The sequence below is a fragment of the Actinomadura sp. NPDC048955 genome (genome assembly GCF_040649435.1).
Lineage (GTDB): Bacteria > Actinomycetota > Actinomycetes > Streptosporangiales > Streptosporangiaceae > Spirillospora > Spirillospora luteofluorescens.
Genome location: NZ_JBEZJI010000046.1, coordinates 1 through 55,606, shown reverse-complemented (window position 1 = coordinate 55,606; position 55,606 = coordinate 1). Strand labels below are relative to the sequence as shown.

Genomic DNA, 55,606 nt, shown 5'->3' with positions numbered 1-55,606 from the left:
GCTGGTCACCTCGGCGACGCGCCGGTCCAGTTCCTTGGCGAAGACCAGGTTCGCGAGCTTGGCCTGGCTGTAGGCGGTCCACTTGCGGTACCGGCGCTCGCCCTGCAGGTCGTCGAAGTCGATACGTCCCGTCCAGGCGAAGCCCGAGGTGACGGTGACGACGCGGGCGGACGGGGCGGCGCGCAGCGCGGGCAGCAGGAGGCCGGTGAGCGCGAAGTGGCCGAGGTGGTTGGTGCCGAACTGCATCTCGAAGCCGTCGGCGGTCGCGCGGCGCGGGATCGCCATGACCCCGGCGTTGTTGACCAGGATGTCGAGGGGCGCCTCGCCGTGCCGGGCCGCGAACTCCCGCACGGACGCCAGGTCGGCGAGGTCCAGGGAGTCCAGGACGAGGTCGGCCCGCGGCGCGGCCGTCCTCATCCGCTCCAGGGCGGCGCCGCCGCGTTCGGCGCTGCGGCAGGCCAGCACGACGGACGCGCCGTGCCGGGCGAGCTGGAGCGCGGTGTGGTAGCCGATGCCGCTGTTGGCCCCGGTGACGATCGCCCGCCGCCCGTGCAGATCGGGGATGTCGCCGGCCGTCCATCCGCCCATGGGGCACCTCCACGTCATATCGCGAGTTCCACAAGTTAGACGGGCCCTCGAATACGAGGCAATGTCCCCATGATGTGGCGCGATTCACACCCCGGACGAAACACGCCCCCCACGTGGAGACCGTCCCCCTCCCGGAGGGCGTGCTCTCCGCGTGGAGGGCGTGTCCTCGGTCAGGCGGGCAGGCTCTTCTCGATGGCGGTGACGACCTCGGCGGACTCCGGCTCGGCCTGGGGCGCGAAGCGGGCCGCGACGGCGCCGTCCGGGGCGATCAGGAACTTCTCGAAGTTCCACCGGATGTCGCCGGTGTGGCCCTCGGCGTCGGGGACGCCGACGAGCTCCCGGTACAGCGGATGCCGGCCGTCCCCGTTGACCTCGACCTTCTCGGTCATCGGGAACGTGACCCCGTAGGTCGCCGAGCAGAACTCGGCGATCTCCTCGGAGCTGCCGGGCTCCTGCCCCATGAACTGGTTGCAGGGGACGCCGAGGACGGTGAAGCCCCGTCCGGCGTACGTCTCCTGCAGCCGCTCCAGGCCGGAGTATTGCGGGGTGAGGCCGCACCTGGACGCGACATTGACGACCAGAACGGCCTTGCCCCGGTACTGTGCGAGGTCCGCGGGCCCGCCGCGCAGGCCCTCGATCTCTACGTCGAAGACAGACATGCGGCCGATCCTAGGAGATCGCTCCGCGGATCGGCCCCGTCCTCGCCGCTGACGCCGCCGGTGGAGGGGGTCTCCCGCCGCCGGCCGCCCTCACGCGCCCAGCGCGCGCGTTACTTGCCCAGCTGGTTCACGAAGGCTGAGAGCGAGTTGCCCGCGTCACCCAGCTTGCTGAAGGCGTTGTTGACCACATCTGCCGCATCCGTCGGTGAGCTCAGCAAGTAGAAGATGACGAAGGCGATCGCCACATAGCGGAGGTTCTTCTTCATCCGTAACGCCATCCCTGTTCGTAGCGCGCGACACAATCGACCCGATCCCATTGTGCCCAGCCGCGTCTGCCCGCAAAGCGCGATTTTACTGTGACGTTCGGGCAACTTCATGGTGGCGTCGCGAAGAGAAGCCCCGTACCGGCGCGGTACGGGGCCGGGCGACCCGTCGGTCAGTTCGGGATGGCGCTCATGAACTGCGACAACGACTCGGCGGCGTTGCCGAGGCCGCTCAGGGCGCCGTTGACGAGATGCGCCGCCCCCTCGGGCCTGCTGATGACGTACCACGCCGTGAAGGCGATGGCGGCGATCTTCATGTGCTTCTTGTTCACTTCAACCACCCTCTGCGGTCGATCACTTACTCTCAGTGATTCCCCAGGGTGGCCGAAGAGAGATCAAGAGGGGACAAAGAGCGGGTCAGGTCCCCTTGGCGTGCCGGTGGAGGTAGTCGATGTAGAAGGGCCGGAGGGCGTCGGCCATCTCGCCCTCCCCCGCGTGCGTGAACTCCTCCAGCAGCGACAGGCCGTGGAAGAGGTCGAACTCGGCGCGGTCGACCTCCCCGGTGGCCGCCGCGGCCGCCGGGATCGCGCGCAGCAGGTCCCACAGGAAGCCGACGTCGCGCCGCTCCTTGGCGAGGCCCATCGCCCGCTCGTACAGCTCCTTGGACGTCAGCTCGTCCAGATTCCCGCCGTCCGGCGTCTGTTCGGCCATGGCCCGACTCTATTCGAGCGTCCGGCCCGCCACCTCGCGCCGGGCGAGGCGACGGGCCGGTCCGTCACTTCGTGATGACGTTCGACGGGATCTCCTGGTCCTGCTTCAGCGCGCCGAAGAGCGTGGACGCCTTGGACCTGTCCCAGGTGATGTAGGACCCGGCGGAGGCGGAGTTCCCGGAGCCCCCGATCGGGACGGTGGTCGTGACGCCGTTCCCGCCGCTGACGCCCTTCATCGCCCACATCATGCGGACCAGGTCGTAGAGGTGGTCGCCGTCGTCCACCAGGAAGTTGCTGGTGGCGTTCATGGCCAGCGGGACGCCGCGGAACGGGTTGAGCATCGTGCCCGGGCTCGTGGCCTTCTTCATCAGCGCGCCGAAGAACTGCCGCTGGTGCTCCACGCGTTCGAGGTCGGCGCGGGCGAAGGCGCGGGTCCGGACGTAGCCGAGCGCCTGGCCGCCGTCCAGCGTCTGGCATCCGGCCTTGAGGTTCAGCCCCGCCTTGCGGTCCTTGATGTTCTCCTTGACGCAGATGTCGACGCCGCCGACCGCGTCCACCACGCCCACGAAGCCGCCGAAGCCGATCTCGGCGTAGTGGTCGATGTGGAGCCCGGTGGCCTTCTCCACGGTCTGCACGAGCAGCTTGGGCCCGCCGAAGGCGAAGGCCGCGTTCAGCTTGTTCGAGCCGTGCCCGGGGATCGGGAGGTAGGAGTCGCGCGGCAGGCTGATGAGGGACGTCCCGCCGGCGCCGTAGTGCAGCAGCATCATCGAGTCGGTGCGGCGCCCGGAGGCGAACCCGGTCGCGAGGCGCTTCTGGTCGTCCTTCGAGAGGCCCTCGCGGCTGTCGGACCCGACGACCAGCCAGTTCGTCCCCGGCGTGTCGGCGACCCGTCCGGCGTAGTCCACGAGGACCGACTCGCGCTTCAGCCGGGAGTCCAGGTAGAAGTAGCCGCCGACGACGACCACCAGGAGCACGGCGACGAGGGCGCCGAACACCCGCGGCCAGCGCCGCCGGCGCCGCCGCCGGTAGGGCGCCCCGCCGCGGGGGCCGCCCTGGTCGGCCCGTCCCCCGGCGAGCTGGTCGCCGGCGTACGGGTCGTCGTACGGGTCGTCGTAGGTGTCCCGCCCGTAGGCGGCCTGATGGTGCTCCGCGCGTGCGGAGTTCTCCCTGCTTCGCCCCACGCGGTCGCCCTCCTTGCGTGCCCGGCCCTGCGGCCAGCCGTCAACCATGCCGTAGACCTTAGACAACCCGGGCGTGCCGCGCGTCCGTCCGGCGCATGATTGTCCACACCAACAAATCACCGCGCTCTGGGAGAAACGAAGCGGACATCGTCCCTCTTACGACGCATACCGCCTCGGGCTGGTAGTACGCGCGGAGGACGCCGGCCGCGTCCACCTGCCGGAGCGCGGCGAGGCGATCGGGAGGGCCCGGTCAGATGTAGAGGCCGTAGCCTCCCTGTTCCTCGCGGGGCGGGGCCTCGGGCAGGTCCTCGGGGCGCAGCAGCGCGACCTCGGCCGGGTCGATCTCGCCGGCCGCCGCGTCCTCCTTGGCGGTGATGCGCTGCGCCTGCCGGGAGATCGCCGCCTCCAGCAGGTTGCGGACGAGCCGGGCGTTGCCGAACGAGGAGCCGCGCGGCTGGGCCGCGACGAGGCGGCGCAGCCCGTCCAGGATGCCGGGGGCAAGCGCGAACCCGTCCTCCGCCGCCATGAACTCGAAGATCGTGACGAGCTCGTCGTCGGAGTAGTCGGGGAACCGCAGCCGCTTCGGGAACCGCGACTTCAGCCCCGGGTTGGCGTCCAGGAAGCGCTCCATCTCGGCGTCGTAGCCCGCGACGATGACCACCAGGTCGCCGCGGTGCTCCTCCATCAGCCGCAGCAGCTCGGCGATCGCCTCGTGGCCGAAGTCGCGCCGGTCGCCGCCGCCGCCGGACGCCAGCGTGTACGCCTCGTCCACGAACAGCACGCCGCCGAGCGCGCGGCCGACCGCGTCCCGCACGCGCGGCGCGGTCTGCCCGATGAACTCGGCGACGAGATCGGCGCGGGTGACCTCCACCAGGTGCCCGGACGACAGCAGGCCGAGCCGGGCGAACACGGCGGCGATCAGCCGCGCGATCGTCGTCTTGGCCGTGCCGGGGTTGCCGGCGAACACCATGTGCCGGGCCGGGGGCGCCGGGGAGACCTTGGCGTCGCGCCGCAGCTGCTCGGCGCGGACCTCGGCGACCAGCGCGGCCACCTCCCGCTTGATGTCGGCGAGGCCGATCAGCCGCTCGACCTCCGCGAGCGGGTCGCCAGGGACGTCGTCGCGGCCGCGGGTGAGGGTGTCGGGCACGTCCTCGGGCAGGATCACGTCGAGGGACTCGTCCTCGTCGACGATCCCGTCGGCCAGGACGCGGCGCCCCTGCATCGCGACGGCCCGTTCGAGCAGGTTCGTCATGATGCGGACGTTGCCGACCCCGCGCTCACGCGGCGCCGCCTCGACGAGCGCGCGCACCTTGTCCAGGACGCCGGGGGCAAGCTCGAACCCCGAGTCGGCGGCCTTGGCGGTGAACACCTCCACCAGTTCCTCGTCGGTGAGGTCGGGGAAGCGGAGCGTGCGGGGGAAGGCGGCGGCGAGGTCGGGGTGGGCCTTCAGCAGCCCGTTCATCTCCGCCGCCGGCCCGGTCAGCACCACGACGAGGTCCTCGGTGTGCACCTGGACGCTCGTCAGCAGCACGTCCAGCACCTCGCGGCCGCGCGCCGCGTCCGACGCGGCCGACACCAGGGCGTGCGCGTCGCGGACGACCAGGACGCCGCCGTGGGCCTGCTCCACCGCCCGGCGGACGCGCAGGACGCTCTCGCTGGCGTACTCGCCGAGCAGGTCGGCGCGCTCCACCTCGACCGTGTGACCGGACGACAGCACGCCGAGGTCGGCGTAGATCCGGCCGAGGATCTGCGCGACCTTGCCCTTGCCGGTGCCGGTGTTGCCGGTGAAGACCAGGTGCCGCAGCCGGGTCCGGGCCGTCATGCCCGCCTCGCGGCGCAGCCGGGCGGCCTTGGCCTCGGCGACGAGCGCGTCGACCTCGCGCTTGACGGGCTCGATGCCGACGCAGGCGGCCAGCTCGGCGAGCGGGTCGGAGTCGGCGGGACGGCCGGCGATGAGCCGCTGCGGCAGGTCCGCGGCGGTGACCTCCAGGGGCCCGGCGTCGGTGCCGTCCTCCCGGGCCCGCCGGTCCGCCTCGGCGACGGCCCGGCTCGCCATGTGCTCCACCAGGCGGGCGCCGCGCAGGTTCAGCATCGGCGGGGTGCGGCGGAGCATGGCGCCGGCGGCCGCGGCCGTCTCCGCCCCGGCGCGCGCGCCGAGCCGCGCGACGGCGAGGGTGAACAGCTCGGCGAGGTCGTCCTCGGCGAAGTCGCGGGTGCGGGCGACGTCGAACGCCCGGACCAGCGCGGGGTTGGCGTCGAAGAGCCGCCGGTCGCCGCCGGGACGGCACAGGGCGACGACGTTGAGCGACGGCGAGCGCGCCATGAGCCGCCGCAGTTCCTCCGCGGCGGCGGCGCCGCACCGCTCGTGCGCGGCGAGCTTCTCCAGGTCGTCCACGACCAGGAGCATGCGGCCCTCCAGGCAGTCGCGGACGCGGGCCTGCAGCCACAGGACGGCGTCGCTCACGCCGAGCGAGGCGAAGACCTGGTCGGAGATCCACAGCGCCTCGCGGACGGCGCCGCCCTCGCCGAGCGCGCTCTCGACGATCTCGGCGGCGGTGCCCTTGCCGGTGCCCTCCGGGCCGGCGATGAGCAGCCGGACCGGCCGCCGGCCCGCCAGCCGCGCCGCCACCGCGTCCTGCAGCGCCCGCGACAGCTCCGGCTGGCCGATGAGCGGCGGGCCGCTCCGCTCCCCGGGCTCGGCCCGCTCGGCGGGGGCCGTCCGCGGGCCGTCCTCGCCGGAACCGAACCTCAGGGTGTTGAAGACCCGGCGGACGGTGAACAGCCGCCGCAGGTCGGTCTGGAACGGGCGCACCGGCACCCGGCTGCGCGGGCTGACCGGCGCCTCCGGCAGGCCCTGCACCGCGCCGGTGAACCGCACCGCCATGTCCAGCCAGGCGCGGGCCGCGTCCGCCGCGCCCGCGACCAGGCCGCGCGCCAGCCACGCCCGCACGTCGTACTGCCACGCCTCGGCGGCGAAGCCGTCCCGCGCGGCGCGGAACCGCTCCTCCACGTTCTCGTAGCGGGCGGTGCCGAGCACCACCGCCAGTTCGGCCGGGACGACCGCGGCGTCGGCCGCCAGCAGCAGCCGCGCCAGCGCCACGTCGGGCTCGTCGCCGTCGGCGACGGCCCCGGCCAGCCCCTCGTGCGCGGCGTCCAGCCCCTCGCACACCCAGCCCAGGTAGCCCACCGGGCCGGCCAGCTCGGGCAGGACGGCCAGTTCCTCCTCGGTCAGGCCGGAGACCCACAGGTCCTCAAGCCGCCGGTTGGGGACGGTCATGTCCGCCTCGCGCAGCGCCGGGTCGGCGGCGCGCCGGTCGAACAGGCCCATCAGCGCCCGCCGGCGCCGCTCCAGCGGCTCCAGGCCCTCGAAGACCTCCAGCCCGGCCCGCGCCAGCTCGAACATCACCGCGCGCCGCTCCCGGTCGTCTCCGGCCGGCTCGGGCAGCCACAGGCCCGGCGGGCGCCACCGCCCGCCCTGGGTGAACCACGCCGCCGGGTCCCGGACGGCCGACTCGGGCGTCGCCAGGAACGCCGACAGCAGCTCGTAGTCGACGTCGCCGCGCGACCCGCCGCGCACCGCCGAGGCGCCCAGCATGAACGTCAGCAGCGACCACTGCTCGGCTCCCGCCGCGCTGGTGTCGCTCCCGTAGAAGTCACTGAGCTGCCGCGTCAGCACGACGGCGCGCTGGTCGGTGTTGTAGGCGACCGCGCGCTCGCGCATCTCCTCGTACAGACCGTCGGGCACGCGCCAGGGGCCGTACGCGTACACATCGAGGACCGGCTCCTCAGTGAGCAGCACTTCGAGATGGTCCGGCAGCCGGGGGGAACTCACCTGGGGTCGTCTCCTACGCAGCGGATCGTCGAGGCAATCACATCCGACAAGCACCTTACGGCGCGTCACGATCACGCACACCCCTGTTGCGGCGGGTTGGCAGGCGGCCCGGCGTCCGCGATAGTTGTCGGACGGAAACTATTCGCCGGACGAGTCCGGCCAAAGCAGCACACAAGAGGGGAACCCCCCGTGTCACCTTTGGAAGTGACCACACGGCCGGACGGCGGACGCGCCGTCCTCAGGCTGTGCGGAGAACTCGACGTCGCCGGCTCGCAGGAGCTGCGCGTCCACCTGAACGAGGCCCGCCGCGAGCACGGCGACCACCTCGTGCTGGACCTCACCGACCTCGAGTTCATGGACTCGGGCGGCCTCTCGGTCATCGTCGCCTGCTACAAGTCCGCCACCGCGGCGGGCGGCAGCCTCGTCCTCGCCGGGCCCCGGCCCATCGTCCGCCGCGCCCTGGAGATCACGGGCCTGCACCGGCGCATCCCCGTCAAGAGGACCCTCCAGGAGGCGCTGGCGACCGAACCCGACCCCGCCTAGAGCGGGAGGGGGGTGGGGCGCTTCGGGCCGCGGCCGTCGCCGGAGGAGCGGCGCGTGGCCCGGCGGCCGATCCACGGCAGCAGGTACGTCCGGGCCCAGTGGACGTCCTCGCGCCTCATCGTGAGCCAGTCGGCGCGGTCCAGGGGCGGCCAGGGCTCGCGCCAGTCGCTCTCGACCGGGACGCCGACCACCCCGGCGACGTAGAGCGCCATGCGCCGGTGCCCCTCGGGCGACAGGTGCAGGCGGTCCTCGTACCAGGCGCGAGGGTCGTGGAAGACGCGCAGCGGCCACAGGTCCACCACCGCGCAGCCGCGGTGGTCGGCGATCGCGCGCAGGTGCATGTTGTAGGTGGCGGCCTTGCCCCGGATGCGGCCGCCCGCGCGCAGCCCGCGCGGATCGAACCCGGTGAAGACCACGACGCGGGATCCGGTGGCGCGCAGCCGCCGGACCGCGTCGTCGAACAGGACCGCGGCCGCGTCGGGGTCCGCGCCGGGACGGATCATGTCGTTGCCGCCCGCGCAGAGCGTGACCAGGTCGGGCGAGAGGCCGACGGCGATCGGCACCTGGTCGTCCACGATCTGCCGCACGAGCTTCCCCCGGACGGCGAGGTTGGCGTAGCGCAGGCCCGGGTTCAGCGCGCCGATGTGCTCGGCGAGCCGGTCCGCCCAGCCGCGGAAGACGTCGGTCTCGCCGGGGTAGGGGTCGTTCAGGCCCTCGGTGAAGCTGTCGCCGATGGCCACGAAGGTGCCGATCTTCTCCGATGCGCTCATCGCAACCCCCAGCGCGGACTCATGCTCGATCACGACGAACAATCATGCATGGTGCACACGACCTACGCGACCGTAGCCACCGCCCGAACCACGCCGCGCCCCCGCGCGCGGCGGCTACGTCCAGCTCGGAGAGGTGGTGCCGAGTTGGCCGCCGGGGGCGCCCGGCGCGGGGGCGGCCGCCTGCGCTCCGGCGGCGTGCACCGTCATCGCGTGCTTGACCAGCGTGATCAGCACCTGCTTGGTGGACTCGCGGCTCCGCGCGTCGCACTGCACGATCGGCACGTGCGCGCTGATCGACAGGGCGTCGCGGATGTCCTCGACGGCGTACTGGAACTCGCCGTGGAACCCGTTGACCCCCACCACGAACGGCAGGCCGAGCTCCTCGAAGTAGTCCACCGCGGCGAAGCAGTCCTCCAGCCGGCGGGTGTCGACCAGCACGACGGCGCCGATCGCGCCGCGGACCAGGTCGTCCCACATGAACCAGAAGCGGTGCTGCCCGGGGGTGCCGAACAGGTAGAGGATCAGCTCGCTGTCCAGCGACACGCGGCCGAAGTCCATCGCGACCGTGGTGGTCGTCTTGTCCGGGACGGCCGACAGGTCGTCCACGTCGGCGCTGGCCGCGGTCATCACCGCCTCGGTGGTGAGCGGCATGATCTCCGAGACGGAGCCGACGAAGGTGGTCTTGCCGACGCCGAAGCCGCCACCGACGACGATCTTGACCGAGGTCAGCTCGGTCTCCCCGCCGTGCGGCCCCGGCACGTGGTCAGAGCTTCCGAAGGCCACTGAGCACCCTTTCTAGCAAGCGGATGTCCGGCTGTCCGCCGGCGGTGGTGGGGGACTGCGACTGGTGCAGGCGCAGCAGCCCCTCGACGGCCATGTCGGCCACGAGGACCCGCGCGACCCCGAGCGGCAGGCGCAGCAGCGCGGACACCTCGGCGACCGAGCGGGCCGACCGGCACAGGTCCATGATCGCCCGGTACTCCGGGGTCAGCACGGCCACGTCCCGCGGCGGGTAGGGGGCCGCGGTGACGAGGGCCTCGATGGCCAGGTCGTACCGCGGCCGGGTGCGCCCGCCGGTGACCGCGTAGGGGCGCACGAGCGAGCTGCCGTCGTGCTCGTCCCGCTCGGGAGGACGGCCCTGCACGGGGGCCCGCCCCTGGTCACCCGGCCAGCGGCCGCCGCCTCCGGGACCGCCCCCGAAGGGACTGCCTCGATCCATGTCGCCGACCTCCGTCAGAGTCAGTCACGGTCAATAGCGGGCGGGCCCGGCGCCCATCTCGGTCACGGAAGGCCCCGAGTACGGGGGCTGCTGCTCCTGGGCGCGCAGGGCGGGAGTCAGCACCCGTCCCACCCGCTCCACCAGGAGCGTCATCTCGTAGGCCACCAGCCCGAGGTCGCAGTCGGGCGCCGCCAGCACCGCGAACACCGAACCGTTCGTGATGGACATGACGAACAGCAGCCCGCGGTCCATCTCCACGACGGTCTGGTTCACCCCGCCGGCGTCGAAGATCTTCGCCGCGCCCTGGGTCAGGCTCATCAGCCCCGACGCGATCGCCGAGAGCTGGTCCGCCCGCTCCGGCGGGAAGCCCGCCGAGTAGGCCATCGGCAGTCCGTCCGAGGAGACCACGACGGCGTGCGCGACCTTCGCGACACGGTCCGCGAAGTTCGTCACCAACCAGTTGAGATCCTGCCCGCTCACCGGGTGCCTCCTGTCTCGCCGTCACCCTGTGACGGCACCTCACCTGATGTGCCTGTGCCACGAGCCTCATGGCGTCCCCGGTGGACGCCGCGCTGCAGGCTCGCGAAGCGGTTGCGTACAGCGTCGGCCGACTGGCCGGGACCCTGCTCCTGCTGCCCCTGCGGCTGCCCCGGGACCTGCTGGCCGATGACCGGCATGCCCTGCGTCGGCGCCTGCGGCCCGAGACCGGCCCCGGCGGGGGCCGGGCGGCCCTGCGGCGGGCCCGCCGGCGGCTGGGGCGCGTCCTGCGCCCCGCGGCCGACCGCCCCGGGGATGCGGTTCTTGCCGGGCACCCGCTTGGGCAGTCCGACGTTGGTCCGGCTCGTCGCCACCGGCTCGCGGGCCGCCTCGGCGGCGCGGAAGCCCGCGTCCGCCGGGGACTCCCAGCTCTTGGCCGGCTCCTCGCCGGACGCGCCCCCCGACCTGCGCATGAACCACTCCGACTGCATCGCGTCGAAGATGGGCGAGCGCTCGGGCGGGCGCGGCGGGGCCTTCGGCTCCGGGGCCGCCGCGGCCCGCGCGGCCGGCTGGGGAACGCGCGGCTCGGGGACGGAGGCCTCCGGCACGTGGGGCGCGGGCGCCATGGGCGCCGGGGCGACCTGCTCCAGCGGCCCGGTCTCCCACGGGATGTGCCGCCCGCCGCCGGAGTCGGGCACCATCGGCTGCGCCTCCGGGACGACCGGCTGCGGCCCGGTCCGCCCGCCCGGCCGGTAGGCGCCGTTGGTGCCGGCCTCTTCCTCCGGCGGGCGTTCGCTGCGCGGCTGGAAGAGCCCGTTCGAGGAGCCGCCGTCGGACGAACGGCTCTGCAGATGCGTGCCCGGCTCCCGGACCGGCAGCTCCCCCGGCCTGCGCGGCGGCTGCCCCTCGCCGGTCCCGTAGGGGTCGTTCGCCGGAGTGCGCCGGTCCCGCGCGGGGCGCCGCTCGGCGGGCGGGACCACGGGCTGCGCGCCCGTGCCGTAGGGGTCGTGCGCGCCCGGGGACGGGATCGGCCCGGTCTCGGAGACGCTCGGCAGCGGGCCGGTGGCGCCGCGGGCGGGCCGCAGCGGGCCGGTGCCGCCGACCATGGGGTGCGCTCCCGTGCCGCCCGCCAGGGAATGCGGTCCGGTGCCGCCGCCCATGGAGGCGGCGGGCCCGTAGTCGTCCTGCCGGAACCCGCCCGAGGGCGGCTCGGCGGCGGGGGCGGTGGTGAGCGCGGCGAGCTGGTTGTGGGAGCCCGCCTCGCGCGGGGCGAGGCCCGGGCGGGTGCCGATGCCGGCGGACTCGCCCGGCGTGACCACCGCGTCCGGCAGCACCACGAACGCGGTGAGGCCGCCGCCCTGGGCGGCCCGCAGCTCGACGCGGATCCCGTGCCGGACGGCCAGGCGGCCGACCACGAACAGGCCCATGCGGCGGGCGGCGGAGAAGTCGATGACGGGCGGATTCGCCAGCCGCCAGTTGGCCTGCTCCAGCTCCTCGGGCGACATGCCGACGCCGTTGTCGGTGATCTGCAGCATGCAGCCGCCACCGCTCAGCATCTGCCCCGACACCGTCACCTTGGTGTTCTCCGAGGAGAACACGGTGGCGTTCTCCACCAGCTCGGCCAGCAGGTGGACGAGGTCGTTGACGACGGGGCCGGCGACCGTCATGTCGCCCTGAACCCGCAGCGCGACGCGCTCGTACTGCTCGACCTCGGACAGCGACGCGCGGACGACGTCGATGAGCGGGACGGGCTGGTTCCACCGGCGCACCTGCTCCTGGCCGCCGAGGACGAGGAGGTTCTCGCAGTTGCGACGCATGCGGGTGGCGAGGTGGTCCAGCCGGAACAGGTTGCCGAGCTGCTCCTCGTCGCGCTCGCTCTGCTCCAGCTCCTCGATCAGCCGCAGCTGCCGCTCGATCAGGGACTGGCTGCGGCGGGAGAGGTTGACGAACATCGCGTTGATGTTGCCGCGCAGCACGGCCTCGTCGGCGGCCAGCCGGACCGCCTCGCGGTGGACCTCGTCGAACGCCCGCGCGACCTGGCCGATCTCGTCGGTGGAATCGATCTCGATCGGCTTGACCTCGATGCCGCCCGCGGCGGCCTCCGGGTCGCGCAGCCGGTCGACCAGGCCGGGCAGCCGCGCGTTGGCGACGTCGAGCGCGCCGGACTGGAGCCGGCGCAGCGGCCGCACCAGCGAGCGCGCCATCACGATCAGGGTCGCCAGCACGACCGCGAGGACGAGGAACAGCAGCACGCCGTCCCGGATCGCCGCGGTCTGCGCGCCGGACCGCGCGTCGTCCGCCGAGGCGGCGAGGTCGGCGGCGATGCGCTTCTCGACCGCCCGCAGCTTGTCGACCCGCGCGGTCGAGTCGGCCGTCCAGGAGCGGGCCGTGCGGACGCCGAGCCGGACCTGGAGCTGCCGGGAGGAGTCGGCGACGGCCAGCGTCTGCAGCCGGGTCACCTCCGCGCGGTCCAGCTCGGGCCCGGTGACGGTGTCCTCGTACAGCCGCAGCTGGGCCGGTGTCGCCGAGCTGCGGAAGGCGGAGATGCTGGTGTTCATGTCGGCGCGGGCGTCGTCGACCGCGGCGCGGTCGAGGGGCTCGAACCGCCCCTCCCAGAGCGCGGACGACAGCAGGGCCCGCTCGCGGGACGCGGCGTCCTTGGCGTTCGCCAGGTCGGCGAGCGCCAGCGCGCTCTGCGCGAGCTCGGCCGTCGGGGCGTCCTGGGAGATGAGGATGTGGAAGGAGGTGAAGTCGTCGACGAACTCGGTGTACTTGTCGATGATCACCCCGGGGCCGAGGCGCGCGGACGCGGTGCGCAGCGCGGGCAGGTCGTCGACCCGGTTGAGGACGTTGCCGACCGCCAGCCGCAGGCTGGTGGAGTACAGCTCGACGTCCGCGGCGGCGGCGCGCACCTTGCGGGCGTCGGCGTCCACCGCCTCCTGCCGCGCGGCGAGCGCCTCGGCGCCCGCGGCGCGCCCGCCGCCGGCGGCGCGCTCCGCCATCGCGTCGCGCTCGGCTTCCACATCGTGCGCGAGCGCGGTCAGTTGATTACCGAGCGTAGCCACCTGACCGGTACGGCTATAGGCCTCGGCGTTGTCCAACGACACCGAAACGCGGTAACCCGCAAAGAGTGCGGCCACGATCGTGGGCACCGCAATGAGGGCGAACAGACGCGTGCGCACTCGCCAGTTGCGCAGCTTGTACCGCCCGCCGCGGGAGCCTCGCTTCGGGGCGTCGTCCCTGGCAGACGGGCCTGGCTGGGGGGATTGCGGGGCCATCTCGGCCCCTTCTGCTTTCCGCACTGCCCTCCGCTACCTCTCAATGGGGTCGATCGCTCGCGGCGTACAGTGGCCTGAACGGGATTCGGGTCGCATCGCTCACCCACGCCACTGGGGGCGAGCGCGAGATATTGCAACACAGAGCCACCATCATGGCCAACCCGAATGATCACACAAGTCTGGACTTGTGATGCAGGAGATGCGAATGTCACAGACTGTTATCCCATGTTCACATAATTGCACATAATCCTCTCATCTCACCCAAGCCACACCCACAGTGCGCTACGCTCCCGCCTCGTTTGAAAGATCAGGTTCGACGTGCTTCCCCCGCAAAATGGAGCCTTGCCATGCCTGCTTCCCACCGCCGTACAGCCGTCACAGGCGCGCTAGCGATCGCTCTGACGCTCTCCGCCGCGGCCTGCGGCTCCTCTGAGAAGAAGTCGGCCAACGGTCTGGAGAAGTCCGAGATCACTCTCGGCAACATGACCGTCGCCGACACCGCGCCCGTCCAGCTCGCCATCTCCAAGGGACTGTTCAAGGCCGAGGGCCTGACTGTCAAGACCCAGGTCATCCCGGGCGGCGCCGCGGGCATCCCCCTCCTGAAGAGCGGCCGGCTCGACTTCAGCATCAGCAACTACGTCTCGCTGCTCACCGCCGGGTCCAAGGACCCGGGGTTCAAGCCCAAGATCGTCGTTGAGGGCATGCAGAGCGCGCCGAAGACCCACACGCTGATGGTGCGCAAGGACTCCCCGTACCACACGGTCAAGGACCTGGCCGGCAAGAAGATCGCCGTCAACACCAAGCGCAACATCGCCACGCTGCTGGTGCGCGCCGCCGGCAAGCCCCAGGGCGTCGAATTCGACGAGGACAAGAACTTCGTCGAGGTCCCCCCGCCCGCCATGGAGCAGGCCCTGAAGTCCAAGAGCGTCGAGGCCGTCCAGGCGATCGAGCCGTTCGGCACCCAGATGCAGCAGTCGATGGGCGCCCGCATGGTCGCCGACCTGTCCAGCGGACCGACCGCGGACTTCCCGATCGCGGGCTTCGCCACCACCGAGAAGTTCGCCAAGGAGAACCCCAAGACGGTCGCCGCCTTCCAGCGCGCGCTGCTGAAGGCGCAGGGCATGGCCGCCGACCGCAAGCTCATCCAGGACGTCCTGCCGACCTACGCCAAGGGGATCGACGCCAAGGTCGCCTCCACCATGAGCTTCGGCACGTGGCCGACCACGCTGAACGCCACCCGCCTCCAGCGCGTGGCCGACCTGATGCAGCAGTTCGGCTACCTGGACAAGCCCCTCGACGTCAAGCCGTTCATGGCCACACCCGCTTGATGAACCACCGCCGTATCGTTCTCGGCGCCGCCGGGGTCGCCGGGCTGGTCGCCGTCGTCGAGGTCGTGAGCCGTTCCGGCCTCGTCGACGAGACCGCCCTGCCCCCGGCGTCGACCGTTATACGGGAGGCTGCGAAACTGGCCGTCGACGCGGAGTTCCTCGCCGACGTCGGGGCCACGGTCACGGCATGGTTCGGCGGGCTCGTCCTGGCGGTGCTCGTGGCGGTGCCGCTGGGCGTGCTGCTCGGCTCGGTGCCGGTGCTCGGCACCGCCTCCCGCGCGCTGGTCGAACTGCTGCGCCCCATCCCGTCGGTCGCGCTGATCCCGCTCGCCATCATCCTGTTCGCCGACCCCACGCAGATGAAGATGTCCTTGATCTTCTACGCCTGCCTGTGGCCGATCCTCATCAACACCCTGTACGCGCTCCGCGACGTCGATCCGGTCGCCAAGGAGAGCCTGCGCAGCTTCGGCTTCGGGACCCTGTCGGTGCTGTGGCGCGTCTCCCTGCCGAGCGCCTCGCCGTTCATCGCCACCGGCATCCGGATCGCCGCCTCCGTCGCCCTCATCGTGGTGATCAGCACCGAACTCCTGGCGGGCGGCGTCAACGGAGTGGGGATCTACCTCGGCGACACCCAGTCCGGCGGCGGCCGGACGGACCTGCTGCTGGCCGGCGCCTGCTGGGCCGGTGTGCTGGGGCTGCTGGCCAACACGGCCCTCTTCGCACTGGAACGGATCGTGTTCCGCTGGCAGACCGCCCGCGTGGAGGGGATCGCATGAGGGCCCTCAGAGCGCTGCGCGGATCGGTAGAGCGGGTCTGGCTCGTCGCCCTCGCCATCGCGCTGTGGGAACTGGTCACGCGCGCGGTGGACGAGACCTACTTCCCCCCGCCCACGAAGATCGTCGACGCGCTGCACGAGCTGTGGTTCTCCGGACCCGCCTCCCAGGGGTTCCTCACGGACAAGGCGGTGGACGACTTCTCCACCAGCCTCACCCACCTGTTCGCCGGGTGGGCGGCCGCGGGAGCCGCCGGAGTCCTGCTGGGTGCGGCGATCGGCCGGTCGCGGACCCTGTACGACCTGCTGAACCCCGTGCTGGAGTTCCTGCGCGCGGTTCCTCCGCCCACGCTGGTGCCGTTCTTCATCATCGTGTTCCAGCTCGGCGCGACCATGCAGATCGTCACGATCGCCTTCGGCGTGGTCTGGCCGGTGCTGCTCAACACCTGCGACGGCGTCCGCACCGTGGACCCCCTGCAACTGGAGACGGCCCGCGTGTTCGGCGTCGGCCGGCTCCGCAGGCTGCTGACCGTCACGCTCCCGGCGGCCTCCCCCAAGATCTTCGCGGGACTGCGGGTGGCGTTGTCGTTCGCGCTGATCCTGATGGTCATCTCCGAGCTGTTCGGCAGCACCGCGGGCATCGGCTCCGAGCTCATCGGGGCCCAGCGCTCGTTCGAGCTGCCCCGGATGTGGGCCGGGATCGTCATGCTGGGCCTGCTCGGCCTCCTGTTCAACGGGGTGTTCATGCTTCTGGAGCGGCGCCTGCTGGCCTGGCACACTGGCGCGAAACGGCTCGCGAACTGACGATGTCCCCTATGCCGAACCTGACGACACACACACAGCAAAGGCGGCCGTGGTGCTTCAGATAACCGGCCTCAGCCATTCCTACGGCGACGGCCACCGAGCCATCGACGGACTCGACCTCACCGTCCCGGACGGCCAGCTGCTCAGCATCGTCGGCCCTTCCGGCTGCGGAAAGTCCACCCTGCTGCGCTGCATCGGCGGGCTGATCCGCCCGACCGCCGGGACCCTCACCCTGAACGGCGAGCCGATCGACGGCGTGCCCGACGACCTCGCCGTGGTGTTCCAGGACTACAGCCGCTCCCTGTTCCCCTGGCTGACCGTCCGCGACAACGTGGCGCTGCCGCTGCGGCGGCGCGGGAAGGGCCGCTCCGAGCGGCGCGCCGCAGCGCAGGAGGCCCTGGAGTCCGTGGGCCTCGCGGACGCGGGGCGCAAGTACCCGTGGCAGCTGTCGGGCGGCATGCAGCAGCGCGCGTCGATCGCGCGGGCCCTCGCCTACCGCCCGTCGCTGCTGCTGATGGACGAGCCGTTCGGGTCGGTGGACGCGCAGACCCGGGAGGACCTGGAGGACCTCGTCCTGCAGATGCACCGGACCGGGAAGATGACGATCCTGCTGGTCACGCACGACATCGACGAGAGCGTCTACGTCGGCGACCGGGTGGTCGTGCTGAACCGCTCCCCCGCCCGCGTGCACGCCGATCTGCCGGTCGACCTGCCCTCGGCGCGCGACCAGATCGAGACCCGGGGGACCCCCGAGTTCGTCCGGCTCCGGGCCGAGGTCGGGCGGCTGGTCCGCGGCGGCGCGAAGGTGCCCGGCGCGGCGCCGGCGAAGACCGGCTGAGAACGGCCGCCACGTGCGGCGACACGAACGAGACCGGCGCGGGCGGGCCGCCCGGCCGGTCGCCCCGACACCAACGGGAGGGTGATTCATGCGCGTACTCATCGTGGGGGCGGGCATCGGCGGGCTCACCACCGCGCTGAGCCTGCACGAGGCCGGGGTCGAGGCCCTCGTCGTCGACTCCGCCAACCGGCTGCTGCCGCTCGGCGTCGGCATCAATCTGCTGCCGCACGCCGTCCGGGAGCTCACCGAGCTGGGGTTCGCCGACGAGCTGGCCGAGACCGGCATCCCGACCGGCGAGATGGTGCATTTCGACCGGCACGGCGGCCGGATCTGGGCGGAGCCGCGCGGACGCGCGCTCGGCTACCACTGGCCGCAGTACTCGATCCACCGCGGCGAGCTGCAGATGATGCTGCTCGACGCCGTCCGCGCGCGGCTCGGCGAGGACGCCGTCCGCACCGGGACCGTCTTCGAGGGCTTCGAGCAGGACGGGACGCAGGTGCGGGCGCGCCTGCTCGACCGGGCGTCCGGCACCGCCGAGACGGTGGCGGCCGACGCGCTGGTCGGCGCGGACGGCCTGCACTCCGCCGTCCGCGCGCAGCTGTACCCGGACGAGCCGGCCCCGCTGTGGAACGGCATCAGGCTGTGGCGCGGCATCACCGAGGCCGACCCCATCCTGACCGGGCGGACCATGGTCGTGATGGGCAGCAACGCCACGTCGAAGATCGTCGTCTACCCGATCTCGATGCGGACCGAGCGCCGGGGCAGGGCGCTGCTCAACTGGGCCGCGGAGGTCAGGCTCGCCGACGACCGGCTGGACTGGGACCCCGACTGGAACAAGGCCGGCCGCCTGGAGGACGTGCTCCCCTACTTCGCGGACTGGAAGTACGACTGGCTCGACTTCCCCGCGCTGATGTCCCAGGCGGCGGAGATCCTGGAGTACCCGATGGTCGACCGGGACCCCGTCGACCGCTGGACGTTCGGCCGCGTCACGCTGCTCGGCGACGCCGCCCACCCGATGTACCCGATCGGGTCCAACGGCGGCTCCCAGGCCATCCTCGACGCCCGCGTCCTGGCGCACGAGCTGGCCGCCTCCGGCGACGCCGCCGAGGGGCTGCTCGCCTACGACAAGGCGCGGCGCGAGCCGGTCAACGCCATCGTCCGGGCCTGCCGCGACATGCCGGCCGACCGCGTCCTGCACACGGTCAGCCAGCGGGCGCCGCAGGGCTTCACCTCGATCGAGGACGTGCTCAGCCCCGACGAGCTGAACACGATCAGCGGCGCGTACCGGCAGACCTCGTTCTCCGACGTCGAGGCGCTGAACTCCCGCCCCTCCTACACGGCGGCACGCTGACGGCACCGGCGGGCGCACGCCGACGGGCGCGGTGAGGCGGTCGCCTCGCCGCGCCTTCGGCTTTCGCGCGCGGGACCTCCGGCTCAGGCGGGGGTGACGGCGGCCAGCCGCGCGTCCACGGCGCGGGCGGCGCGGTCGTAGAGGGACGGGTCGTCGCGGAGCAGCGCCTGCGCCGCGCCCGTGCGGCACAGGGCGTCGATCTCGAAGGCGAGCTGGGCGACGTCGGCCGCCGCCTCGATCTCGCCTAGGTCGCGCGCCTCGCGCAGGCAGCGCTCGACGAAGGCGCTCCAGTCGCGCTGCGAGGCGGCGATCGCGTCGCGGACGCGGCCGGGTCGGGCGTCGAACTCGGCCATCGCGGAGTGGAAGAAGCATCCGCCGGGGAAGACGGGCTCGCGCTGGTAGCGCTGCCAGGCGTCCAGGAGCGCGCGGACGCGGCCGATCCCCTCGGGGACGGCGAGCGCGGGCTCGACCACGTGCGTCCGGAACACCTCGCCCGCCATGCGAACGGTCGCCAGCTGGAGCTCCTCCTTGGACCCGAAGTGGGTGAACACGCCGCTCTTGCTGATCCGCAGCTCGGTGGCGAGCCGGCCGATCGACAGGCCCTCCAGGCCGTCGGCCGACGCGATGTCGGCGGCGCGGCGCAGGATCGTGCCGCGCGTCTGCTCCCCCTTGACCAGCCGTCCGTCGGTGCTCATGGAATCAATCTGCACGACCGTTCGTTCAAAGTCAATGCGCCGGACCCCTTGACGCGGGCCGTCTCGCCAGAAGAGTGTACGACCGTTCGGTTTTATTTTTTCTGGAGAGGCCTGCCGATGACCACCGAGACGCAGACCGGCACGGCGCCGCCGCGAACGGCCGCGGCGCGCCGGTACGTCCCCTGGCTCGCCGCCGGGGCGACGTTCCTGGCCATGCTCGACGCCACCGCCGCCAACCTGGCCGTCGCCGACCTGCACGCCGACTTCCCGGGCAGCACGCTGTCCGGGCTGACCTGGGTGATCACCCTGTACGCGGTGCTGTTCGCGGCGCTGCTCGCCCCCGCCGGGCGGGTCGCCGACCTGGTCGGCCGGCGGTCGCTGTACCTGTGGGGCACCGGGCTTTTCACGCTGGCGTCGCTGGCGTGCGCGGTCGCGCCGAACCTGCCCGTCCTGCTGGCGACGCGCGCCGCGCAGGGCGCCGCGGCGGCGGCGCTGATCCCGGCGTCGCTCGCGCTGCTGCTGCACGACACGCCCCCCGAGCGCCGCGCCCGCAGCATCGGGCTGTGGAGCGCGGCGGGCGCGCTCGCCGCCGCGATCGGCCCCGGCCTCGGCGGGGTGCTGGTCGACCTGTCCGGCTGGCGGTCCCTGTTCCTCATCAACGTGCCGATCGGGCTCGCGATGCTGCTCGGCGGGCGGCGCCTGCCGAGGGCCGCGGGCGGCGCGGGGCGGCTGCCCGACCTCGCCGGGACGCTGCTGCTCGCCGCCGGGGTCGGCGGCGTCGCGCTCGGCGTGACGCAGAGCAGGGACTGGGCCTGGACGGACGCCCGGACGCTCGGGCTGCTGCTCGGCGGCGCCGCCCTCTTCGCCCTGGCGCTGTGGCGGTCGGCGCGGCACCCGGTCCCCGCGCTGGAGATCTCGCTTTGGCGCAACCGCCGGTTCGCCGCCGCGAACGCCGCCTCGTTCCTGTACGGGACGGCTCTGTACGCGTGGCTGCTCGCCGGCGTGCTCTACCTGACGGGCGAGTGGCACTACTCGATCCTGAAGGCGGGGTTCGCCTCGACGCCCGGCGCGTTCACCGCCACCGCGGCGGCGGTCGCGGCGGGCCGCCTCGCCTCCCGCTTCGGCGTCCGTCCCGCCGTGTCGGGCGGCGCGCTGATCATTGCCGCGTCCGGGGCCTGGGCCGTCGCGGCCCTGCCGGCCGAGCCGCACTACGCGACGTTCTGGCTCCCGCTCGGCCTCCTGGCCGGAACGGGGATGGGGATGATCAGCACGGGCACCGCCACGGCCGCCGCGCTGTCGGCCGGGCCGTCGCGGTTCGCCGGCGCCACCGGACTCAACACCACGGCCAGGCAGCTAGGCGGCGTGCTCGGCATAGCCGTCCTCGCCGCGCTGCTCCCGGAGAACGCCGCCCTCGGCGACTACACCGCGGTGTACCTCTTCTGCACCATCAGCGCTGTGTTTATTGCAGTGCTCTCCTCCCTCGGGCCTTGAAGGCCCTCTATCGTCGAGCACTGCTGGCGATCGCTGGCATCGCTCCGGCTCGCCTTGCGGCTCGCTGCGCGATCAGATTCTTGCTTCGCTCGAATCTGCCTTCGGACGCGATCGCGACCATTGAGGTTGTTGCTTGGTTGCTGCGCGGGCTGGGCCAGCGGCGGCGGGTCACTTGGCGTCGGCGTAGCGGTCTACGATCGCGATCTCCATCGGGAAGACGACGGGGGTGTCGCCGAACAGCAGGGCGCGCGCCTCCAGTGCTGCGGCGCGCACCGCTCCGGCTACCTCCTCGGCCAGTTCGGCGGGGCTGTGCACGATGACCTCGTCGTGCTGGAAGAACACCAGGCGGGGCGGGCCGAGCGCGGTGAGGCGGCGGCGCAGGGAGGCCAGGAGCGCGAGCGCCCAGTCGGCGGCGGTGGCCTGGACGACGAAGTTGCGGGTGAAGCGGCCCCGTCCGCGCAGCGCCTGGGCCGCCGTGCCGCCCCGGGGCCCGGGGGCGTCGTCGTCGCCCGCCGACGTCAGCTCCCGCCACCCCGCCGACGGCGGCGGGCACGTGCGCCCGAGGCGGGACCGCACGAGCAGCCCGCGCTCCCCCGCCCGCGCGGCGGCCTCCACGTACTCGAACGCCTGCGGGAACCGGCTCTTCAGGACGGCGAGGAGCTGCACCGCGTCCGCCGTCCCTCCCCCGTACATGGCGGAGAGCAGGGCGATCTTGGCCTTGTCGCGGGCGGTCCGCTTCCCGTCGGGGTCGTCGTGGAAGGCGTCGGACAGGGCGGCGTAGAGGTCGCCGTGCGCGGCGGCCTCCGAGAACGCGCGGTCGCCCGCGAGCGCCGCCAGCACCCGGGGTTCGAGCTGCGCCGCGTCGGCGACGACCAAAGCCCATCCGGGGTCGGCGACGACGGCCTTGCGCAGCACGCGCGGGATCTGCAGGGCCCCGCCGCCGCTCGTCGCCCACCGTCCCGACACCACGCCGCCGACGACGTACTCGGGACGGAACCGGCCGCCGCTCACCCACGTGTCGAGCCACGTCCAGCCGTGCGCGGCGTGCAGCCGCGCCAGCTCCTTGTACTCCAGCAGCAGGGGGACGGCGGGGTGGTCGAGCTGCCTGAGGACGTGCGCCCGGGTGGACGGGATCGGCAGCCCCGCCGAGGCGAAGGCCCGGATGATCTGCGCCGGGGAGTCGGGGTTGACGTGCACGCGCGGCCCGAACGCCGCGCTGACGCGGTCGGCGAGGTCCTGGAGCCTGCGGGGCCGCAGGCCGCCCGTGGGGCGCGGCCCGAGCAGCTCGGTGAGCAGCGCGTCGTGCTCGGCCGCCGACCAGGGCAGCCCGTCGTGCGCCATCTCGGCGGCCACCAGCGCTCCGGCCGACTCCGCGGCCGCGAGCAGCGCGAACCCGCCGAGCCCGGCGACGGCCCGCTGCTGCTCGGCGTGCACCGCGGCGATCTGGCCGAGGTCGTCGGCGGACGCCTCCCGCCCGGCGTCGTCGTCGAACAGCGACGGCTGCGCCGCGTCCTCCCGGGGCGGCGGCGGGTCGGCCGGGACGGGCTCGCCGCGCAGCCGCGCCCACGCCGCCGCGACCGAGCGCGGCTCCCCGTACCGTCCGGCATGGCCGAGCAGCAGGCTCTCGACGAGTTCGAGGTCATGGCAGCGCGACACCCGCACCCCCGCCGCCAGCAGCCGCGGGTAGAGCCGAGCGGTGGACGGCCACACCCAGCGCGGCGCGGAGTCACGCTCCCGCAGGGCGATGGCCGAGACCAGGTCGGGGACCTCCTCGACGCCCCCCGCGGGCGCCCCGTCCTCCCCCACCGCCTGCAGCGACCCCCCAAGCCCGCCACCAGCGGCGACCGCGATCCTCACGCCCCCATTCTGTCCCCGCCCACCGACAGTCCAGCCCCCACAAAAGCGAAGACCCCTCCGCGACGAAGTCGCGGAGGGGTCCAGCACATCGATCCAGCAGGCCAGGGCCGCGGCCCGCTGCTCAACACAGCGTTTGAAGCTCAGCCGGCAACGACCTCACCCATGCGATCGCGTCCGAAGGCAGGTACGAGCTTGCGAGTACCTGATCGCGAAGCGAGCCGCCAGGCGAGTCGGAGCGATGCCAGCGATCGCCAGCAGTTGCCGACGATGGAGGGCCTCCGGGCCCGAAGGAGAAGGCCACTGCCATGAACACAGCAGGGCCGCTAGGCCCGAAGGAGGAGAGAAATGCAGGACTACGCAGCCAGAGAAACTTGCTGGCCTGCCGGGGTGTCGCCGTAGCGGTCGGTGACCTTGTTCAGCTGGAGCTGGTAGTACAGGACGCCGAAGCCGAAGATGCCGAGCAGGAAGCCCATGCCGCCGCTGCAGCTCGGCTGGAGGCCGGCGGCGCGCTGCGCCTGGGCGATGCGCCCGCCGAGCTTGACCCACATGACGAGGGGCCAGATGCCGAGGGTGATGCCGCCGAACAGCATGGACAGCAGCGCGTTGGTGGCGGCGTTGTCGATGCGGCGGTCGTACTGGTGCAGCTCGTCGTGGACCTTGAAGAACCAGACGAGCCCGTAGATGCCGAAGGTGATGATCGGCAGTCCGAGCCATGCGCCGACCGGGTTGCGGCGCTTCATGTTGAGGCCCGTGCCGACGGCGGCGGGCGCCTGGTGCTGCGCGGGGGCGGGCGAGTAGCCGCCCTGGTACGCCTGTTGCTGGCCCTGACCCTGCTGGGGGTAACTCATTGCGAAGTTCTCCTGAAGGACGCGGTCGTTTTCCGGCCGACCGTCCGTTACCGTTCACCCGTGTGGTGAGCCACGACTGTAACGGCAGCGGGGCACGCCGCGGGGCAAGATCGACCACATTCGGATCATTGCTGGCGAATTCTCCAGATCGACCGGCTAGCGCAGCGGAATCGTCACCTCGTCTTCGCACGGCGGTGACGTCTCGTGGTCGCCGCAGCCCGTCGCCGCGAAGCAACGGATGCGCAGCCGCGACTCCGTCACGTCCAGGCGCAGGAAGTTCTTGAAGAACGGCGGCCGGTCCCAGTCGGCCAGCTCCGAGCGGAACCGCTGCGGCAGCCTGCGCACGGGCAGCCGCAGGAACCGGGGGCGGCCGCGGGCGTTGCGCGGCACGCCGAGGAGCGCGGCCACGAAGCGCGCGCGGCGGGACGCCGCCGGACCGTCGTATCCGCGTCCCGGCCTGATGCCGAGCCGGTGCTCGACGGCGGCGGTGGCCTCCTCCGGGGTGAGCTCGAAGAACCCGGGGAGCCGCAGCCACCGGCCGTACAGCTTGCTGTAGCGCGACAGGGAGTCGCCGCGCAGCGGGTAGCAGCGGAACTCGTCCTCGTCCACCACCCGGGTCCGCGGGATGATGTGGGTCGCGTGCATGAAGGCGCCGCCGCCGCCCGAGACGATGTACTGGATCGTCCGGCCGTCGCCGGTCCTCACCGGGTAGCGCTGGTAGTTGTGGATGTCGCCGCCGATCGCGGCCACGTAGTGGTGCGCCGGGTCCTGGACGATCTCGTCGACCGTCCCGCCGCCCTCGATCGGCCCGGGACGGTGGTCGTCGTCCACGTACAGCGGTTTTCCGGTCACCAGCAGTTTGGGTTTCGGCCCCCCGGACACCTCCCGGAGCCAGCGGCCCTGGTCGCGGTCGAGCCGGCCGGTGATCCCGGTGTCGATGCCGATGATGCGCAGCGCGGGGGTGTCGATCGCCCAGTACGGGCCGGGCTGCGCGCCCTGCTGGCCGGGCGCGCCGCGGTACAGCCGGCGGGCCTCGGCGAGCGCCTCGGCGTCGACGGCTCCGGAGTGGCGCCACAGGCGGCGCGGGATGAACGCGAGCGGGCCGCGCCACGGGGGCGGCGAGCAGTTCTCGTCCAGACCGCAGAAGACGTGCAGGAACCCCCGCAACCCGTCGTACCAGTCGTGGTTGCCGGGCACGGCGTAGATCGGGGCGGGGTAGTCCTTGTAGGGGCGGAAGAACTTGCCGGGGTAGTCCGCCGCGTCGCCGGTCGGGTAGATCACGTCGCTGGCGATGACCATGAAGTCGGTGCCCTCGGTCGCGTGCAGCAGCGGCGGGACCACCGCGTACTGCGACCGGTCCCCCTCGCCGGTGTCGCCGACCAGCGCGAAGGAGAACTCCGGCTCGGGGCGGTGGACGGTGAACGCGGCGGGGGTGCCGCGCTCGCGCAGGGACGCCACGCAGCGGCGGCGGATCGCGTTCGCCGGGTCGCCGAACAGGCGCGCCAGCACGTCGTTGCGCGAACGCCACAGCACCGAGGGGCGGCGCCAGGAGAAGTCGGGGACGCGGTCGGGGAGCAGCTCGTAGAAGCTTCCCCGCTTGCCGCAGGCCCAGCCGGCGCCTTCCTCGGAGGTGCGCGAGTTGTCGGGTCCGGGGGGGACCTCGGCGGACACAGAATGCCTCCGGGCGGTGAGGGGTTGCTCACAGCCTTTCCGGAGGCGGTCACGCCGTCAAGCCGACACGACGCCAGGAAGCAGACACTTCGTCAGGGAGCCGCGGTTGGCGCCGGCGCCACCCCCAAGGACACCGGCGCCACCACGACGAGGGGGCCTGCGGTCATCATGAGTCCCCCCAGAACGGCGAGCAGTGCAGTCGCCTTCCCATGATGCCTCCACAGACAGCCCCAAGGTCCCGTAGCGGGACGTAACCGACACTATCCGGAGAGCCGTAATGGGGGCGTAAACCGCCCTAAACGCGCCGCAAAACCTCGGCGGGGCGGCTCAGGGCGCCAGGACGCGCAGCGCGCCCGGCATCACCCGCGCGGTGACCGGGAGGACCCCGGGCAGCTCCCCGTCCGCGCCGTACGGGAGCGTCCTGCCGGACCCCTCGGCGAGCTCGATGCGCACCTCTCGGCCGCGCAGGACCTCCACCTCGGGCCGCCGGACGTGCGTCCCCGCCTCCAGCTCCCGCATGACGGCGAAGAACAGCGTCCTCGGCGCCTTGCGGATCAGCACGACGTCGAGCAGGCCGTCGTCCACGCGCGCGTCGGGGGCGATGTGCTTGCCGAACCCGTAGTAGCCGGAGTTCGCGGCGACGACGGTGTAGCCCTCCCGCCGGTGCCGCTCGCCGTCCACCGTGATCAGGTAGTCGGCGTGCCGCCACGAGGCGATCGCGCGCAGCGCCCCGACGTAGTAGGCGGCGGAGCCGCGCAGCAGCCGCGTCCGGTTGGCGTTGTCGTTGGCGACCGCGTCCACGCCCGCGTAGACGCTGCCCAGCACGGCCGTCCCGTTGGCGTCGATCGTGTCGACGGCGCGGGGCTCGCCCTCCAGCAGCAGCGGGGCGAGCCGCTCCGGATCGGACGGGACGCCGAGCTGCCGCGCGAAGTCGTTGCCCCGGCCCGCGGGGACGATCCCGAAGAGGGCGTCCGTCCCGGCCAGGGCCCCGCCGACGCAGCCGACCAGGCCGTCCCCGCCGACGCCGAGCACCGCGCGCCCGGCGTCGGCGGCGGCGCGGGCGGCGCCGGCGGCGTGCTCCATCCCGCGGCTGTACTCGACGTCGACCTCGGCGCCCGCGTCGCGCAGCAGCCGGGCGAGCGGCGTCAGGCACGAGGCGGACGCGCCGCCCGCCGCCGGGTTGACGATCGCGGTGAACGCGCGCACCCTGCCCACTTCATCCCCGCGCACTCTGCCCACTTCATCCCCGCCCACGGAGCTCACTTCCTTTCCGCGGGCGGGACGAGGACGCCCGGGTTGAGGATCCCGGCGGGATCGACCCGGTCCTTCACGGCGCGCAGCACGGCGGCGCCGAGCGGCCCGATCTCCCGGGCGTACCAGTCGCGGTGGTCGGTGCCCACCCCGTGATGATGGCTGATCGTCCCGCCCGCCGCGACGATCGCGTCGCAGGCCGCGCGCTTGGCGGCGGCCCAGTGCTCGACGGGGTCCTCGCCCTGCGCGGACACGACCGTGAAGTAGAGGGACGCGCCGGTCGGATACACGTGCGAGATGTGGCACATCACCAGCGGCGGCGTCCCGGCGCCCGACAGCGTCCCGATCAGCGCCTGCCGGACGGCCTCGTACAGCGCGGGAACGTCGGACCAGAAGGCGGCGGTCTCCAGCGTCTCGACGAAGGCGCCGACGTCCAGGAGGGAGTCGCGCAGGTAGGGGGCGTTGAAGCGGCCGTGCTCCCACTTCTCCCCCGGCCCGGCGCCGAGCGGCTCGCCGCCGGCCTCGCGCAGCACCCGCGCGGCCCCGGCCCGGCGGTCGGCGACGTGGGCGGGGGCGCCCTCGAAGCCGAGGACGGCCAGGGCTCCGGCCGCCGAGGAGCCGCCGCCGATGGCCGACGGATCGGCCAGCCCGACCATGGTCTCGGTCTCGTCCGACAGCCGCAGGACCGCGGGGAGGGGGCCGTCCTGGGCGAGGCGCCGCAGCGCGGCGGCGCCCTGGTCGAACGAGGCGAACCGCCAGCCCTCGTACGCGCGCTCCGCCGGGACGGCATGCACCCGCACCCGCACAGAGGTGATCACGCCGAGCGCGCCCTCCGAGCCGAGGACGAGCTGCCGCAGATCGGGCCCGGCGGCGGACTTCGGCGCCCGCCCGAGATCGAGCGTCCCCTCGGGGGTGGCCACGGTGAGGCCCACGACCATGTCGTCGAACCGCCCGTACCCGGCGGACGCCTGCCCGCTCGACCGCGCCGCCGCGAACCCGCCGATCGACGCCCACTCGTAGGACTGCGGGAAGTGCCCGAGCGTGTAGCCGCGCTCGTTGAGGAGCGCCTCCGCCGCCGGGGCGCGCAGGCCGGGCTGCAGGACGGCCGTCCGGGAGACCTCGTCGAGTTCGGTGAGCCCGTCCATGCGGCGCAGGTCGAGGGCGACGAAGGCGTCCACGCCCTCCGGCGCCAGCCCGCCGACGACCGAGGTGCCGCCGCCGAACGGGACGACGGCGATCCGCCGCCCGGCGCACGCCTCCAGCACGGCGAGCACCTCGTCGTGGTTGCCGGGCAGGACGACCGCGTCCGGCGCGTCGGCGGCGTCACCGGCCCGGATGCGCAGCAGGTCGGGCGTGGACTTGCCGCGCGTGTGCCGGATCCGCGCCTCGGCCTCGACGCGGACGTTCCCGTCCCCCACGGCGGCGGCGAGCGCGGCCAGGTCGTCCCCGGACAGCCGGGGCTCGGCGACCCGGACGCCGGTCAGCGCGGCCGGCGGCTCCTCGGCGGGCCGCACGCCGAGCAGGTCGCGCAGCAGGCCGACCATCGGCTCGGGCAGCGGCGCCGCCTTCGCCGGGTCGCCCCAGCCGCTCCACAGCATGTCGCGCGTCTCCACGCCCGCCTCCCTCGCCGCCCCGGCCTCCTGGTGGCTTACACTGTGACACATGACGTCGAATCGTCACAACAGGCCGGCGGCGCGGACCGCCGACGACACCGTGCTCGACGCCGCCCGCGACTGCGTGCTCGCGGTCGGGGTGCGGCGCACGACGCTGACCGACATCGCGCGCCGGGCCGGCGTCTCGCGGATGACCCTCTACCGGCGCTGGCCGGACGTCCGCACCATCGTCGCCGACCTGATGACCCGCGAGTGGACGGGGATCGGCGACGCGCTGCGGCCCCTCGACGACGGCCGCCCCGTCCGGCCCCGGCTGGTGGACGGCCTGGTCACCGGCGTGCGGACGTTCCGCGCCCACCCGCTGCTCCGCAAGATCATCGAGGTCGACCCGGAGCTGCTGCTGCCCTACCTGCTGGACCGCTGCGGCGCCAGCCAGCGGGCCTTCCTCGCCGGGTTCGAGGAGGCGATCTCCGCCGGCCAGCGGGACGGCACCGTCCGGGCGGGCGACCCCGCGCGCCAGGCCCGCGCGCTCCTGCTGGTCGTCCAGTCGTTCGGGCTCTCCGCGCAGATCATGATCGACGCGGGGCCGCCCGGGGTCGACGCGGACGCCCTCGACGCCGAACTCCGCCACATCCTGGAGAGGATGCTCGCACCGTGAACGCAGCCGGACCCGATCCGCGGACCTCGCTCAACGCCGCGCGCAGGGAGCGCGAGCTCGCCGCACTGCCCGGCGAGGTGGTGGACGTGCTGGTCGTCGGCCTCGGCGCCACCGGCGCGGGCGCCGCGCTGGACGCCGCCTCCCGCGGCCTGTCGGTCGCCGCGGTCGACGCCCGCGACCTGGCGTTCGGCACGTCGCGCTGGAGCTCCAAGCTGATCCACGGCGGGCTGCGCTACCTGGCGTCCGGGCAGGTGGACGTCGCGCACGAGAGCGCGGTCGAGCGCGGCGCGCTGATGCTGCGCACCGCCCCGCACCTGGTGCGGGCGCTCCCGTTCGTGCTGCCGCTGACCCCGCTGGTGTCCCGCTCGCAGGCGCTGCTGGCCGCGGCCGGCATGCGCGCCGGGGACCTGCTGCGGCTCGCCGCCCGCACCCCGCGCTCGGTCCTGCCGGGCCCCCGCCGGCTGTCGGCGGTCGAGACGCTGCGGCTCGCGCCCGCCCTGCGGCCCCACGGGCTGCGCGGCGGGCTGCTGTCGTGGGACGGGCAGCTCGCCGACGACGCCCGCCTCGTCACCGCGCTCGCCCGGACCGCCGCGGGGCACGGCGCCCGGATCCTCACCCGCTGCCGCGCGGTCGAGCTGACCGGCGACGGCGCCCTGATCCGCGACGAGCTCACCGGCCGCGAGACCACCGTGCGGGCGCGCGCGGTGGTGAACGCCGCCGGGGTGTGGGCGGGCGGCCTCGTGGACGGGGTGCGGCTGCGCCCGTCCCGCGGCACCCACCTGGTGCTGCGGGCCGAGGCGCTGCGCGGGCTCACCGCCGCGATGCACGTCCCCATCCCGGGGGCGGGCAACCGGTTCGTGCTCGTGCTCCCGCAGGGCGACGGCCGCGTCTACGTCGGCCTCACCGACGAGCCCGCGGACGGGCCCGTCCCGGACGTGCCGGAGCCCACCGAGGGCGAGATCGGCTTCCTGCTCGACGTCCTGGACTCGGCGCTGGACGTCCCGGTGCGGCGCGCCGACGTCGCCGGCGCGTACGCCGGCCTGCGGCCCCTGCTGGACGTCGACCACGGCGGCGACACCGCCGACATCTCCCGCCGGCACGCCGTCCTGACGTCCCGGGACGGCGTCGTGACGATCGTCGGCGGCAAGCTGACCACCTACCGGCGCATGGCCGAGGACGCCGTGGACGCGGTCGTGCGCGCCCGCGGGCTTCCCGCCGGCCCCTGCCGCACCGCGCGGCTGCCTCTCGTCGGCGCGGCTCCGCGCCGCCGGCTGGACGCTCTGGACGCGCCTACCCGGCTCGTCCAGCGCTACGGCACCGAGGCGCCGCTGCTGGCCGCCCTGGGGCGGCGGGACGCGGGGCTGCTGGAGCCGGTCGTCGCCGGGCTGCCGGTGACCGGCGCGGAGCTGGCGTGGGGCGTGCTGCACGAGGGCGCCCTCGACGCGGGCGATCTCCTGGACCGGCGCACCCGGATCGGCCTCGTGGCGGCCGACCGGGAGGCCGCCCTGCCCGCGGCGGAAGCGCTGCTCGCCGCCCCGCCTGGTTTGACCGTCGCGCCTTAGGTTACCCTTACCTAATCGATTTCAGCTCGACGGGGATGAACGAAGATCGGCGGGGGGACTGCGTGACGCGCGGCAGAAGCTGCGGACACTGCCCGGGGAGCCACACCGGCGAGCGGCCGTGCCTGGCGACCGCGACCGTGAAGGCGGGCGCCTGGCTGCTGATCGAGCACCCGGGCCCCTGGCCCGAGCGCGTCGAGGACCTCGCCGACCCGGCGCCGGTCGGCGAGGCCGTGCGGGCGGCGAAGAAGGCGGGCGTCCGTCCGCAGCTGATCCGCCGGCCGGGCCGCCGGCGCGCCACCCCGCCGTTCCAGGTCTACGCCGTGTCCTCCCGTGAGGGCGAGGTCTGGATCGAGGGGCGCGAGCTGGCCGATCCGGACGAACTGGCGGCGCTCGACCTGGACGCGCTCGCGAAGGGCCGGTCCCCGGGCCTGGGCGAGCGGACGGCCGAGCCGGTCCTGCTGGTCTGCACGCACGGGCGCCGCAACGCCTGCTGCGCCCGCACCGGTGCTCCGCTGGCCCGTTCCCTCGCAATGCGTTTCGACCGCCTGATCTGGGAAACCACCCATGTCGGCGGTGACCGATTTGCGGCGAATTTGGTATGTCTTCCCCACGGATTCTCGTACGGCGACCTCGGCGAAGCGGAGGCGAACGCGGCGGCGGACGCCTACCTGCGGGGCGAGGTCGCCCTCCCCAGGCTGCGCGGGCGGGCGGGAGCGCCCGAGCCCGCGCAGGCCGCGGAGCACTTCGTCCGCGCGCACACGGGACGGCTCGGGGTGGACGACGTGACCGTGGCGTCGATCACTGGAATCCCCGGAACAACCCGGCACGAAGCGGTTGTTCTCCTGAGGCGGAGCCGTTACCGGGTGGTCGTGGAGGCCGTCCAGCAGCCCGACCCGTGCGGCACCGACTGCGGGGAGAACCAGAGAACCTACGTTGTTAGGGAACTCACCCTTCTCAACGAGGCGGCCCTCGTGTAATCTCCTTGAGGCCCCATTCGAGGGTCTCCCTGTCGCACGTCCCCAGGTTTCCGGAGTAACCGGACGGGGAACAGAGCGGCAACTCCAGACGTTGGAACATTCGGCGCTTCTCTGACTCTTGTCATCCGAAGTACGTCGAGCGTCCATGTCCCGAATTTGTTCGAAACCAATCAAGGTGGGTGTTCCATGGCTCAGGTACGTCGGCAGGCAAACCTCCCTCGTCCCAGCTGGGGCTGGCAGGACGCCGCGGCGTGCCGGGGGGAAGACCTCGTCCTCTTCTTCGGCCCCGACGGCGAGCGCCAGCCCGAGCGCGAGATCCGCGAGCGCAAGGCCAAGCAGATCTGCATGGGCTGCCCGGTCCGTACGGACTGCCTGGACTACGCGGTGTCCCGGCCCGAGAAGTACGGCACCTGGGGCGGCCTGAACGAGGACGAGCGCGCGTCCGAGCGCCGTCGCCGCATGCGTCGCGCCAACGCCGCCTGAACGAAGGCACAGATCGCCGAAACGCTCCCATCGCGAACCCCGGCACGCCACCTGTAAAACGTCACGGCCCCGCCCCGCGGGGCCGTTTGCGTTGCCCGGGCCCGGTCCATCCCGACCGGGCCCGGGTTCTCCGTCACATCTGCGTTGCGACCCGGTCACATCGTTCCACGACATTCGGCCGGCCGCCCTTTTACCGCACCGGCCCCGCCGATGTGGCCATTTCCCGAAAATCCGCGGGGGACCATTCAGTCCCGGCATCCGGCGGTTCGCGTCCGGACCGGCACCGCCGATCACGCCCGGCCCGGCTCCGCGGGTCCGTCCGCGGCCCCGCCGCCCGGCCTTCCGGCGCGCTCCAGCCAGGCCGTCACGTCGGCGTCGCCGAGTTGCCCGAAGTCGCGGTACCACTGCCCCACGGCCTGGAAGTCCCAGGGCGCGACCGGCACCACCAGGTCGTCCACCTCCGCCTCCAGGCTCCGGACGGTCTCGGCGGCGCCCACCGGCACCGCGAGGACCAGCCGGGACGGTCCGCGCCCGCGCACCGCCCGCACGGCCGCGCGGGCGGTGCCGCCGGTGGCGAGCCCGTCGTCCACCACGATCACCGGCCTCCCGGCGACCGGCGGCAGCGGCCGGCCGTGCCGGTAGGCCGCCACCCGGCGGTCCAGTTCCGCGCGCTCGGCCTCCACGGTGGGGGCCAGGTCGTCCGCGCGGAGCCCGAGGCGGGCGAGCAGGCCCTCGTCGAACACCGGGGCGCCGCCCTCGGCGATCGCGCCGACGCCGAGCTCAGGCTGCGGCGGATAGCCGATCTTGCGGGTCACCAGCACGTCGAGCGGGGCTTCGAGGTGCCGCGCGATCTCGTAGCCGACGGGGACGCCTCCGCGCGGCAGCGCGAGGACCACGGCCCCGTCCAGCCCCATCGTGGCGAGTCGGGCGGCCAGCACCCGGCCCGCCTCGGAACGGTCGGTGTAGGGGAGCCGGACGGTCGCCGCCCGCCTGGCGCCTCGCCCTGCGGGACGGTTCCAGGGCATCGGACGCACCCCCTTCCAGGGGTTCCCCTACCCGCTCAGGAACCGGTGAGCCACCGCAGAGGGTTGTCGTGCAGGATCGCGCCGAGGGTCGCCTCGTCGGCGCCCGCGGCGCGCAGCGCGGGCAGGAACGTGTCGAACAGGTACCCGAATCCGGCGCCGCCGTAGCGGCCGACCTGGGCCATCCGGGCGACCCCGGTGCTCAGCAGCACCCGGTCGGCGTGCCCGGCCTCCAGCAGGTCCAGCACCCGGCGGACGCGGGCGCCGACGGCGGAGGCGTCCTCCCCCGCGAGGCCGAGCGTGCCGAACGAGACGTAGCCGCCCAACTCGGCGATCTTGCGGTGCTGGGCGGGGTCGTCCACCCGGTCCTGCTGCCCCACCGCGACGCGCCCGGGGGGCAGCCCGGCGGAGGTGAGGATCTCCAGCTGGGCGAGGCCCGCGCGCCCGTAGGTCGCGACCGACAGGCCGGAGTAGCGGCCCGCCTGGGCCGCGGCGCGCAGGCACAGCTCCTCGGTCTCGGTCGGCGCCTCTCCCCAGGTGCCGATCTCGCCGATGACGCCGGGCAGCGAGTTCGTGCCGTCCATGCCGAAGCCGACCTCGGCGAGCAGGCGCTCCGCGAGCCGGTCGACCGCCGACGGGCCCGAGTACCCGGCCTCGTCGCGGTCCGCCTCGAATCCGGGGGGCGCGGGGGCCGCCCCGGCGGCGAGGACCTCGCGGACGTAGGCGGGGTGGAACGGCTCGGTGAACACGCCCGTCCCGGCGACCACCGCGACCCGGGCGCCGGCGCTGATGCGGGCGAGGGCGGCGGCGTTGCGGCCCATGCCCGAGCAGGTGAGGTCGACGACGAGGCCGAGGCCGTGGTCCTTGCGCAGGCCGTTCAGCTCCCGCTGGACGGCCTTCTCCTCGTCCAGCCACCGGTTCGGGTCGGAGGAGGCGAGCTGGGGGCGCGCCGGCCAGCGCAGGTCCAGCTGGAGGTGCTCGTGGGAGAGCACCGGCCCGGTGATGTCGGACGTCGCGATCGTGCCGGTCACGGTCCGGAGCCGGCCGGTCTCCTCACGGGGGGTCATGTCACGCGAGGCTACGACATGTTTGCCCTTTTCAGGACCTCAAACGGAGTGGTTTTTACCCGTCGCGCCCTGGTCCCGCGGCACCTGGTCGGCCTGCGCCTCCAGCTCGGCGCGGATCCGGGCGGTGTCCCCGCTGGGCCACAGGCGGTCGATCTCGGCGTTCAGCGCGGCCCCGATCAGCACCGCGAGCGCCGCCACGTACAGCCAGGCCAGCAGCGCGATCGCGGCGGCCAGCGACCCGTACACCGACACCCCGCTCAGCGAGCCGGCCAGGTAGATGCGCAGGACGAAGCTGCCAACGATCCAGATCAGCAGCGCCAGCGCCGCGCCGGGCGTCTGGCGCCACCAGGACGTCCGCACCGGGACGCTCATGTGGTACAGCAGCGAGAGGAAGACGATCGACACGCTCACCACGACCGGCCAGTACAGCGCCTGGACGGCCTCGGTGCTCTCCGGCAGGGTCTGGCGGACCAGCGCGGGCCCGGCCACCAGCATCGGGACCACGACGATCAGGGTCAGCAGCCCGATGAGGTAGAGCACGAACGCGCGCAGCCGGGTGCGGATCACGCCGCGCACGCCCGACAGCCCGTAGGCGATCGTGATCGTGTCGACGTAGACGTTCGTCGCCCGCGACCCCGCCCACAGCGAGATCAGGAAGCTGACCGACACGATGTCGGGGCTGCCGCCCCTGATCACGTCGTCGATGAGCGGGACGACGACCGTCTTGACGGTCGGGCCGGTCAGCACCGTCTGGGAGTGCTCGATCACCCAGGCGCGCACCTCGGCGATCGTCTCCGTGCCGAACAGGCCGCGCAGGTGGCCCATCGTGCCGATGAGCCCGATGACGAGGGGAGGCATCGACAGCAGGGCGAAGAACGCGGCCTCCGCCGCCAGCCCGGTGACCCGGTAGCGGAACCCGCCGATGGCGGTGCCCTTGGTCAGCGTCCAGGCGATCCCCGCGGCGGCCCGCGCGTCGGCGCGCACGCGCGCGTTCAGGCGGTCGCGCAGGCGCCGCTGCGGGCCCTCCGGGTCTTTTCCGGAGGGCGTATCCCCAGCCCGGGAGGCGCCCGCTGCGTCGGAGACGGTGGTCACACCGCCCCACCGTAGAGGGTCGCGCGCCCGGAACATGTCGCATCGCCCACTTCACTGGTCCGCTCCGCGCGTGGCGTGCCGATCCCCTCCCCCGCCCGGTGGTTCCGCAGGCGCGCCGCCCGTTCCGTGCACATCCCTTGGCCCATACCCGCTCTGACGGCACAGAACGTTTCGCGGACCATGATCATCCACTCGCGATCGCCCGGTGAACCGGGCATTTGCCTCCATGGGTGACAATGGAAGACATGATCTGCCAGTCGTGCCGAGAGCGCCACCACGAGGAGTGCCGTGGCGGCTCCTGGTGCGACTGCCAGCACCACCCCGCGCCCGCCGCCCCCGAGGACGCCCCCGCCGGCCGGCGCGCGGACTCCGCGTCCGGCGGGAAGGCCGAGCCTCCGGTGAACTGGAGGCGGCAGGGATGACGCATCTCACGCGTCCGCATGCCGGACGTCACTGGACAGTCCGCGAGACGGCATGTCACAGTTCGGGTATGACTGCCGCGGACCCGTTGCTGGCCAAGCGCCGGCACGTCGACTTCCTCCGCGTCCGCAGCGCGATCTGTAGGTGACGCTCCGACCACGCCCCTGTACAGCCGGGCGCGTGGCGCATCGGCGTCACCTTTGACTTCATCCCGCTCAGCGTCGAGCCGGCTGCCTCAGAGCGCCGGTGCGCCGCGCGTCCCTCACGACCACAGATGAGGACGCGCGCCGTGCCACCCGCGACCAAACGCAAGAAGGGCGAGGGCCAGTGGGCCCTCGGCTACCGCGAACCGCTCAACAAGAACGAAGAGAACAAGAAGAACGACGACGGCCTGAACGTCCGCCGCCGGATCATCGACATCTACTCCAAGAGCGGCTTCGACTCGATCGACCCGTCCGACCTGCGCGGCCGGTTCCGCTGGATGGGCCTGTACACCCAGCGCAAGCCCGGCATCGACGGCGGCAGGACCGGCGCGCTGGAGGACGAGGAGCTCGAGGACCGCTACTTCATGATGCGGGTGCGCATCGACGGCGGTCAGCTGAGCGGCCCGCAGCTGCGCACCATCGCGGACGTCTCCACCCGGTACGCGCGGGGCACCGCCGACATCACCGACCGCCAGAACGTCCAGCTGCACTGGGTGCGGATCGAGGACGTCCCCGCGATCTGGGAGGCGCTGGAGGCGGTCGGGCTGCACACGACGGAGGCGTGCGGCGACGTCCCCCGGGTGATCATCGGCTGTCCGCTGGCCGGGATCGCGGCCGACGAGGTCGTGGACGCGACGCCGGACCTGCGCGAGATCCACGACCGCTTCATCGGCTCCCCCGAGTTCTCCAACCTGCCGCGCAAGTTCAAGACGGCGATGTCGGGCTGCACGTCGCACTGCACCGTCCACGAGATCAACGACATCGCGTTCACGGGCGTGGTGAACGAGGCGGGCGAGACCGGCTACCAGGTGTTCGTCGGCGGCGGCCTGTCCACCAACCCGATGTTCGCGCAGAGCCTCGGCGTTTTCGTCAAGCCCGAGCAGACCAGCGAGGTGTGGCACGGCGTCACCTCCATCTTCCGCGACTACGGCTACCGGCGGCTGCGCAGCCGCGCCCGGCTGAAGTTCCTGGTGAAGGACTGGGGCGCCGCGAAGTTCCGCGAGGTGCTGGAGAAGGAGTACCTCGGGTACGCGCTGCCGGACGGCCCCGAGCCCGCCGCGCCGCTCGCCCGCCGCGACCACGTCGGGATCCACCCGCAGAAGGACGGCGCCTGCTACGTCGGGTTCGCGCCCCGCGTCGGGCGGGTCGACGGCGAGCTGCTCGGCGTCATCGGCGATCTCGCCGAGCGCTACGGCTCCGGCCGCGTCCGCACGACCAACGAGCAGAAGATGGTCATCCTGGACGTCCCGCAGGAGCGGACCGAGGCGCTCGCCGACGCGCTGGCCGAGCACGACCTCCAGGTCCGGCCTTCCACGTTCCGCCGCCAGACGATGGCGTGCACGGGCATCGAGTACTGCAAGCTCGCCATCGTCGACACCAAGCAGCGCGCGATGGACCTGATCGACGAGCTGGAGGAGCGGCTCCCCGACTTCGACCAGCCGCTGACGATCAACGTCAACGGCTGCCCGAACGCCTGCGCCCGCATCCAGGTCGCCGACATCGGCCTGAAGGGCCAGCTCGTCGTGGACGACGACGGCGAGCAGGTCGAGGGCTTCCAGATCCACCTCGGCGGGCGGCTCGGCGCGTCGTTCGGCAAGAAGGTCCGCGGGCTCAAGACCACCTCGGCCGGGCTCACCGACTACGTCGAGCGCGTCGTGCGCCGGTTCGACGAGCAGCGCACCGGCGGCGAGACCTTCGCCGAGTGGGTGCACCGCGCCGACGAGGCGGACCTCAAGTGAACGGGGCTGATCTCGCATGAGCGAGCGGATGGCGCCGTTCCACTGCCCCTACTGCGGCGAGGAGAGCCTCGAACCCCGGGACGAGAACCCCGGGGCCTGGTTCTGCCCCGACTGCCTGCGTTCCTTCAGCCTGAAGTTCCTCGGTGTCGGCGCTCCCCGCGCCGCGAGCAAGGAGGTCCCCCGGTGACCCTGCTGGAGACCGACAGACCCACCCTCGACCTTCAGGACATCGTCGAGTCGGCCGCCGCCGCCCTGGAGGGCGCCCCCACGCTGGAGGTGATCCGGTGGGCGGTCGCCACGTTCGGCGACCGCATCTGCCTCACGTCCTCCATGTCGGACGCGGCCCTGATCCACCTCGTGTCGAAGGTGAAGCCGGGCATCGACGTGCTGTTCGTCGACACCGGCTACCACTTCGCCGAGACGGTCGGGACGCGCGACGCCGTCGAGGCCGTCTACCCGGTGAACGTCATCGACGTCACCCCGTCCCGCACGGTGGAGGAGCAGGAGGCCGCGCTCGGCCCGCGCCTGTACGGCCGCAACCCCGACCTGTGCTGCCACCTGCGGAAGGTGGAGCCGCTCGGCCGCGCGCTGGAGGGCTACATGGCCTGGTTCAGCGGCATCCGCCGGGACGAGACCGCGAGCCGCCGCGACCGCCGGGTCGTCGAGTGGGACCGCAAGCGCGGCATGGTCAAGGTGAACCCGATCCTCGGCTGGTCCCAGGAGGACATGGACAACTACATCGAGGACAACGGGGTGCTCGTCAACCCGCTGCACTACGACGGCTACCCGTCGATCGGCTGCGCGCCGTGCACCCGCCCGGTCGCGCCCGGCGAGGACCCGCGCAGCGGCCGGTGGGCCGGGATGGGCAAGACCGAGTGCGGCATCCACCTGTGAGCGCCCCCATGGTCGCGGTGGCGCACGGCAGCAGGGACCCCCGCGCCGCCGCGACCGTCGCCGCGCTGCTCGACGCCGTCCGGGCGCGCCGCCCGGACGTGCCCGTGCACGCCTCGTTCCTGGACCACGCTCCGCCCGCCCCCGACCGGGTGCTGGACGGCCTGGCCGGGGACGGCGCGGACGAGGCGGTCGTGCTGCCCCTGCTCCTCACCGCGGCCTACCACAGCAAGACCGACATCCCGGGTGTGCTGAACCGGGTGCGCGGCCGGCACCCGCGGCTCGTCCTGCGCACGGCGGGCACGCTGGGCCCGCACCCGCTGCTGCTGGACGCCCTGGAGCGGCGCCTGGCCGACGCGGGCGTGGCGCCCGGCGACCCGGACACGGCCGTCGTCCTCGCCTCGGCGGGCTCCAGCGACGCGTCCGCCAACGCCACGATCGCGCGGCTGGCGCGGCGGTGGCGCGCGCGGGGCTGGCGGGACGTCGTCCCGGCGTACGCGACGGCGGCCCGCCCGGCGCCGGCCGAAGCGGTGCGGTCCCTGCTGGACGCGGGGGCGCCGCGCGTGGCGGTGGCCTCCTACATCCTCGCTCCGGGCCACTTCGCCGACAAGGTCCGCCGGGAGTCCCTGGCCGCGGGCGCCGCCGCGGTCTCCCCCGCCCTCGGCGCGGCGCCGGAGGTCGCCGACCTGATCGTCCGCCGCTACGCCGAGGCCCTGGAGCCCGCCCGCGCGGCGACCGCGGTCTGACCGGGCGTTCGAGGCGCCGGTCGCCGGGTATGCGGACGGCCATGACGCGCGAGGAGACCGGCCATGAGCCCGAAGAGACCGACGACCGCCGCTTCGCCCCGGTGAACGAGCGCTCCGACGCCCGCGGCCGCACCGTCCCGGGCGGGGAGCGGACCAGCGGCACCGGCACCCCCGGCGTGAGGCACGAGCACCCCGACACACTGCCGCCCGACGAGGAGGGCGTCGAGGAGGCCGAAGCGCACGACGACACCCGCTGACCCCGCCCCTAACGGCGGTCCTTCCACCAGGTGGTGAGGGCGTTGCGGAGCGGGCCGTGGTGCTCGTCGTCGACGATCTTGATGTCGCCCATCACGGCGTGCGCGGTGACGCGCACGACGGGGACGCGGGCGCCGGGATGCGGGTCGCGGACCGCGACCCGCCGGTCGCCGAGGAAGTTGTGCCCGGTCAGCACGATGCTGACGCCGTCCGGGACGATGATCTTGACGTCGCCCATCACGGCGGTCACGGCGATGTGCACCTCGCCGGTGGGGACCTGGGCGCCGCGCAGGTCGAGCTCGACGTCGCCCATCACCGACACGGCCTCCAGCGGCCCGTCGATGCGGCCGACGATGCGCTCCTTGCAGTCCCCCATGACCGCGCTGAACCTGCGCTTGACCTGCGCGGGCGCGGGGTTGGCGCCGGGCGCGCCCATGCCGGGCAGGTCGGCGGTGATGAGTTCGAGGTCGCCGCGCGCGACGGCCGCGTAGGCGGCCTCGGTGCGCTCGGTCAGCTCCTCGAAGGTGAGCCGCCCCTCCACCGAGGCGATCCGCAGCCGCTCGACGACGGCCTCGCGCTCGGCGTCGGACGCCCGCACCGTGTCGGACGTCCGCCCGGTGCCGGGCGCGGTCGTCACGTCGACCGGCTCGGGGGCGGGGCCGGCGTCCCGCCGCCGCTCTGGCGGGCGGCACGGGGCGGGCCGCTCGGGATGCGGACCGGACTGACTCATGATTCCGACGGTATGCCCCTGGCGGCGCCGGACAATCCGCCGCGCGGACGAGATCGCCACACCACCTGAGGAGGATGGACGTCCTCCCACCCCACGAGCATGATCAACCTGATGCCCGAACCGCGTTCTGTATTCTGCGGGTCGACGGCATGAACGTTGGGAGAGCGCGTGACGCACGAGGTGTTCAACCAGGTCCCCCCGCTCGCCGGGCACGACGTGTCCGACGAGGCGGCCCTGCTGGACGGGCTGCACCGCGAGGGCGCCGGATGGGCCGAGGCCGAGGTGCGCGAGCTCGGCCGCCTGGCCGGCACCGAGCGGGCCCAGGAATGGGGACGCCTCGCCAACGAGCACCCGCCCGTCCTGCGCACCCACGACCGCTGCGGGCACCGGATCGACGAGGTCGAGTTCCACCCGGCGTGGCACGAGCTGATGACCGTCGCCGTGACGCACGGCCTGCACGGCTCGGCATGGACCGACACACGCGAGGGCGCCCACGTCGCCCGCGCCGCGAAGTTCTACACCTGGCGCGTCGACGCGGGCCACGGCTGCCCCGTCTCGATGACCTACGCCGCCGTCCCGGCCCTGCGGCAGTCACCGGAGCTGGCCGCCCAGTACGAGCCGCTCCTGGCCAGGCCGGAGTACGACTTCGGGCTGCGGCCCCCGCTCACCAAGACCGCGCTCCTCGCCGGCATGTCCATGACCGAGAAGCAGGGCGGCTCGGACGTCCGCGCCAACACCACCACGGCCGCGCCCCAGCCGGACGGGACGTACCGGCTCGTCGGCCACAAGTGGTTCACCAGCGCCCCGATGTGCGACGTGTTCCTCACCCTCGCCCAGGCGCCCGGCGGCCTGACCTGCTTCCTCGTCCCCCGCGTCCTGCCGGACGGCGGCCTCAACCCGCTGCGCCTGATGCGGCTGAAGGACAAGCTCGGCAACAGGTCCAACGCGTCCTCCGAGGTGGAGTACGACGAGGCGCTCGCGTGGCGGGTCGGGGACGAGGGCCGCGGCGTCCGCACCATCATCGAGATGGTCAACATGACCCGCCTCGACTGCGTGATCGGCGCCGCGTCCGGAATGCGGCTCGGCGTCACCACCGCCGCGCACCACGCGGCGCACCGCTCGGCGTTCGGCCGCCCGCTGATCGACCAGCCGCTGATGCGCAACGTCCTGGCGGACCTCGCGATCGAGTCGGAGGCCGCCACGACCACGATGCTGCGCCTCGCGGGCGCCACCGACCGCTCGGTGCGCGGCAACGAGTCCGAGACCGCCTTCAAGCGCCTCGGCCTGGCCGTCAGCAAATACTGGATCTGCAAGCGCTGGCCCGCGCACGCCGCCGAGGCCCTCGAATGCCTGGGCGGCAACGGCTACGTAGAAGAGTCCGGCATGCCCCGCCTCTTCCGCGAATCCCCCTTGAACTCCATCTGGGAGGGCTCCGGCAACGTAGCGGCCCTCGATCTCCTACGCGCAACGCTACGCGAACCGCAAACCCTAGAGGCATTCTTCGACGAGGTCACCCTCGCCCAAGGAGCCGACAAGCGCCTAGACGCAGCCATCAAGGAGACCAAGGAAAGCTTCGCCGACACGTCCACAATCGAGTACCGAGCCCGCCGAGTAGCCGAAAACCTGGCCCTAGTCCTACAGGCATCGCTGCTGGTCAGACACGGCCACCCGGCCGTAGCCGACGCCTTCTGCGCCACCCGCCTGGCAGGCGACGGGGGCGGCGCCTTCGGCACCCTCCCACCGAGCCTGGACGTCGCCCCCATCATCGACCGCGCCACCCCGAAGGTCGGCTGAATTCTCGCCTGAGGTCAGTGTCCTTGGTTCAGGTGAGCCATTAATCGGCCTCGCGACACCGCGATGACGGTAGGGGTGGTCCTTCCATTGTTCAGGGGGAGGCTGGTTTGCGGGCGGTGAGCAGGCGGGTCGGGACCCATGGGCTGCCCCACCACGCGCGCCAGCCGAGGCCGCGCACGTGGATGTCCTGGGCGTCCAGCCGCGCCAGCACCGCCGCGTACTCGCGGGGGGTCCGCGCCAGGTCGGCGATCAGCAGGCGGCCGCCCGGCCGCAGCACCCGGTACGCCTCGGTGATCGCCTGGGCGCGGGCGTCCGCGCCGAAGATGGTGTGCACCGTCAGGCTGGACACGACCAGGTCGAAGCTCGCCTCCGCGTACGGGAGCCTGCGCAGGTCACCCCCCTGCACGTGGACGCGGTCGGCGACGCCTTCGGCGCGGGCGTTGCGCAGGGTCGCCGCCGGGGTGTTGCCGGACTGGTCACGTCCGCGCCACAGGTCCACGCCGACCGCCCGGCCCTGCGGGAGGTGCCGGGCGGCGGCCAACAGGACGGCGCCGCGTCCGCAGCCGAGGTCGAGCAGCCGTTCGTCGCCACGCAGGTCCAGCTCGTCCAGCACGTCCCGCCAGACCAGGAACTTGCCGCGCAGCGTGACGTGCAGGCTCAGGGCCAGGCATCCCGCCAGCAGGGTGCCGGAGACCAGCGCGGGCAGCGCGGCGGCCAGATCGGCGGTGACCGCCATCACCAGCCCGGTCACCCAGAATCCCAGCACGACCAAGCCCACGAAGCCGAACCCGTAGGGCGCGTCCATCCCGTACCGAGCACCAGGCATCCCGCCACTCTGCCACGAACCGGCCACTCGGGGGCCGTCTACGACGCACTGGTCCACCGCCGACTGTTGGCGACATATGCGAAATGACTGATCGTCACCTATTGGCGCTTTAGGCTCGCTTCGGACGGAGGTGGGGTATCGGGCATGAGGATCGAGCGGCATCAAATCGGCGCGAAACGGCTGCGCGAGGCGACCGAGGACTTCGCCGGGCGTATCGGCCGCAGCGTCCGCCTCCAGCAGGAGGCGGGACGCGACGGGTTCGGCTGGCAGATGATCGCCAACGACCTGCTGGACTACGCCGGAGCCCGGTCGGTGGAGGACCCGCGGATCGACCGGGACGCCTGGACGGCGCTCCGTTCGGCCGCCGAAGCGCATCTGGGCGCCCTGGAACTGGCCGACCCGGCGGGCCCGCCGGTGACCGTCATGATCCCGTACACCCGCACCGGCGTCTCCTACGAACCGGCGCCGGAGGACGACGTGTCTCCGCGCGGCGTGTTCGAGAGGGACTGGCAGGAGGCGCTGTACCTGTGCGTCCTGGTGGGCGACCCGCGAAGGTGCTGGATGACGTTCGAACGCACGGCCGGGCACGCCTTTTCCCCCTTCAGCCGGGCCCTGAGCGACATGGTCTTCGGCGACGGCGAGCGAGCCGGCGACCTCATCGGGACGCCCGGCACCGACGCGGAGCGGGCCCTGCACGCCCTGGCCACGGGCGACCAGGACGCCTTCTGGACGGCGATCGCGGCCATGCTCGCCCGACCGCGGGGCGAGGACCCGCGCCCCCGCACCCTGCTGCTGCCGCCGGCACCGCTCGCGCTCACCGCCATCGCCGTCAGGGACAATGGCTGGGAGCAGCGGATCGAGTCCGACTACCTGCCTCCGAGCATCACCCGCGGTGGCCGGAGCCACGGCGCCGAGACCGCGCAACGGCCGCGCGTCGGCCCGTACGGGGCGGACCGCAAGCCGTTCCCGCTCCCGGCGACGGTGGAGCGCCCACCGTTCGATGACCATTCCGAGGCGCTCGCCTACCACGACGCCAAGACGCCGGAAATGGTCGAGAACGCATGGAGCCCGCCGGCGTCGAGGAAGAGGATCCCCCACTCCCTGGCCTGGGACGGCTGGAAACAGGTCGTCCGGTTCCAGTTCCGCGCCGAATCCGATCCGCAAGGGCGCGACCCGCGTTCTCGGGAGGCGCTGGAGCTGGCGTCGGAGTTCTACGCCGCGGCGTTCCGGACGGCGACGGCGCCCGGCGAAACGGTGGAGATCACCATCGGCGGCCGTACCGCGCCCATGACCACCTCCTCCATCGAGCCCGAAGACCTGTCGAACTACGAATGGCACCACGCGATCGCGCTCGCGTTGATCATTGGGTCCAAGGAACGGCGCGGCCTCCTGCTGGGCATCGACCCCGACGCCCTGGCATCGGAATGGTGCGCGCCCGCCCACCACGCCTTCCATGTCGCGCTCCGCGCCTACCTGAGGGGCGAGCCCGCCCGTCCTGCCACGGACCGGGCGCTGGCCGCCGTCCGGAACGCCGCGGCCGCCCAGCCGGGCATCCTTTGGCCGTTCACCGTCCTGCTGTCACAACTCGTGGCCGGAGACCCGGACGGGTTCGTGGCGGCACTGGTCGACGCCCTGGAGGAGTTCCGCGAGCACTACACCGCCGGCGACGAGCAGGACAGCGTCGGCAAGCAGGTCCCCATCGACATCCTCGCGCTGACCTGCCACGCGCACCGTGAACTCGGCTGGGAGATCCCCGTGGTCTCCGACTACCTCCCCACCGCGATCGTGAGCATGGCTGAACACGAGATCTGAAGCCTTTACCGTCGCTTCTTCAGCAGCATCACGATGTCGTCGCTGGCGGCGGCCAACATCGAGCCGTCCGGGCTGTACGTCAACTCGGTGACGTCGGGCGAATCTCCAAAGAAGGGAATCCGATCCCTCTTTCCGTCAGAGGTGGAGATGAGATCGCCGTTTTTCGGGTCCCAGATTTTCGCGGTGTTGCCGCTGGCGGTGGCGAGTGTGGAACCGTCCGGGCTGAACACCACTTCCCAGACACTGGCCCCGAACCCTTTGAGGGTGGTGACGAGGGAGCCGGTTCTCGCATCCCAGATTCTCGCCGTCTCGTCCAAGCCGCCTGTGACGATCCTGGAACCGTCGGGGCTGTACGCGACCGAAGCGACACCGCTGCGATGCCCGACAAGCGAGGCGACGCGATCACCGGTCGCCGCGTCCCAGACCTTCGCGGCCTCCCCCGAGCCTCCGGTGGCCACTCTGGTGCCGTCCGGACTGAACGTCACCGCGTAGACGCCGCCCGGGTAACCGCCGATCTCGGCGATGCGGTCACCGGTCTCGGCATTCCATACGGCTACGGTGGGGTCGGCAGTATAGGCGTCGGCGGCGAAGGCGGATCCGTTCGGACTGAACGCCACCGACCGGTATGAGGCATCAACTCCGCGAAGAGTCGTGACGACTTTTCCCGATGCGACGTTCCACACCAGTGCCTCGTGGCGCCGCATGATCACGATCCTGGAACCGTCCGGGCTCAACGCCGCCGCCTCGATCAATCCCCGATCGTCACCGAATTTCGTGACGACTTCATGGCTTTCGACGTCCCAGATCCTCGTGGTGCCGCTCGCACTCGCGGTGATCAGCTTGGAAGCGTCCGAACTGAACGCCACCAATCTGATGTCTTCGCCATATCCACCGAGTGTGGTGAGGAGCTTACCGGTTCTGGTTTCCCAAAGCTTCGCGGTGTGGTCACGGCTGCCGGTGGCCAGTTTCGAACCGTCCGGGCTGAACGCCACCGCCACGACGTCGTCCCGGTGCCCGCTCAGGGTGAAGGCGTCGAACTTCTTGCGCCCCATATGTTCGAAGCGACCGAGGACGAAGAGGAGTAATACCGTCACCACGACGATGCTCCCGAATTTCAGAGTCCGTCGAGGAATCAGCGGCGCGAACGGCGCCCGGAGCGTCTCGCGCTCCCGAGGTGAGCGGCGTTCGACGACCGGCTCGTCGAGTCGCGGAACGGGCGGCCGTGCGGGGAGCTTGGGAAGGTCGCCGATGTCGCGGAGACGTGCGAGGACGTCCGCGGCCTGTGCGGGACGCCGATCGGGGTCCTTGGCCAGCAGTTCCAGGACGAGACGGTCGAGCGCTTCGGGAATCTCGGGCCGCGCCGTGCTCGGCGGTGCGGGGGCCGCATTGAGGTGCTGTCCCATGAACGCGCTGAGCGACGGGCCGTGGAAAGCGGTGCGCCCGGTCAGCATGACGTACAGGATTCCCCCGAACGCGTACAGATCCGTGCGGCCGTCGACCGGATCCCCGAGCCACTGCTCGGGGGCCATGAACCTCGGTGTTCCCGCCTGCCCTTCGAGCGTGTGCGATGCCGAAGCCTCGACGATATGGGCGATGCCGAAATCGCAGATCTTGACCCGATCCCCTTGCAGGAGCATCAGGTTCGCGGGCTTCATGTCCCGATGCACGATGCCGTGCTCATGGGCCGCGGCCAGACCGTCCGCGATCTGCGCGGCCAGCACCAGCGCCCGCCGCACCGCGAGCCCGTGCGGATGCGCGGCGATCTCCTCGGCCAGGTCCCTGCCCCGCAGGAATTCCATCACCAGATACCACTGGCCGTCATATTCTCCGAAGTCGTCGACCGCGGCGATGTTCGGATGAGTCAGCCTGGCCGCGATCTTCGCTTCCTGGCGGAACTTGCTCAACCACACGGGGCTGCTCGCCGCGACGTCCCGGTGCAGGAACTTGACCGCGACCGGCCGGTCCCTCAGGAGATCGGCGGCCCTCCACACCTGGCCGAAGCCGCCTCCGCCCAAAGCCCGCTCAAGCCGATACCGGCCGGCGATGCGCAGCCCTGACTCCACCCAGCACCCCCACCACGCCTACCGCGAGAATCCGTCACCCTGGCGGGACCTGACCTAGAAAACCACACCCCGGCGGAATGAGGGAGAGCCCTGGGACGCTAAGTGGCCCATCGTGTTCGGCAAGATCCGAGCCGGGCACGGGCCTGAGAGCATGACCGCCCAACACGGCCCGGGCCGCACCCGGCTCTGAGGCGCCACACCAATGGCGACATCGCGATCAGGGACTTTTAAGCGCCCTGGCGATTGCCCACATCAAGCGGGCATCCAAACCGCAACGCGGAAAGCCACAGGAGAATACGGCAACACCTTGTGGCTCTGTTCAGACAATGCGGAGAAGAATTACGCCAGATCATCGACGAAGTGCCGGGGCGAACCCGGGGCGGCGAGCCCCGCCGACGCCCGCGGCCGCGATCACGATGCCCGGTAGCAGTTCCAGACCGGCCCCCGCCGTCCGTCGGCAGGCGCCGGCGCCGACGGACCCGATCCTCCAAGGACGGGGCGCCGGAGGGCTCCGCACCGGCCGGCGTTGCCGCCTCCGCGGCTCGGGGCCCGGCCCCCGCGCTTCGCGGAAAGCCCATTGGTACGGGGTTTTTCGCATTTTGCTCGGCTCCGTGAAGCTACGATGCGGGGCAAGTTCTCCTGAGCCTTGAGGATGCACATGGCCGAGTCGTCCCCGCAGATCCCCACCGGCGTTCCGACCGCGGCACGCGTCTACGACGTGATGCTCGGCGGCAAGGACAACTACGAGGTGGACCGGACCGTTGCCGAGGCCAGCCTCTCGATCATGCCGGAGCTGCGGGCCATCGCCCTGCACAACCGCGCGATGCTGCACCGCGTCGTCCGCCATCTCGCCGCCGAGGAGGGGATCACCCAGTTCCTCGACCTGGGATCGGGGCTGCCGACCGTCCGCAACACCCACGAGGTCGCCCAGGAGGTCAACCCGCAGGCCCACGTGGTGTACGTCGACATCGATCCGATCGTGCTGGCGCACGGGCGGGCGATCCTGGCGGACAACGCCAACACCACCGTGGTGACCGCGGACATCCGGCAGCCCGAAGACCTTCTCGGCCGGCCGGAGGTCCGCGCGCTGATCGACTTCGACCGGCCCGTCTGCGTGATGCTCGTCGGCATCCTGCACCACCTCGCCGACGACGAGAAGCCCGGCCGGATCGTCCAGGTGCTGCGGGACGCGATGCCCAGCGGCTCCTTCTTCTTCATCACCAACTTCACCCGGCTGGGCGACGCCCCCGAGTCCGTCGCGCTGGAGAAGCAGCTCCTGGAGCAGCTCGGCAGCGGCCGCGTCCGCACCCCTGCCGAGCTCGCCGCCTTCTTCGACGGGCTCGAGATCCTGTCGCCCGGCCTCGTCCCGCTCCCGCTGTGGCGCCCCGACGAGGCCGTCCTGGACGCCAGCACCATCGACGTCCGCTTCATGACGGGCGGCGTCGGCCGCAAGCCCTGACCTCTCAGAGGCCGAGGTCCCGCCGCTGGTGCATCCGTCCGTCGCCGTCGAGTTCGACGATCGTGTCGACGCCGATCCTTTCGAGGAAGGCGTGATCGTGGCTGACGATGAGGAGTGCTCCCCGGTACGCGTCGAGCGCTTCGGCGAGCTGCTCGACGCTTGCGATGTCGAGGTTGTTCGTGGGCTCGTCCAGGACCAGCAGCTGAGCGGGCGGCTCCGCGAGGAGGAGGCGTGCGAGGGAGACGCGGAATCGTTCTCCGCCTGAGAGCGTGCTGACCGGGCGGTCCACGCTGTCACCGCGCAGCAGCAGCCGGGCGAGCTGGTTGCGGATCGTGCCGGGCGGTGTTCCCGGGGCGACGGCCTGGACGTTGGCCATCGCGCTGGCGTCGTCGTCCATCCCGTCGAGGCTCTGCGGAAGGTAGCCGACGAGCTCGGTGCTCAGGCTGCCGTGCGGACGTCCCGGAACCGGTTCGGCGGCGTGGACGAGCTGCGCGATCAGAGTCGACTTCCCGGTGCCGTTCGCGCCGATGAGCGCCACCCGTTCCGGGCCCTGGATCACCACGGTCCGGTTCTGGTCCACCAGTTCCGCGATGCGCCGCCCGCGGGGAACGCCCGGATCGGGGAGGACGAGGTGGATGTGCTCCTCGTCGCGGACGCGCTCGTCCGCCGCGTCGACGGCGGCCTGGGCGGCCTGCACCTTGTGGTCGAGCGTGGACCGCATCGAACCCGCGGACGCCTGCGCCTTGCCGGCCCGGTTGCCGGCGAGGATCTTCGGGATCCCGCCGTCCTTCTGCGTCTTCCTCGCGGTGCGCTCCCGGCGCGCGAGCTTCGTCTCGGCCTCGGCGCGCTGGCGTTTCTCGACCTTGAGCGCCTGCTGGGCCGAGCGGGCCGCCTGCACCGCGGCCGCCTGCTCGTTCTCCCGGTGCTCCTTCCACGCGCTGTACGGGCCGCCGAAGGTGTCGAGCCCCCCTGCGAAGAGTTCGGCGGTGTGGTCCATGCGCTCCAGCAGTTCGAGGTCGTGACTCACGACGACGAGGGTTCCGGGCCACTGGTCGGCGAGCTCGGCCAGCCGGGCGCGGGCCGGGCGGTCGAGATTGTTGGTGGGTTCGTCGAGCAGCGTGATCGGGGTGCGCCGGACGCGCAGCCCGGTGATCGCGATCAGCATCGCCTCACCGCCGGACACCTCGGCCACGCGGCGGCCGAGGTCGCCCGCGGAGAAGCCGATCTGGTGCAGCGCCTCGTCGGCGCGGGACTCGATGTCCCAGTCGTCGCCGATCGCGTCGAAGTGGCGCTGGTCGACGTCGCCGGACTCGACGGCCTTCATCGCCGCGAGGACGCCGTGGATGCCGAGCAGTTCGGAGACGGTGGTTTCCCGCCTCAGTGTGAGGGACTGCGGCAGGTACCCGACCTCGCCCGTGGTGTCGATCTGCCCCGACGTCGGGCGCAGTTCACCCGCGATGAGCTTGAGCAGGGTCGACTTGCCGACGCCGTTGCGGCCGATCAGGCCCGTCCGGCCGGTGCCGAACGTGTCGCTGACACCGTCGAGCGCGACGGAGCCGTCAGGCCACTCGAAGGTCAGGTCGCGGAGCGTGATGGCGGAATTGATAGACATGGCGATATTTCTCTTTCTCCCGTCAACCGTCGGCAGGCGTGACAGGAATCAGTTCTGTGCCGGAAGGGCGGCCCCGGAAGATGCCCTCGGTCGCGCGCAGGCGGCGTCGCTCGCGCGCGAATGCTTCGACGGGGCCGGTGCAGCGTGAACGTGCCGGCGAGATTCACGCGGCGGTGTCAACACCCAGGACAGGTGGACGTGCACGCGTGCGTTGAGAAATACCGTTCACTCGCGTAGGAGAGTTGCTACGCGGGAAAGCCACCGGCAGTTCGGTGGCTAGGCTCTGTCCACCTCGATCAATTCCACGCCCTGATTCTAACAGCCACGCCCTCACAGTCAGAGGTCGTCGGCGGCCTCCGGGGCGGACACGATGCCCTCCGCCAGGCTGCCGAGCCTGACGTTGAGGTTCTGCGACGTGCGGGACAGCAGCTCGAACGCCTTGCCGGCGTCGAGACCGCGCCGCGCCATCAGGATGCCGGTGGCCTGGCCGATCACCGTCCGGGTGTCGAGCGCCTTGCGCAGGTTCACCATCTGGTTCTCGGCGTCGGCCATCTCGCGTGCGCCGTCGGCGGCCGTCCTGACGGCGGCCATGGCGAGGGAGGCGTGCGTGGCGAGCAGCAGCGCGGTGTCGCGGGCGACGTCGTCCAGGCTCCCGGGCGCCCGGGAGTACACGTTGAGCGCGCCCACGGCCTCGTCCGACTCGGTCGGCAGAAGCAGGGCGGTGGCCAGGACGGACGCGTAGCCGTACGCGGCGGCGGCCGGGCCGAACCGCGGCCAGGCGGGCTCGGCCGACAGGTCGCCGCTGCACGCGAACGCGGCGCCGGCGGGGTCCGCGGCGGTCACGCACGGGCCCTCCCCCAGCCGGTACTGGAGCCGATCCAGATCGACCGCCTCCGGGTCGCTGTAGAACGGCGTGCCCAGCTCGCCGGTCCGCTCCCGCAGCGTGATGCTGGCCATGTCGGCGTCGGGGATCAGCACGCGGGCGGCCAGGAGGATGCGCCGCAGGACGCCGTCGACCGTCTCCGCGTCCAGCAGCGAACGGGTCAGCTCCACGATGTGGCCCGCTGAGTCCGGGGAACGGTCCGAACCGGAGACGAGCCGCTCGTTCACCCGGGTTCTCCAACGTCTCGAGGCGGAGGTGGCCGCGACCGCCCCCGGCCGGGAGCCGCCGCACTCGCATGCTATGCCGTCCGGTCCGCCCTCGACTGATCCCGCATCGGCGGGCGCCGCACGCCGCCCGACGGTTTGAGGTCGACTCGCGAGGGAAGCGTGACCGGAAGGCCCGTTCCGGGTTCTTCGGGGTCCAACAGCGCGGCCCGCTTCACTACGACGCTCTCGGTGAGGTGGCCATGCGCACACCCTTCACGACCCCCAGCGGTATCTCGGTGAAGTTCGCCCCGCGTCAGACGGTCCTGCGCCTGCCGGCCTTCTTCGGCCTCGCGAACTACGACGACCTGCGCGACTGCTCGCGGCGGCTGCTGGACGACGGCATCCCCGCCATGGTCCTCGACCTGACCGGCTGCGAGTACTGCGACCCCGGCACCATGGAGGCGATCCTGCGCCTCCACATCCACGCCTCCGAGGTGGCCACGCCCCTGTCCCTGCGGCTCCCGGCGTCCGGGACGGTGCCGCGCGTCTGCGCCACCACGGGTGTGAGCCGCGTCGTCCCCGTCGAGGAAACGGGGGCCGACGGCCCTCTGACGCATCTCCACGGGCGGCTCCGGCGCTGAGCCCCGGGCCGCGTACGACCTCCGCACCTCCACGCCCAGGAAGGGGCCCCTGTGACACATGCCGAGGCACCGGTGAGGGACGGCGGCCGAGCCGCCCCCCGCGAGGACGACCCGCCCCCCGCCGAGGCGCTGCTGGACGAGATGAACCGCCCCGGGACCGCGCCCGGGCGCCGCAACCGGCTGCGAGCCGCGCTCGTCGAGACGCACGCCTCCATGGTCGAGTCGATCGCGCGGCGCTACGCGCACCGCGGCGAACCCCTGGAGGACATCCGGCAGGTCGCCTACCTCGGCCTGGTGACGGCGATCAACCGCTTCGACCCCGACCGCGGCGACAGCTTCCACGCCTACGCCTACCCCGTCATCCTCGGCGAGGTGCGGCGGCACTTCCGGGACAGGACCTGGGGCATCCGCGTCTCGCGCCGCATCCAGGAGCTGCGCCCCCGCCTCGTGCACGCCACCCAGGAGTTCTCGCAGGAGAACGGCCGCTCCCCCACGCCCCGCGAACTCGCCGACATCCTCGGCCTGGGCCTGGACGAGGTCACCGAGGCCATCATCGCGTGGGACTCCTACAACCCCCTGTCCCTGGACGCGCCCGCCGAAAGGGCCGCCGAGACCGACACCGACCTCATCGTCGACCACCTCGGCGCCGAAGACCCGGACCTGCACCACGTGGTGGAGCGCAAGACCCTCTGGTCCCTGCTCAGCGAACTGCCCGAGCGGCAGCGCACCATCGTCCTGCTGCGCTTCTTCGGCAACCAGACGCAGACGCAGATCGCCGAGCAGTTCGGCATCTCGCAGATGCACGTCTCGCGCCTGCTCAGCAAGTCACTGCTCCAGCTTCGCCACGGCATGCTGCCCGCCTGAGCGCACTACCAGGGCAGCGGGCCCTCCTCACTGAAGAAGCCGGCGGTCGGCCCGGCCTCGCCGAGCGTGGCAAGGCGCACCACCACGGCCGCGGCCTGCGCCGGGGCGAGGTGCCCGGTGTGGGCGTTGCTGTCGGTGTCGACGAAGCCGGGGGCGACGGCGTTGACGAGGACGCCGTCCTTCCGCAGCTCGTTGGCGTACTGGACGGTCAACGCGTTCAGCGCAGCCTTGGACGGCGTGTACGCGGCCGACGGCAGCAGCGCCGCGAAGGGGCCGTCCGGGTCGCTGGTGAGGGTCAGGGACCCGGCGTGGCTGCTGACGTTGACGATGCGCGCCGCCGGCGACCGCCGCAGCAGCGGCAGCATGGCGTTGGTCACCGCGATCACGCCGAATACGTTGGTCGCGAACACCGCCCGGACCATCTCCAGGTCGACGGAACTGGGGATCTGGTCCACGGCGTCCATGGGCGCCACCTGTCCCGAACCGGTGATGCCCGCGTTGTTGACCAGGACGTCGAGGCGTCCGTGGCTCTCCTCGACCCGCTTCGCCGCCTCCTGGACGGTGGCCGGATCGGTGACGTCCAGGACGAGCGCGTGCACGTCGCCGCCCGCCTCGCGCAGCGCCGCGGCGGCCTCCTCTCCGCGCCGCCCGTCCCGCGCACCGATCAGGACCGTCATGCCCCGCCCGGCGAGTTCCTCGGCGACCGCCCGTCCGATCCCCTTGTTGGCCCCGGTGACCAACGCGACCGTCCGGCTCCCGGCGTCCTCGTTCATGTCCAGCTCCTCGTCTCGCGGCCCGCGCGGCACTCCACGCGGCTCTGGACACGAGATGACGGCGCCCCCTCGCCCGTGACAGCGTCCGTGTGTGACGTGCGCCACTGGTCCCGGATGTCACAGCCGGGCGGAGTCCGGCGTCCTGTGCACGGCACGAAACACGCAACGGGAGAGGGCCATGGACGGACGATCGAAGGGCACGGCCGACGGCCGCGTGGACGCCGCCACCGAGGCGTTCGTCGCCCACCGCAACCTGCTGTTCACCGTCGCCTACGAGATGCTCGGCTCGGCCGCCGACGCCGAGGACGTCCTGCAGGAGACCTGGCTGCGGTGGACGGGCGTCGACCTCGACTCGGTGCGGGATCCCCGCGCCTACCTGGTGCGGACCACCACCCGGCAGGCGCTCACCCGGCTGCGCACGCTGCGCCGGCGCAAGGAGTCCTATGTCGGGCCCTGGCTACCGGAGCCGCTGCTGACCGCGCCCGACGTGGCCGAGGACGTCGAGCTGGCCGAGAGCCTCTCGATGGCGATGCTGCTGGTGCTGGAGACGCTCGCCCCGACCGAGCGGGCGGTGTTCGTGCTGCGCGAGGTGTTCGACCTCGACTACCAAGAGATCGCCCAGGCCGTCGGCAAGAACCCCGACGCGGTCCGCCAGATCGCCCACCGGGCCCGCAAGCACGTCGCCGCTCGCCGGCCCCGCGACACCGCCTCCCCGTCCGACACCCGGGCCGCTCTGCACGCCTTCCAGCGGGCGGTCGAGACCGGCGACCTGCAGAACCTGCTCGACGTCCTCGCGCCGGACGTCGTCCTGCTGACCGACGGCGGCGGCGTCGTCCGGGCCGCGCTGGCGCCCGTCGTGGGGGCCGGCAAGGTGGCCGGCGTGCTCGCCAGGATCTCCGGCGCGGTCTCGCTGCTGCCGACGCACGTCAACGGCCATCCCGCGCTGGTCCTCGGCCGCGCCGGCGAGATCGACACCGTTCTCGCGACCCGCATCGACGACGGCCGCGTCACCGGCCTCTACGCCGTCCGCAACCCCGAGAAGCTCTCCCGCATGACGGAGGAGATCGTCCTTCACCGCTGACCGGCGCCTCCGGGCCCGCGTTCAGATGAGGGCGCGCAACCACTCCCCCAGCACCCGGTAGTCGGCGCCGGTGATCCCCTCACCCGGGTCGACCCGATGCGCGAGCGCCGGTGCCGGATGCCGCGCGGCGACGAAGGCGCGGTCCCGGTCGGTGATCTCGTCGTCGAGCCAGGCGAAGGGACGCCCCGCCGCCCATGCGACCAGGGTTCGCGTCTTCCAGTGCAGGCCGCGCCGCTGGTCCCGCTCTTCTGCGTCAGGGTCGTCCGGCCAGGTCACCGTCGCCAGCCGTGGCAGCCCCAGGAGCGGGGCGACGCACTCGTTCGCGTCGTCCATCCAGGTGGTGGCCCACACCAGTTCGCACGGCAGCGCCGTGAGCCTGGGTCCGTGCCCGGGATCGACCCGGGCCAGCAGCGGGTTCGCCTCGACGTGCGGTGACGAGGCCGGCCGGTACGTCGGGTGCTCGCGCGGCCCGAAGGGGATGAGCGGCCCGTCGACGTCGAGGAAGAGCAGCGGCCGCCGCCGCGGGGATTCGGTCATGGGCGGGCGGGCTCGTCCAGGACCCTGGTGATGGCCTCGTCGACCGCGGCGCGGACCGTGGCCGGGTCGTCGAGGTCGAAGCCTACGGCGAGGCCGTCTCTGAGGAGCATGAGAATGTGGGCGGTGCGGTCGGGGTCGGGGTGGCCGTCGGCGGCCAGCAGGTCGCGGAACAGGCCCCGGCACCACTGCCGGTGCTCGTCGACCGCCCGGCGCACCGGGTGGGCGGGGTCGGGGTACTCGGCGGCGGCGTTGATGAACGGGCAGCCGCGGTAGCCGGGGTCGGAGCCGAAGGTGCACATCCGCTCGAACGCCGTGAGGAGCGCCTCGCGGGGCGTCGCCGACTCGGGCACGTCGGCGATGCCGCGCTGACGCAGGCTCTGCTCGGTGACGTAGGCGCGGACGAGGTCGTCCTTGCTCGGGAAGTGGTGGTAGAAGGTCGCCTTCGCCACCCCGGCCTCGGCGATGATCCGGTCGATGCCCACGGCGTGCACGCCCTCGGCGTAGAACAGGCGCGTCGCGGTGTCGAAGACGCGGGACCAGGCCGCGCTCCGGCCGGGCGCCGGGGATCTCGTGGTCACGTCTTGACGCTACCAGACAGACCGGTCTAGTCTCCTGGAGCAGACAGATCTGTCTGTCTACTTGCGAAGGGACGGCCCATGCCGCACTACACGACCACCGCCACCTCCACCGGGCGCGACGGGCGCGCGTTCACCACCGACGGGCGGCTGGACCTCAAGATGGCCCTGCAGAAGGAGCTCGGCGGCGACGGCGACGGGACGAATCCCGAGCAGCTGTTCGCGGCCGGCTACGCCTCGTGCTTCGCCAGCGCCATGCAGCTCGTGGCGCGGAAGCAGAAGATCGACGTGTCCGGCATGTCGGTGACCGCGGAGGTCGGCCTCAGCCCGAACGGCTCGGGGGGCTTCCAGCTCGACGTCAAGCTGCGGGCGGAGCTTCCCGACGCCCTCAGCGCGGAGACCAAGCAGCGGCTCATCGAGACCACCCACCAGGTGTGCCCCTACTCCAACGCCACCCGCGGCAACATCCCGGTGGAGCTGACCGCTGTCTGACGGGTCGTCCGGCCGGACGAGGCCGTCGGCCGGTTCCGGCTCGGTGAGGCGCAGCAGCGCGCGGATGCCGTCCTCGTGGCGGTGCAGGGCGGAGCCGTTCCACT

At 72.7% G+C, this 55,606-nt stretch carries 53 protein-coding genes (1 of these 53 cut by a window edge); 24 read left to right on the top strand and 29 right to left on the bottom strand.

The window, feature by feature from the left end; translation table 11 throughout:
* From AB0C84_RS32850 to AB0C84_RS32820, 7 genes are all read right to left on the bottom strand, one after another.
* On the bottom strand, positions 1–588 hold the 5' portion of the coding sequence (locus AB0C84_RS32850; RefSeq protein ID WP_361074073.1) for an oxidoreductase. Its footprint begins 327 nt before the window's first position; 588 of the gene's 915 nt are visible here — the first part of the coding sequence; it begins with the start codon at positions 586–588; its stop codon lies beyond the left edge, outside the window.
* A gap of 170 nt (positions 589–758) precedes the next feature.
* A complete protein-coding gene (locus AB0C84_RS32845; RefSeq protein ID WP_361074071.1) occupies positions 759–1,247 on the bottom strand; it encodes a glutathione peroxidase in 489 nt (162 codons plus the stop codon).
* A 110-nt stretch (positions 1,248–1,357) separates the two neighbouring features.
* Complete coding sequence (locus AB0C84_RS32840; protein ID WP_179847535.1) at positions 1,358–1,513, bottom strand: hypothetical protein; 156 nt, start codon at positions 1,511–1,513, stop codon at positions 1,358–1,360.
* A gap of 170 nt (positions 1,514–1,683) precedes the next feature.
* Complete coding sequence (locus AB0C84_RS32835) at positions 1,684–1,842, bottom strand: hypothetical protein (RefSeq protein ID WP_179278923.1); 159 nt, start codon at positions 1,840–1,842, stop codon at positions 1,684–1,686.
* Positions 1,843–1,927: 85 nt separating this feature from the next.
* Positions 1,928–2,221 carry a hypothetical protein gene (locus AB0C84_RS32830; RefSeq protein ID WP_179847534.1) on the bottom strand — a complete coding sequence of 98 codons (294 nt, stop codon included), beginning with the start codon at positions 2,219–2,221 and terminating at the stop codon, positions 1,928–1,930.
* 64 nt (positions 2,222–2,285) lie between these two features.
* On the bottom strand, positions 2,286–3,449 hold the full coding sequence (locus AB0C84_RS32825; protein ID WP_361074068.1) for an LCP family protein: 1,164 nt from the start codon (positions 3,447–3,449) through the stop codon (positions 2,286–2,288).
* A 202-nt stretch (positions 3,450–3,651) separates the two neighbouring features.
* Complete coding sequence (locus AB0C84_RS32820; protein WP_361074066.1) at positions 3,652–7,233, bottom strand: AAA family ATPase; 3,582 nt, start codon at positions 7,231–7,233, stop codon at positions 3,652–3,654.
* Positions 7,234–7,437: 204 nt separating this feature from the next.
* On the opposite strand from AB0C84_RS32820, the gene AB0C84_RS32815 reads away from it, so the two are divergent.
* A complete protein-coding gene (locus tag AB0C84_RS32815; RefSeq protein ID WP_179847531.1) occupies positions 7,438–7,776 on the top strand; it encodes an STAS domain-containing protein in 339 nt (112 codons plus the stop codon).
* Here AB0C84_RS32815 and AB0C84_RS32810 read toward each other — a convergent pair.
* From AB0C84_RS32810 to AB0C84_RS32790, 5 genes are all read right to left on the bottom strand, one after another.
* Positions 7,773–8,546, bottom strand: coding sequence for an SGNH/GDSL hydrolase family protein (locus tag AB0C84_RS32810; protein ID WP_179847530.1), 774 nt, complete (start codon positions 8,544–8,546; stop codon positions 7,773–7,775). The two genes, AB0C84_RS32815 and AB0C84_RS32810, sit on opposite strands and share 4 nt — an antisense overlap.
* A gap of 114 nt (positions 8,547–8,660) precedes the next feature.
* Complete coding sequence (locus tag AB0C84_RS32805) at positions 8,661–9,275, bottom strand: ATP/GTP-binding protein (RefSeq protein ID WP_258939693.1); 615 nt, start codon at positions 9,273–9,275, stop codon at positions 8,661–8,663.
* A gap of 34 nt (positions 9,276–9,309) precedes the next feature.
* Complete coding sequence (locus tag AB0C84_RS32800) at positions 9,310–9,765, bottom strand: DUF742 domain-containing protein (protein WP_258939649.1); 456 nt, start codon at positions 9,763–9,765, stop codon at positions 9,310–9,312.
* A 30-nt stretch (positions 9,766–9,795) separates the two neighbouring features.
* Positions 9,796–10,245 (bottom strand): roadblock/LC7 domain-containing protein, encoded by a 450-nt coding sequence (locus tag AB0C84_RS32795; RefSeq protein WP_173396277.1) that lies wholly within the window; start codon positions 10,243–10,245, stop codon positions 9,796–9,798.
* Positions 10,242–13,307 (bottom strand): nitrate- and nitrite sensing domain-containing protein, encoded by a 3,066-nt coding sequence (locus tag AB0C84_RS32790; protein ID WP_361074063.1) that lies wholly within the window; start codon positions 13,305–13,307, stop codon positions 10,242–10,244. Before AB0C84_RS32790 ends, AB0C84_RS32795 begins: the two co-directional genes overlap by 4 nt.
* A gap of 560 nt (positions 13,308–13,867) precedes the next feature.
* On the opposite strand from AB0C84_RS32790, the gene AB0C84_RS32785 reads away from it, so the two are divergent.
* The 5 genes from AB0C84_RS32785 to AB0C84_RS32765 all read left to right on the top strand — a co-directional run bounded on the left by AB0C84_RS32785 (position 13,868) and on the right by AB0C84_RS32765 (position 18,613).
* Positions 13,868–14,848, top strand: a complete 981-nt coding sequence (locus tag AB0C84_RS32785; protein ID WP_179847527.1) for an ABC transporter substrate-binding protein — start codon at positions 13,868–13,870, stop codon at positions 14,846–14,848.
* On the top strand, positions 14,848–15,624 hold the full coding sequence (locus AB0C84_RS32780) for an ABC transporter permease (protein WP_361074060.1): 777 nt from the start codon (positions 14,848–14,850) through the stop codon (positions 15,622–15,624). The genes AB0C84_RS32785 and AB0C84_RS32780 overlap by 1 nt, the downstream gene beginning before the upstream one ends.
* Positions 15,621–16,424, top strand: coding sequence for an ABC transporter permease (locus AB0C84_RS32775; RefSeq protein WP_361074058.1), 804 nt, complete (start codon positions 15,621–15,623; stop codon positions 16,422–16,424). The genes AB0C84_RS32780 and AB0C84_RS32775 overlap by 4 nt, the downstream gene beginning before the upstream one ends.
* A gap of 52 nt (positions 16,425–16,476) precedes the next feature.
* A complete protein-coding gene (locus AB0C84_RS32770) occupies positions 16,477–17,262 on the top strand; it encodes an ABC transporter ATP-binding protein (RefSeq protein ID WP_361074056.1) in 786 nt (261 codons plus the stop codon).
* Between the two features lie 88 nt (positions 17,263–17,350).
* Positions 17,351–18,613, top strand: coding sequence for a flavin-dependent oxidoreductase (locus AB0C84_RS32765; RefSeq protein ID WP_179847523.1), 1,263 nt, complete (start codon positions 17,351–17,353; stop codon positions 18,611–18,613).
* Between the two features lie 83 nt (positions 18,614–18,696).
* Here the strand turns inward: AB0C84_RS32765 and AB0C84_RS32760 are convergent, their stop codons facing one another.
* The gene (locus AB0C84_RS32760) at positions 18,697–19,308 is read right to left on the bottom strand and encodes a TetR/AcrR family transcriptional regulator (protein WP_361074054.1); all 612 of its coding nucleotides are present in this window, start codon (positions 19,306–19,308) and stop codon (positions 18,697–18,699) included.
* 117 nt (positions 19,309–19,425) lie between these two features.
* On the opposite strand from AB0C84_RS32760, the gene AB0C84_RS32755 reads away from it, so the two are divergent.
* Positions 19,426–20,799, top strand: coding sequence for an MFS transporter (locus AB0C84_RS32755; RefSeq protein ID WP_361074052.1), 1,374 nt, complete (start codon positions 19,426–19,428; stop codon positions 20,797–20,799).
* Between the two features lie 168 nt (positions 20,800–20,967).
* Here AB0C84_RS32755 and AB0C84_RS32750 read toward each other — a convergent pair whose 3' ends face one another.
* The 5 genes from AB0C84_RS32750 to AB0C84_RS32730 all read right to left on the bottom strand — a co-directional run bounded on the left by AB0C84_RS32750 (position 20,968) and on the right by AB0C84_RS32730 (position 28,024).
* A complete protein-coding gene (locus tag AB0C84_RS32750) occupies positions 20,968–22,656 on the bottom strand; it encodes a bifunctional 3'-5' exonuclease/DNA polymerase (RefSeq protein WP_361074050.1) in 1,689 nt (562 codons plus the stop codon).
* Between the two features lie 353 nt (positions 22,657–23,009).
* The gene (locus AB0C84_RS32745; protein WP_258939640.1) at positions 23,010–23,504 is read right to left on the bottom strand and encodes a DUF4234 domain-containing protein; all 495 of its coding nucleotides are present in this window, start codon (positions 23,502–23,504) and stop codon (positions 23,010–23,012) included.
* Positions 23,505–23,660: 156 nt separating this feature from the next.
* Positions 23,661–25,175, bottom strand: a complete 1,515-nt coding sequence (locus AB0C84_RS32740) for a metallophosphoesterase (RefSeq protein ID WP_361074048.1) — start codon at positions 25,173–25,175, stop codon at positions 23,661–23,663.
* A 327-nt stretch (positions 25,176–25,502) separates the two neighbouring features.
* The gene (locus tag AB0C84_RS32735; protein ID WP_361074046.1) at positions 25,503–26,405 is read right to left on the bottom strand and encodes a diacylglycerol kinase family protein; all 903 of its coding nucleotides are present in this window, start codon (positions 26,403–26,405) and stop codon (positions 25,503–25,505) included.
* Positions 26,406–26,434: 29 nt separating this feature from the next.
* Positions 26,435–28,024, bottom strand: coding sequence for an FAD-binding oxidoreductase (locus AB0C84_RS32730; RefSeq protein WP_361074098.1), 1,590 nt, complete (start codon positions 28,022–28,024; stop codon positions 26,435–26,437).
* Positions 28,025–28,088: 64 nt separating this feature from the next.
* Here AB0C84_RS32730 and AB0C84_RS32725 point away from each other — a divergent pair, with 64 nt between their 5' ends.
* From AB0C84_RS32725 to AB0C84_RS32710, 4 genes are all read left to right on the top strand, one after another.
* Positions 28,089–28,697 (top strand): TetR/AcrR family transcriptional regulator, encoded by a 609-nt coding sequence (locus AB0C84_RS32725; RefSeq protein WP_361074044.1) that lies wholly within the window; start codon positions 28,089–28,091, stop codon positions 28,695–28,697.
* Positions 28,694–30,259 (top strand): glycerol-3-phosphate dehydrogenase/oxidase, encoded by a 1,566-nt coding sequence (locus AB0C84_RS32720; protein ID WP_361074042.1) that lies wholly within the window; start codon positions 28,694–28,696, stop codon positions 30,257–30,259. Before AB0C84_RS32725 ends, AB0C84_RS32720 begins: the two co-directional genes overlap by 4 nt.
* A gap of 62 nt (positions 30,260–30,321) precedes the next feature.
* Positions 30,322–31,236, top strand: a complete 915-nt coding sequence (locus tag AB0C84_RS32715) for a sucrase ferredoxin (protein ID WP_258939635.1) — start codon at positions 30,322–30,324, stop codon at positions 31,234–31,236.
* A 186-nt stretch (positions 31,237–31,422) separates the two neighbouring features.
* Positions 31,423–31,719: a WhiB family transcriptional regulator gene (locus tag AB0C84_RS32710; protein WP_075901375.1), complete on the top strand. Its 297-nt coding sequence runs from the start codon at positions 31,423–31,425 to the stop codon at positions 31,717–31,719.
* Positions 31,720–32,009: 290 nt separating this feature from the next.
* Here AB0C84_RS32710 and AB0C84_RS32705 read toward each other — a convergent pair whose 3' ends face one another.
* Genes AB0C84_RS32705 through AB0C84_RS32695 form a run of 3 tightly spaced genes read right to left on the bottom strand, consistent with a single transcriptional unit; the run spans position 32,010 to position 34,900 of the window.
* Positions 32,010–32,744, bottom strand: coding sequence for a phosphoribosyltransferase family protein (locus tag AB0C84_RS32705; RefSeq protein WP_361074040.1), 735 nt, complete (start codon positions 32,742–32,744; stop codon positions 32,010–32,012).
* 35 nt (positions 32,745–32,779) lie between these two features.
* The gene (locus AB0C84_RS32700; RefSeq protein ID WP_361074038.1) at positions 32,780–33,808 is read right to left on the bottom strand and encodes an aryldialkylphosphatase; all 1,029 of its coding nucleotides are present in this window, start codon (positions 33,806–33,808) and stop codon (positions 32,780–32,782) included.
* Between the two features lie 39 nt (positions 33,809–33,847).
* Positions 33,848–34,900: a YihY/virulence factor BrkB family protein gene (locus AB0C84_RS32695; RefSeq protein ID WP_258939632.1), complete on the bottom strand. Its 1,053-nt coding sequence runs from the start codon at positions 34,898–34,900 to the stop codon at positions 33,848–33,850.
* Between the two features lie 245 nt (positions 34,901–35,145).
* On the opposite strand from AB0C84_RS32695, the gene AB0C84_RS32690 reads away from it, so the two are divergent.
* The 6 genes from AB0C84_RS32690 to AB0C84_RS32665 all read left to right on the top strand — a co-directional run bounded on the left by AB0C84_RS32690 (position 35,146) and on the right by AB0C84_RS32665 (position 39,156).
* Complete coding sequence (locus tag AB0C84_RS32690; RefSeq protein ID WP_361074035.1) at positions 35,146–35,322, top strand: hypothetical protein; 177 nt, start codon at positions 35,146–35,148, stop codon at positions 35,320–35,322.
* Between the two features lie 287 nt (positions 35,323–35,609).
* On the top strand, positions 35,610–37,262 hold the full coding sequence (locus AB0C84_RS32685) for a nitrite/sulfite reductase (RefSeq protein WP_258939630.1): 1,653 nt from the start codon (positions 35,610–35,612) through the stop codon (positions 37,260–37,262).
* Between the two features lie 16 nt (positions 37,263–37,278).
* Positions 37,279–37,449, top strand: coding sequence for an Insertion element protein (locus tag AB0C84_RS32680; RefSeq protein WP_179847510.1), 171 nt, complete (start codon positions 37,279–37,281; stop codon positions 37,447–37,449).
* Positions 37,446–38,156: a phosphoadenylyl-sulfate reductase gene (locus tag AB0C84_RS32675; protein ID WP_179836186.1), complete on the top strand. Its 711-nt coding sequence runs from the start codon at positions 37,446–37,448 to the stop codon at positions 38,154–38,156. The genes AB0C84_RS32680 and AB0C84_RS32675 overlap by 4 nt, the downstream gene beginning before the upstream one ends.
* 8 nt (positions 38,157–38,164) lie before the next feature.
* Entirely contained in the window at positions 38,165–38,899 is a 735-nt protein-coding gene (locus tag AB0C84_RS32670) for a sirohydrochlorin chelatase (protein ID WP_361074096.1), read from the top strand.
* Positions 38,900–38,940: 41 nt separating this feature from the next.
* Entirely contained in the window at positions 38,941–39,156 is a 216-nt protein-coding gene (locus AB0C84_RS32665; protein ID WP_258939629.1) for a hypothetical protein, read from the top strand.
* 8 nt (positions 39,157–39,164) lie between these two features.
* Here the strand turns inward: AB0C84_RS32665 and AB0C84_RS32660 are convergent, their stop codons facing one another.
* Positions 39,165–39,884 (bottom strand): DUF1707 domain-containing protein, encoded by a 720-nt coding sequence (locus tag AB0C84_RS32660; protein ID WP_258939628.1) that lies wholly within the window; start codon positions 39,882–39,884, stop codon positions 39,165–39,167.
* A gap of 168 nt (positions 39,885–40,052) precedes the next feature.
* On the opposite strand from AB0C84_RS32660, the gene AB0C84_RS32655 reads away from it, so the two are divergent.
* On the top strand, positions 40,053–41,678 hold the full coding sequence (locus AB0C84_RS32655; RefSeq protein WP_361074032.1) for an acyl-CoA dehydrogenase family protein: 1,626 nt from the start codon (positions 40,053–40,055) through the stop codon (positions 41,676–41,678).
* Positions 41,679–41,769: 91 nt separating this feature from the next.
* On the opposite strand, the gene AB0C84_RS32650 is transcribed toward AB0C84_RS32655, so the two are convergent.
* Positions 41,770–42,504 carry a class I SAM-dependent methyltransferase gene (locus tag AB0C84_RS32650; RefSeq protein WP_361074030.1) on the bottom strand — a complete coding sequence of 245 codons (735 nt, stop codon included), beginning with the start codon at positions 42,502–42,504 and terminating at the stop codon, positions 41,770–41,772.
* 144 nt (positions 42,505–42,648) lie between these two features.
* On the opposite strand from AB0C84_RS32650, the gene AB0C84_RS32645 reads away from it, so the two are divergent.
* Positions 42,649–44,316, top strand: a complete 1,668-nt coding sequence (locus tag AB0C84_RS32645) for an Imm49 family immunity protein (RefSeq protein ID WP_361074028.1) — start codon at positions 42,649–42,651, stop codon at positions 44,314–44,316.
* A 5-nt stretch (positions 44,317–44,321) separates the two neighbouring features.
* Here the strand turns inward: AB0C84_RS32645 and AB0C84_RS32640 are convergent, their stop codons facing one another.
* Entirely contained in the window at positions 44,322–46,379 is a 2,058-nt protein-coding gene (locus AB0C84_RS32640) for a serine/threonine-protein kinase (RefSeq protein ID WP_361074026.1), read from the bottom strand.
* A gap of 658 nt (positions 46,380–47,037) precedes the next feature.
* On the opposite strand from AB0C84_RS32640, the gene AB0C84_RS32635 reads away from it, so the two are divergent.
* On the top strand, positions 47,038–47,838 hold the full coding sequence (locus AB0C84_RS32635; protein ID WP_361074024.1) for an SAM-dependent methyltransferase: 801 nt from the start codon (positions 47,038–47,040) through the stop codon (positions 47,836–47,838).
* Positions 47,839–47,842: 4 nt separating this feature from the next.
* Here AB0C84_RS32635 and AB0C84_RS32630 read toward each other — a convergent pair whose 3' ends face one another.
* Both AB0C84_RS32630 and AB0C84_RS32625 read right to left on the bottom strand, forming a co-directional pair.
* Positions 47,843–49,450: an ABC-F family ATP-binding cassette domain-containing protein gene (locus AB0C84_RS32630; RefSeq protein ID WP_361074022.1), complete on the bottom strand. Its 1,608-nt coding sequence runs from the start codon at positions 49,448–49,450 to the stop codon at positions 47,843–47,845.
* Positions 49,451–49,786: 336 nt separating this feature from the next.
* On the bottom strand, positions 49,787–50,560 hold the full coding sequence (locus AB0C84_RS32625; protein ID WP_361074020.1) for a GAF and ANTAR domain-containing protein: 774 nt from the start codon (positions 50,558–50,560) through the stop codon (positions 49,787–49,789).
* Positions 50,561–50,799: 239 nt separating this feature from the next.
* On the opposite strand from AB0C84_RS32625, the gene AB0C84_RS32620 reads away from it, so the two are divergent.
* Together AB0C84_RS32620 and AB0C84_RS32615 are read left to right on the top strand one after the other, a co-directional pair.
* On the top strand, positions 50,800–51,180 hold the full coding sequence (locus tag AB0C84_RS32620; RefSeq protein ID WP_361074018.1) for an STAS domain-containing protein: 381 nt from the start codon (positions 50,800–50,802) through the stop codon (positions 51,178–51,180).
* Between the two features lie 51 nt (positions 51,181–51,231).
* Positions 51,232–52,044 (top strand): SigB/SigF/SigG family RNA polymerase sigma factor, encoded by an 813-nt coding sequence (locus AB0C84_RS32615; protein ID WP_361074016.1) that lies wholly within the window; start codon positions 51,232–51,234, stop codon positions 52,042–52,044.
* 5 nt (positions 52,045–52,049) lie between these two features.
* Here AB0C84_RS32615 and AB0C84_RS32610 read toward each other — a convergent pair whose 3' ends face one another.
* Positions 52,050–52,817 (bottom strand): SDR family NAD(P)-dependent oxidoreductase, encoded by a 768-nt coding sequence (locus AB0C84_RS32610; RefSeq protein WP_361074014.1) that lies wholly within the window; start codon positions 52,815–52,817, stop codon positions 52,050–52,052.
* 178 nt (positions 52,818–52,995) lie between these two features.
* Between AB0C84_RS32610 and AB0C84_RS32605 the strand changes: the two genes are divergently transcribed.
* On the top strand, positions 52,996–53,898 hold the full coding sequence (locus AB0C84_RS32605; RefSeq protein ID WP_361074012.1) for an RNA polymerase sigma-70 factor: 903 nt from the start codon (positions 52,996–52,998) through the stop codon (positions 53,896–53,898).
* Between the two features lie 21 nt (positions 53,899–53,919).
* Here the strand turns inward: AB0C84_RS32605 and AB0C84_RS32600 are convergent, their stop codons facing one another.
* On the bottom strand, positions 53,920–54,435 hold the full coding sequence (locus tag AB0C84_RS32600; RefSeq protein ID WP_361074010.1) for an HAD domain-containing protein: 516 nt from the start codon (positions 54,433–54,435) through the stop codon (positions 53,920–53,922).
* On the bottom strand, positions 54,432–55,013 hold the full coding sequence (locus AB0C84_RS32595) for a TetR/AcrR family transcriptional regulator (protein WP_361074008.1): 582 nt from the start codon (positions 55,011–55,013) through the stop codon (positions 54,432–54,434). Before AB0C84_RS32595 ends, AB0C84_RS32600 begins: the two co-directional genes overlap by 4 nt.
* A gap of 78 nt (positions 55,014–55,091) precedes the next feature.
* On the opposite strand from AB0C84_RS32595, the gene AB0C84_RS32590 reads away from it, so the two are divergent.
* On the top strand, positions 55,092–55,502 hold the full coding sequence (locus AB0C84_RS32590; RefSeq protein WP_179847495.1) for an organic hydroperoxide resistance protein: 411 nt from the start codon (positions 55,092–55,094) through the stop codon (positions 55,500–55,502).
* Positions 55,503–55,606 lie beyond the last annotated feature (104 nt).

What these genes read in the sequence shown, in the direction of transcription:
- AB0C84_RS32845 (WP_361074071.1), bottom strand. Translation starts at nt 1,247, where the DNA reads ATGTCTGTCTTCGACGTAGAGATCGAGGGCCTGCGCGGCGGGCCCGCG.
- AB0C84_RS32840 (WP_179847535.1), bottom strand. Translation starts at nt 1,513, where the DNA reads ATGAAGAAGAACCTCCGCTATGTGGCGATCGCCTTCGTCATCTTCTAC.
- AB0C84_RS32830 (WP_179847534.1), bottom strand. Translation starts at nt 2,221, where the DNA reads ATGGCCGAACAGACGCCGGACGGCGGGAATCTGGACGAGCTGACGTCC.
- AB0C84_RS32825 (WP_361074068.1), bottom strand. Translation starts at nt 3,449, where the DNA reads ATGGTTGACGGCTGGCCGCAGGGCCGGGCACGCAAGGAGGGCGACCGC.
- AB0C84_RS32810 (WP_179847530.1), bottom strand. Translation starts at nt 8,546, where the DNA reads ATGAGCGCATCGGAGAAGATCGGCACCTTCGTGGCCATCGGCGACAGC.
- AB0C84_RS32800 (WP_258939649.1), bottom strand. Translation starts at nt 9,765, where the DNA reads ATGGATCGAGGCAGTCCCTTCGGGGGCGGTCCCGGAGGCGGCGGCCGC.
- AB0C84_RS32785 (WP_179847527.1), top strand. Translation starts at nt 13,868, where the DNA reads ATGCCTGCTTCCCACCGCCGTACAGCCGTCACAGGCGCGCTAGCGATC.
- AB0C84_RS32780 (WP_361074060.1), top strand. Translation starts at nt 14,848, where the DNA reads ATGAACCACCGCCGTATCGTTCTCGGCGCCGCCGGGGTCGCCGGGCTG.
- AB0C84_RS32775 (WP_361074058.1), top strand. Translation starts at nt 15,621, where the DNA reads ATGAGGGCCCTCAGAGCGCTGCGCGGATCGGTAGAGCGGGTCTGGCTC.
- AB0C84_RS32765 (WP_179847523.1), top strand. Translation starts at nt 17,351, where the DNA reads ATGCGCGTACTCATCGTGGGGGCGGGCATCGGCGGGCTCACCACCGCG.
- AB0C84_RS32760 (WP_361074054.1), bottom strand. Translation starts at nt 19,308, where the DNA reads ATGAGCACCGACGGACGGCTGGTCAAGGGGGAGCAGACGCGCGGCACG.
- AB0C84_RS32755 (WP_361074052.1), top strand. Translation starts at nt 19,426, where the DNA reads ATGACCACCGAGACGCAGACCGGCACGGCGCCGCCGCGAACGGCCGCG.
- AB0C84_RS32745 (WP_258939640.1), bottom strand. Translation starts at nt 23,504, where the DNA reads ATGAGTTACCCCCAGCAGGGTCAGGGCCAGCAACAGGCGTACCAGGGC.
- AB0C84_RS32730 (WP_361074098.1), bottom strand. Translation starts at nt 28,024, where the DNA reads ATGCTGTGGAGCGGCTGGGGCGACCCGGCGAAGGCGGCGCCGCTGCCC.
- AB0C84_RS32725 (WP_361074044.1), top strand. Translation starts at nt 28,089, where the DNA reads ATGACGTCGAATCGTCACAACAGGCCGGCGGCGCGGACCGCCGACGAC.
- AB0C84_RS32710 (WP_075901375.1), top strand. Translation starts at nt 31,423, where the DNA reads ATGGCTCAGGTACGTCGGCAGGCAAACCTCCCTCGTCCCAGCTGGGGC.
- AB0C84_RS32705 (WP_361074040.1), bottom strand. Translation starts at nt 32,744, where the DNA reads ATGCCCTGGAACCGTCCCGCAGGGCGAGGCGCCAGGCGGGCGGCGACC.
- AB0C84_RS32700 (WP_361074038.1), bottom strand. Translation starts at nt 33,808, where the DNA reads ATGACCCCCCGTGAGGAGACCGGCCGGCTCCGGACCGTGACCGGCACG.
- AB0C84_RS32690 (WP_361074035.1), top strand. Translation starts at nt 35,146, where the DNA reads ATGATCTGCCAGTCGTGCCGAGAGCGCCACCACGAGGAGTGCCGTGGC.
- AB0C84_RS32680 (WP_179847510.1), top strand. Translation starts at nt 37,279, where the DNA reads ATGAGCGAGCGGATGGCGCCGTTCCACTGCCCCTACTGCGGCGAGGAG.
- AB0C84_RS32670 (WP_361074096.1), top strand. Translation starts at nt 38,165, where the DNA reads ATGGTCGCGGTGGCGCACGGCAGCAGGGACCCCCGCGCCGCCGCGACC.
- AB0C84_RS32665 (WP_258939629.1), top strand. Translation starts at nt 38,941, where the DNA reads ATGACGCGCGAGGAGACCGGCCATGAGCCCGAAGAGACCGACGACCGC.
- AB0C84_RS32660 (WP_258939628.1), bottom strand. Translation starts at nt 39,884, where the DNA reads ATGAGTCAGTCCGGTCCGCATCCCGAGCGGCCCGCCCCGTGCCGCCCG.
- AB0C84_RS32650 (WP_361074030.1), bottom strand. Translation starts at nt 42,504, where the DNA reads ATGCCTGGTGCTCGGTACGGGATGGACGCGCCCTACGGGTTCGGCTTC.
- AB0C84_RS32645 (WP_361074028.1), top strand. Translation starts at nt 42,649, where the DNA reads ATGAGGATCGAGCGGCATCAAATCGGCGCGAAACGGCTGCGCGAGGCG.
- AB0C84_RS32635 (WP_361074024.1), top strand. Translation starts at nt 47,038, where the DNA reads ATGGCCGAGTCGTCCCCGCAGATCCCCACCGGCGTTCCGACCGCGGCA.
- AB0C84_RS32630 (WP_361074022.1), bottom strand. Translation starts at nt 49,450, where the DNA reads ATGTCTATCAATTCCGCCATCACGCTCCGCGACCTGACCTTCGAGTGG.
- AB0C84_RS32620 (WP_361074018.1), top strand. Translation starts at nt 50,800, where the DNA reads ATGCGCACACCCTTCACGACCCCCAGCGGTATCTCGGTGAAGTTCGCC.
- AB0C84_RS32610 (WP_361074014.1), bottom strand. Translation starts at nt 52,817, where the DNA reads ATGAACGAGGACGCCGGGAGCCGGACGGTCGCGTTGGTCACCGGGGCC.
- AB0C84_RS32605 (WP_361074012.1), top strand. Translation starts at nt 52,996, where the DNA reads ATGGACGGACGATCGAAGGGCACGGCCGACGGCCGCGTGGACGCCGCC.
- AB0C84_RS32600 (WP_361074010.1), bottom strand. Translation starts at nt 54,435, where the DNA reads ATGACCGAATCCCCGCGGCGGCGGCCGCTGCTCTTCCTCGACGTCGAC.
- AB0C84_RS32590 (WP_179847495.1), top strand. Translation starts at nt 55,092, where the DNA reads ATGCCGCACTACACGACCACCGCCACCTCCACCGGGCGCGACGGGCGC.